This is a genomic window from Virgibacillus sediminis (genome assembly GCF_042643265.1).
In the GTDB taxonomy this organism is placed as follows: domain Bacteria; phylum Bacillota; class Bacilli; order Bacillales; family Amphibacillaceae; genus Virgibacillus_O; species Virgibacillus_O sediminis.
In genome coordinates, this window is the sequence record NZ_JBHRRZ010000040.1 from 1 (window position 1) to 57,671 (window position 57,671).

General features: G+C 38.6%; 64 protein-coding genes and 2 pseudogenes (1 of these 66 running past the window's edge). 5 read left to right on the top strand and 61 right to left on the bottom strand.

Translation table 11 applies throughout. The features are described 5' to 3' along the window. Positions 1-360: 360 nt before the first annotated feature. The 13 genes and pseudogenes from ACFODW_RS16800 to ACFODW_RS16860 all read right to left on the bottom strand — a co-directional run bounded on the left by ACFODW_RS16800 (position 361) and on the right by ACFODW_RS16860 (position 7,781). A pseudogene (locus ACFODW_RS16800) lies at positions 361-557 on the bottom strand (PspC domain-containing protein). Between the two features lie 871 nt (positions 558-1,428). Next, positions 1,429-1,629, bottom strand: a complete 201-nt coding sequence (locus ACFODW_RS16805; protein ID WP_390307962.1) for a hypothetical protein — start codon at positions 1,627-1,629, stop codon at positions 1,429-1,431. Between the two features lie 150 nt (positions 1,630-1,779). Then, the gene (locus ACFODW_RS16810) at positions 1,780-2,067 is read right to left on the bottom strand and encodes a TIGR04104 family putative zinc finger protein (RefSeq protein WP_390307963.1); all 288 of its coding nucleotides are present in this window, start codon (positions 2,065-2,067) and stop codon (positions 1,780-1,782) included. Between the two features lie 99 nt (positions 2,068-2,166). Further along, the gene (locus ACFODW_RS16815) at positions 2,167-2,349 is read right to left on the bottom strand and encodes a hypothetical protein (protein ID WP_390307964.1); all 183 of its coding nucleotides are present in this window, start codon (positions 2,347-2,349) and stop codon (positions 2,167-2,169) included. Between the two features lie 252 nt (positions 2,350-2,601). Then, positions 2,602-2,781: a hypothetical protein gene (locus ACFODW_RS16820; protein WP_390307965.1), complete on the bottom strand. Its 180-nt coding sequence runs from the start codon at positions 2,779-2,781 to the stop codon at positions 2,602-2,604. 377 nt (positions 2,782-3,158) lie between these two features. Continuing rightward, a complete protein-coding gene (locus ACFODW_RS16825; RefSeq protein WP_390307966.1) occupies positions 3,159-4,181 on the bottom strand; it encodes a DUF4179 domain-containing protein in 1,023 nt (340 codons plus the stop codon). Further along, the gene (locus ACFODW_RS16830) at positions 4,162-4,695 is read right to left on the bottom strand and encodes a sigma-70 family RNA polymerase sigma factor (RefSeq protein WP_390307967.1); all 534 of its coding nucleotides are present in this window, start codon (positions 4,693-4,695) and stop codon (positions 4,162-4,164) included. Before ACFODW_RS16830 ends, ACFODW_RS16825 begins: the two co-directional genes overlap by 20 nt. A 286-nt stretch (positions 4,696-4,981) precedes the next feature. Continuing rightward, positions 4,982-5,323, bottom strand: coding sequence for a DUF3147 family protein (locus ACFODW_RS16835; RefSeq protein WP_390307968.1), 342 nt, complete (start codon positions 5,321-5,323; stop codon positions 4,982-4,984). Next, entirely contained in the window at positions 5,324-5,722 is a 399-nt protein-coding gene (locus ACFODW_RS16840) for a MarR family winged helix-turn-helix transcriptional regulator (RefSeq protein ID WP_390307969.1), read from the bottom strand. A gap of 173 nt (positions 5,723-5,895) precedes the next feature. Beyond that, on the bottom strand, positions 5,896-6,165 hold the full coding sequence (locus tag ACFODW_RS16845; protein ID WP_390307970.1) for a hypothetical protein: 270 nt from the start codon (positions 6,163-6,165) through the stop codon (positions 5,896-5,898). Between the two features lie 191 nt (positions 6,166-6,356). Continuing rightward, the gene (locus tag ACFODW_RS16850; protein ID WP_390307971.1) at positions 6,357-6,503 is read right to left on the bottom strand and encodes a hypothetical protein; all 147 of its coding nucleotides are present in this window, start codon (positions 6,501-6,503) and stop codon (positions 6,357-6,359) included. Positions 6,504-6,666: 163 nt separating this feature from the next. Further along, a complete protein-coding gene (locus ACFODW_RS16855) occupies positions 6,667-6,936 on the bottom strand; it encodes a hypothetical protein (protein ID WP_390307972.1) in 270 nt (89 codons plus the stop codon). Between the two features lie 200 nt (positions 6,937-7,136). Then, a complete protein-coding gene (locus tag ACFODW_RS16860; protein WP_390307973.1) occupies positions 7,137-7,781 on the bottom strand; it encodes a methanogen output domain 1-containing protein in 645 nt (214 codons plus the stop codon). A gap of 583 nt (positions 7,782-8,364) precedes the next feature. Between ACFODW_RS16860 and ACFODW_RS16865 the strand changes: the two genes are divergently transcribed. Then, positions 8,365-8,598, top strand: a complete 234-nt coding sequence (locus ACFODW_RS16865) for a hypothetical protein (RefSeq protein ID WP_390307974.1) — start codon at positions 8,365-8,367, stop codon at positions 8,596-8,598. 525 nt (positions 8,599-9,123) lie between these two features. On the opposite strand, the gene ACFODW_RS16870 is transcribed toward ACFODW_RS16865, so the two are convergent. The 16 genes from ACFODW_RS16870 to ACFODW_RS16945 all read right to left on the bottom strand — a co-directional run bounded on the left by ACFODW_RS16870 (position 9,124) and on the right by ACFODW_RS16945 (position 23,568). Beyond that, positions 9,124-10,566 (bottom strand): hypothetical protein, encoded by a 1,443-nt coding sequence (locus tag ACFODW_RS16870; protein ID WP_390307975.1) that lies wholly within the window; start codon positions 10,564-10,566, stop codon positions 9,124-9,126. Further along, the gene (locus ACFODW_RS16875; protein ID WP_390307976.1) at positions 10,563-11,264 is read right to left on the bottom strand and encodes an ABC transporter ATP-binding protein; all 702 of its coding nucleotides are present in this window, start codon (positions 11,262-11,264) and stop codon (positions 10,563-10,565) included. The genes ACFODW_RS16870 and ACFODW_RS16875 overlap by 4 nt, the downstream gene beginning before the upstream one ends. Before the next feature lie 46 nt (positions 11,265-11,310). Then, positions 11,311-12,384, bottom strand: a complete 1,074-nt coding sequence (locus ACFODW_RS16880) for a lantibiotic dehydratase C-terminal domain-containing protein (protein WP_390307977.1) — start codon at positions 12,382-12,384, stop codon at positions 11,311-11,313. After that, a complete protein-coding gene (locus tag ACFODW_RS16885; RefSeq protein ID WP_390307978.1) occupies positions 12,374-13,318 on the bottom strand; it encodes a lantibiotic dehydratase C-terminal domain-containing protein in 945 nt (314 codons plus the stop codon). Before ACFODW_RS16885 ends, ACFODW_RS16880 begins: the two co-directional genes overlap by 11 nt. A 3-nt stretch (positions 13,319-13,321) precedes the next feature. Then, on the bottom strand, positions 13,322-15,943 hold the full coding sequence (locus tag ACFODW_RS16890) for a lantibiotic dehydratase (RefSeq protein ID WP_390307979.1): 2,622 nt from the start codon (positions 15,941-15,943) through the stop codon (positions 13,322-13,324). 22 nt (positions 15,944-15,965) lie between these two features. Further along, positions 15,966-17,702 (bottom strand): YcaO-like family protein, encoded by a 1,737-nt coding sequence (locus ACFODW_RS16895; RefSeq protein ID WP_390307980.1) that lies wholly within the window; start codon positions 17,700-17,702, stop codon positions 15,966-15,968. Between the two features lie 109 nt (positions 17,703-17,811). Beyond that, on the bottom strand, positions 17,812-17,982 hold the full coding sequence (locus tag ACFODW_RS16900; RefSeq protein WP_390307981.1) for a hypothetical protein: 171 nt from the start codon (positions 17,980-17,982) through the stop codon (positions 17,812-17,814). Positions 17,983-18,497: 515 nt separating this feature from the next. Then, positions 18,498-18,680, bottom strand: coding sequence for a hypothetical protein (locus ACFODW_RS16905; RefSeq protein WP_390307982.1), 183 nt, complete (start codon positions 18,678-18,680; stop codon positions 18,498-18,500). A gap of 248 nt (positions 18,681-18,928) precedes the next feature. After that, on the bottom strand, positions 18,929-19,498 hold the full coding sequence (locus tag ACFODW_RS16910) for a DUF2812 domain-containing protein (protein ID WP_390307983.1): 570 nt from the start codon (positions 19,496-19,498) through the stop codon (positions 18,929-18,931). Continuing rightward, positions 19,485-19,802 (bottom strand): PadR family transcriptional regulator, encoded by a 318-nt coding sequence (locus ACFODW_RS16915; protein ID WP_390307984.1) that lies wholly within the window; start codon positions 19,800-19,802, stop codon positions 19,485-19,487. Before ACFODW_RS16915 ends, ACFODW_RS16910 begins: the two co-directional genes overlap by 14 nt. A gap of 230 nt (positions 19,803-20,032) precedes the next feature. Next, complete coding sequence (locus tag ACFODW_RS16920; RefSeq protein ID WP_390307985.1) at positions 20,033-20,227, bottom strand: hypothetical protein; 195 nt, start codon at positions 20,225-20,227, stop codon at positions 20,033-20,035. 142 nt (positions 20,228-20,369) lie between these two features. Then, positions 20,370-20,780 carry a hypothetical protein gene (locus ACFODW_RS16925; protein ID WP_390307986.1) on the bottom strand — a complete coding sequence of 137 codons (411 nt, stop codon included), beginning with the start codon at positions 20,778-20,780 and terminating at the stop codon, positions 20,370-20,372. Positions 20,781-20,925: 145 nt separating this feature from the next. Continuing rightward, positions 20,926-21,537 (bottom strand): GNAT family N-acetyltransferase, encoded by a 612-nt coding sequence (locus ACFODW_RS16930; protein ID WP_390307987.1) that lies wholly within the window; start codon positions 21,535-21,537, stop codon positions 20,926-20,928. Then, on the bottom strand, positions 21,522-21,779 hold the full coding sequence (locus ACFODW_RS16935; protein ID WP_390307988.1) for a hypothetical protein: 258 nt from the start codon (positions 21,777-21,779) through the stop codon (positions 21,522-21,524). Before ACFODW_RS16935 ends, ACFODW_RS16930 begins: the two co-directional genes overlap by 16 nt. A gap of 197 nt (positions 21,780-21,976) precedes the next feature. Then, positions 21,977-22,558, bottom strand: coding sequence for a hypothetical protein (locus tag ACFODW_RS16940; protein WP_390307989.1), 582 nt, complete (start codon positions 22,556-22,558; stop codon positions 21,977-21,979). A 512-nt stretch (positions 22,559-23,070) separates the two neighbouring features. Continuing rightward, entirely contained in the window at positions 23,071-23,568 is a 498-nt protein-coding gene (locus ACFODW_RS16945) for a DUF4825 domain-containing protein (RefSeq protein ID WP_390307990.1), read from the bottom strand. A 366-nt stretch (positions 23,569-23,934) separates the two neighbouring features. On the opposite strand from ACFODW_RS16945, the gene ACFODW_RS16950 reads away from it, so the two are divergent. The 3 genes and pseudogenes from ACFODW_RS16950 (at position 23,935) to ACFODW_RS16960 (ending at position 26,724) form a co-directional block, all read left to right on the top strand. After that, a complete protein-coding gene (locus ACFODW_RS16950; protein WP_390307991.1) occupies positions 23,935-24,426 on the top strand; it encodes a hypothetical protein in 492 nt (163 codons plus the stop codon). 100 nt (positions 24,427-24,526) lie between these two features. Then, positions 24,527-25,528: a DUF3231 family protein gene (locus ACFODW_RS16955; protein ID WP_390307992.1), complete on the top strand. Its 1,002-nt coding sequence runs from the start codon at positions 24,527-24,529 to the stop codon at positions 25,526-25,528. 355 nt (positions 25,529-25,883) lie between these two features. Then, a pseudogene (locus ACFODW_RS16960) lies at positions 25,884-26,724 on the top strand (tyrosine-type recombinase/integrase). 91 nt (positions 26,725-26,815) lie between these two features. On the opposite strand, the gene ACFODW_RS16965 reads toward ACFODW_RS16960, so the two are convergent. Further along, the gene (locus ACFODW_RS16965) at positions 26,816-27,052 is read right to left on the bottom strand and encodes a hypothetical protein (protein WP_390307993.1); all 237 of its coding nucleotides are present in this window, start codon (positions 27,050-27,052) and stop codon (positions 26,816-26,818) included. A gap of 78 nt (positions 27,053-27,130) precedes the next feature. Then, a complete protein-coding gene (locus tag ACFODW_RS16970; RefSeq protein WP_390307994.1) occupies positions 27,131-27,544 on the bottom strand; it encodes a hypothetical protein in 414 nt (137 codons plus the stop codon). A 332-nt stretch (positions 27,545-27,876) separates the two neighbouring features. Between ACFODW_RS16970 and ACFODW_RS16975 the strand changes: the two genes are divergently transcribed. Then, on the top strand, positions 27,877-29,112 hold the full coding sequence (locus ACFODW_RS16975) for an IS110 family transposase (protein ID WP_390307995.1): 1,236 nt from the start codon (positions 27,877-27,879) through the stop codon (positions 29,110-29,112). Positions 29,113-29,565: 453 nt separating this feature from the next. Here the strand turns inward: ACFODW_RS16975 and ACFODW_RS16980 are convergent, their stop codons facing one another. The 30 genes from ACFODW_RS16980 to ACFODW_RS17125 all read right to left on the bottom strand — a co-directional run. Next, entirely contained in the window at positions 29,566-29,646 is an 81-nt protein-coding gene (locus ACFODW_RS16980) for a putative holin-like toxin (RefSeq protein ID WP_390303775.1), read from the bottom strand. A 483-nt stretch (positions 29,647-30,129) separates the two neighbouring features. Beyond that, the gene (gene sda / locus ACFODW_RS16985; RefSeq protein WP_390307996.1) at positions 30,130-30,276 is read right to left on the bottom strand and encodes a sporulation histidine kinase inhibitor Sda; all 147 of its coding nucleotides are present in this window, start codon (positions 30,274-30,276) and stop codon (positions 30,130-30,132) included. A gap of 78 nt (positions 30,277-30,354) precedes the next feature. After that, entirely contained in the window at positions 30,355-31,041 is a 687-nt protein-coding gene (locus ACFODW_RS16990; RefSeq protein ID WP_390307997.1) for a hypothetical protein, read from the bottom strand. Positions 31,042-31,053: 12 nt separating this feature from the next. After that, the gene (locus ACFODW_RS16995; RefSeq protein WP_390307998.1) at positions 31,054-31,899 is read right to left on the bottom strand and encodes a S1 RNA-binding domain-containing protein; all 846 of its coding nucleotides are present in this window, start codon (positions 31,897-31,899) and stop codon (positions 31,054-31,056) included. Next, complete coding sequence (locus ACFODW_RS17000) at positions 31,884-33,221, bottom strand: TraM recognition domain-containing protein (protein ID WP_390307999.1); 1,338 nt, start codon at positions 33,219-33,221, stop codon at positions 31,884-31,886. Before ACFODW_RS17000 ends, ACFODW_RS16995 begins: the two co-directional genes overlap by 16 nt. Beyond that, positions 33,146-33,571, bottom strand: coding sequence for a hypothetical protein (locus tag ACFODW_RS17005; protein WP_390308000.1), 426 nt, complete (start codon positions 33,569-33,571; stop codon positions 33,146-33,148). Before ACFODW_RS17005 ends, ACFODW_RS17000 begins: the two co-directional genes overlap by 76 nt. Next, positions 33,555-34,250: a hypothetical protein gene (locus tag ACFODW_RS17010; protein WP_390308001.1), complete on the bottom strand. Its 696-nt coding sequence runs from the start codon at positions 34,248-34,250 to the stop codon at positions 33,555-33,557. Before ACFODW_RS17010 ends, ACFODW_RS17005 begins: the two co-directional genes overlap by 17 nt. Before the next feature lie 102 nt (positions 34,251-34,352). Continuing rightward, positions 34,353-34,526 (bottom strand): Spo0E family sporulation regulatory protein-aspartic acid phosphatase, encoded by a 174-nt coding sequence (locus ACFODW_RS17015; protein ID WP_390308002.1) that lies wholly within the window; start codon positions 34,524-34,526, stop codon positions 34,353-34,355. 673 nt (positions 34,527-35,199) lie between these two features. Continuing rightward, on the bottom strand, positions 35,200-35,424 hold the full coding sequence (locus ACFODW_RS17020; protein WP_390308003.1) for a hypothetical protein: 225 nt from the start codon (positions 35,422-35,424) through the stop codon (positions 35,200-35,202). A gap of 14 nt (positions 35,425-35,438) precedes the next feature. Beyond that, positions 35,439-35,954 (bottom strand): hypothetical protein, encoded by a 516-nt coding sequence (locus tag ACFODW_RS17025; protein ID WP_390308004.1) that lies wholly within the window; start codon positions 35,952-35,954, stop codon positions 35,439-35,441. Positions 35,955-36,276: 322 nt separating this feature from the next. After that, positions 36,277-37,614, bottom strand: a complete 1,338-nt coding sequence (gene glnA / locus ACFODW_RS17030; protein ID WP_390308005.1) for a type I glutamate--ammonia ligase — start codon at positions 37,612-37,614, stop codon at positions 36,277-36,279. A gap of 73 nt (positions 37,615-37,687) precedes the next feature. Further along, complete coding sequence (locus ACFODW_RS17035; RefSeq protein WP_390308006.1) at positions 37,688-38,074, bottom strand: MerR family transcriptional regulator; 387 nt, start codon at positions 38,072-38,074, stop codon at positions 37,688-37,690. A gap of 124 nt (positions 38,075-38,198) precedes the next feature. Continuing rightward, positions 38,199-39,437, bottom strand: coding sequence for a methionine gamma-lyase family protein (locus ACFODW_RS17040; protein WP_390308007.1), 1,239 nt, complete (start codon positions 39,435-39,437; stop codon positions 38,199-38,201). 6 nt (positions 39,438-39,443) lie between these two features. After that, positions 39,444-40,682 (bottom strand): GTPase HflX, encoded by a 1,239-nt coding sequence (gene hflX, locus ACFODW_RS17045; protein WP_390308008.1) that lies wholly within the window; start codon positions 40,680-40,682, stop codon positions 39,444-39,446. A 98-nt stretch (positions 40,683-40,780) separates the two neighbouring features. Further along, on the bottom strand, positions 40,781-41,716 hold the full coding sequence (gene spoVK, locus ACFODW_RS17050) for a stage V sporulation protein K (protein ID WP_390308009.1): 936 nt from the start codon (positions 41,714-41,716) through the stop codon (positions 40,781-40,783). 129 nt (positions 41,717-41,845) lie between these two features. Beyond that, a complete protein-coding gene (gene hfq / locus ACFODW_RS17055; RefSeq protein ID WP_390308010.1) occupies positions 41,846-42,070 on the bottom strand; it encodes an RNA chaperone Hfq in 225 nt (74 codons plus the stop codon). A 38-nt stretch (positions 42,071-42,108) separates the two neighbouring features. Further along, positions 42,109-43,044 (bottom strand): tRNA (adenosine(37)-N6)-dimethylallyltransferase MiaA, encoded by a 936-nt coding sequence (gene miaA, locus ACFODW_RS17060; protein ID WP_390308011.1) that lies wholly within the window; start codon positions 43,042-43,044, stop codon positions 42,109-42,111. A 33-nt stretch (positions 43,045-43,077) separates the two neighbouring features. Next, a complete protein-coding gene (locus tag ACFODW_RS17065) occupies positions 43,078-43,527 on the bottom strand; it encodes a Dps family protein (RefSeq protein WP_390308012.1) in 450 nt (149 codons plus the stop codon). Positions 43,528-43,581: 54 nt separating this feature from the next. Then, the gene (gene mutL / locus ACFODW_RS17070; RefSeq protein ID WP_390308013.1) at positions 43,582-45,441 is read right to left on the bottom strand and encodes a DNA mismatch repair endonuclease MutL; all 1,860 of its coding nucleotides are present in this window, start codon (positions 45,439-45,441) and stop codon (positions 43,582-43,584) included. A gap of 14 nt (positions 45,442-45,455) precedes the next feature. After that, positions 45,456-48,056 carry a DNA mismatch repair protein MutS gene (mutS, locus tag ACFODW_RS17075; RefSeq protein ID WP_390308014.1) on the bottom strand — a complete coding sequence of 867 codons (2,601 nt, stop codon included), beginning with the start codon at positions 48,054-48,056 and terminating at the stop codon, positions 45,456-45,458. 203 nt (positions 48,057-48,259) lie between these two features. Further along, positions 48,260-48,826: an outer spore coat protein CotE gene (gene cotE / locus ACFODW_RS17080; protein WP_390308015.1), complete on the bottom strand. Its 567-nt coding sequence runs from the start codon at positions 48,824-48,826 to the stop codon at positions 48,260-48,262. Between the two features lie 209 nt (positions 48,827-49,035). Further along, positions 49,036-49,464 (bottom strand): RicAFT regulatory complex protein RicA family protein, encoded by a 429-nt coding sequence (locus ACFODW_RS17085; protein ID WP_390308016.1) that lies wholly within the window; start codon positions 49,462-49,464, stop codon positions 49,036-49,038. A 2-nt stretch (positions 49,465-49,466) separates the two neighbouring features. After that, positions 49,467-51,023 carry a tRNA (N6-isopentenyl adenosine(37)-C2)-methylthiotransferase MiaB gene (gene miaB / locus ACFODW_RS17090; RefSeq protein WP_390308017.1) on the bottom strand — a complete coding sequence of 519 codons (1,557 nt, stop codon included), beginning with the start codon at positions 51,021-51,023 and terminating at the stop codon, positions 49,467-49,469. Between the two features lie 192 nt (positions 51,024-51,215). Next, positions 51,216-51,476, bottom strand: a complete 261-nt coding sequence (locus ACFODW_RS17095) for a stage V sporulation protein S (protein ID WP_390270563.1) — start codon at positions 51,474-51,476, stop codon at positions 51,216-51,218. A gap of 105 nt (positions 51,477-51,581) precedes the next feature. Further along, positions 51,582-52,376 (bottom strand): TIGR00282 family metallophosphoesterase, encoded by a 795-nt coding sequence (locus ACFODW_RS17100; protein WP_390308018.1) that lies wholly within the window; start codon positions 52,374-52,376, stop codon positions 51,582-51,584. A 135-nt stretch (positions 52,377-52,511) separates the two neighbouring features. Beyond that, on the bottom strand, positions 52,512-54,074 hold the full coding sequence (gene rny / locus ACFODW_RS17105) for a ribonuclease Y (RefSeq protein WP_390308019.1): 1,563 nt from the start codon (positions 54,072-54,074) through the stop codon (positions 52,512-52,514). Between the two features lie 253 nt (positions 54,075-54,327). After that, positions 54,328-55,362 carry a recombinase RecA gene (gene recA / locus ACFODW_RS17110; protein ID WP_390308020.1) on the bottom strand — a complete coding sequence of 345 codons (1,035 nt, stop codon included), beginning with the start codon at positions 55,360-55,362 and terminating at the stop codon, positions 54,328-54,330. 175 nt (positions 55,363-55,537) lie between these two features. Next, a complete protein-coding gene (locus ACFODW_RS17115) occupies positions 55,538-56,785 on the bottom strand; it encodes a competence/damage-inducible protein A (protein WP_390308021.1) in 1,248 nt (415 codons plus the stop codon). Continuing rightward, the gene (pgsA, locus tag ACFODW_RS17120; RefSeq protein ID WP_390308022.1) at positions 56,782-57,360 is read right to left on the bottom strand and encodes a CDP-diacylglycerol--glycerol-3-phosphate 3-phosphatidyltransferase; all 579 of its coding nucleotides are present in this window, start codon (positions 57,358-57,360) and stop codon (positions 56,782-56,784) included. The genes ACFODW_RS17115 and pgsA overlap by 4 nt, the downstream gene beginning before the upstream one ends. Before the next feature lie 230 nt (positions 57,361-57,590). Further along, a protein-coding gene (locus ACFODW_RS17125; RefSeq protein WP_390308023.1) for a helix-turn-helix domain-containing protein crosses the window boundary here: on the bottom strand, positions 57,591-57,671 show its end. It continues 858 nt past the right edge of the window; the window shows 81 of its 939 coding nt (coding positions 859-939); its start codon lies off the right edge, out of view; it ends in the stop codon at positions 57,591-57,593.

Genomic DNA, 57,671 nt, shown 5'->3' on the forward strand with positions numbered 1-57,671 from the left:
TACTCCTTACTCCCTCCATGCCAGTCATTAACATTCTTGTTAATTTTACATGGATCGAAGGGATTAGTGGTGAGAAAGTGTTCAATTCTATCAAGCGAAAACTGTTAAGTTTAGTCTAGCAGTTACAAATAGGTAGTTATAAACAAAACCAAAAAAATATGTATAAATATTATATTAAAAATCAATCTATGCTTTGAAATGTTCATGGAAAATTCCCCTCCCTCAATAAAAGAGGATATTTTCAAGCAATGTTAATTATTATGCGTTATTCTGTTCGTCATTAAAATAGGAGCTGTTACATCGCCCCCTCATTGTTCAACTTTTGTCTCCGTTCGTTGGGCTGGCTTTCTATTCATACACTTATCTCTTAATTTCTTTATCTGTAGGTAGAACAATTGCAGCTATAATATAAATTAACAGTGTTATTGCACCAGTAAAAAAGATTGACAAGGCAGTTACTATTCGAAGGATACTAACCTCAATTCTATACTTATCGCATAAACCACCTAATACACTGATATTTGTTTATCTTGTGTGGACTTATATAGTCTTTTCATCTGGAAACCCCAACCAAATTAGAAGTTTTTACTCCTGAAAATTAGTTCACCACATTTCTTCAACTGACATACCATGTTAGCTTAATATCTCTAATGCAATACTAACATAATATTCCAACAATACTCTTATGTTTTTCCAAAAAAAGGCGAGCTTCGATGATCACCTTTTAAACCATTGCCCCGTTTATTTAACAAGAAAAACCAGATTACTTACTGTTTATGGTTAAGCCTTTTGTTTCTAATAATGCCCCAAACTACTAATCCCAAGAGAAAAATAAATAACAATGTAAATATAATTCCGTGACTTATTTCTTGGTTAGAATAGCTCCTATAAGCATACAAAACCATCGCTATTGAACTCATAAATAACCCTACAAGTATCAATGGGCTAATTTTAACTTTAGGCAACCATACCTCCCCCTTTCTTTCGGAGATGACCCTTTTCAACAAGATAGGGCGCTACTCTTATTTCTGATAAGCACTAGAAAGTTGACAAAGTTTAATGATTAATTATCAGAATTGCCTTGGATTACAAGAATCGATGTTGCAATCCCTATAAGAGATAATACAATGCCGATTAGTAAAAGAATTAAAAGCAGAAACGTAGGTATTTGAAGTGCTGGTACTATTATACATAAGAAAATTCCGATCAATGTAGATGGTAACCAGACCCTATTTAATGGCTTAGAATTCACTATCATCCCTCCCTTGTTAAATTGTTTCTTATTCAAGAGAACTGCCTCGTTCGAAAGATAGGCTGCCATATAGACACTCTCCTTATTGTGTTAAAGCCACCCATTAGTTTAAATACAATTCTTCACAATTACAGAGAAACTAATGTTCAACATTATAACCTCTTATAATATTATACTTAATCTTTGTTTAACTTATCTGCTATATCCCATAATAAACCGACAATAACACCTAAAAATATTGATATTCCATAAAGGTGAGTCATTTCAGTATCAGTCAAAATACTCAATCCAACATTAATTACCCACCCTGCTAATCCACCTGCAATTACACTTACTAATGTAATTCCTTCATTTCTCTTCTTTTCTGTTCTCTTCACTATGTAGCCTCCTCGTATAATTGCTTAATAAAATAATCATTACCCTTATTGAAGTATTTGGCTCTCTTAAGTAAAAAGACCGCCATATTGACGATTTCATTGTTGTATTAAAGTACCCATTACTTTAATAGCGAAAAGCTAAATTTTGGCTCACCAAAGGGGTTCTTGTTCATTTGAAAGCTTAATCATAAATGGATAGACGCTTAATACAACTGCTATCAGTGGACTCATAATAATGACAACCATCCACCACGGATTATTTAAAAAGACGTTAATAGGCAATGCGATTAGTGGGAGTAGACCGATTATAGACGTTTTTTTCTTGGAGGAAGCTGACTCATATTGTTTATTATCGCAATGTGGACATTTCAACCTGAATAGTGTTTTAATCGTTTGTTGCCAAGTCCATTCTTTACCGCAATGATTACAAATCGGCATTTAAACAACTCCCTTCTTTTTAAAGTATCCTGCCTTTTAACTCAATAGGAGTTGTCACATCGACAACTCCTTGTTTAACTATCGCACCCATTAACGGAACTAAAACGGCAGGCTTTGAAAAAGCGAAATAGTTATAACTACTGCCGATAAAGATCCTGCAGACAGTAAGGTTATCATTTTTCGCCAATTTATCTCTTTTGAAGGTTTTACAGCCTCTCGGGAAACCGCAATCCATATCATAAAAGAAACTATGGCTACTATGGCAATAACATCTTTAGACATATTCAATACCCCCTTGTTTTATATTTTGTTTTAACACGTATTATTCCGTTAAATGTACCTTATGTAGGAATTAGAAAAATTAAAGTTCCACTATTAAACAGTCCTGCTCCTATAGTTAAATAAGTCCATCTTCATAATAACAGAGTATTCAATAAACAACCCTTAAAAAAACATTCTTTTAGATGATCGCCTTGCTTAACTCTTGCACCCTTTAATGGAACAAGTAGGTTATTCTCCTATTATAAGAGCATACTAACTTATAAACTTTTGTAATTGCATTATGTGTGGAAGGACGAATATCAAAAATAATCCAATTAACATATAAGCTATATATTTTTTCCTGTCTTTACCTTCTTTAAATTCCCATACAGCAATAGCTACGAAATATGAACCGACCATAAATACTATGGCTGAAATCAATAACCATCCCATAATTTCTCTCTCCTTTTAAAATTCTTCTGGAAATAAACTTAAAGTATATATCTCTTCACAAAGTCGTAGTATGATACTTTAACCAAAACTATTATTTTATCATCAACTCAAAAACACCCATTGGGTTAGCGATAAAATATATACCCAACCCAGCTAATCCAATAATGAAAATGATTACAACTTTACTTCTCATTAAAGAACCTCCCAAGCTACAATTTTTATCCTCTTCCTAATCATACTGTTCTTTCTTTAGATTATCCTGCACCAATAAAGGAACAGGAACAATCACTATGACAGTCCCCGTTGTTGGATGAAGTACTACACCTGTTTGTTTAATAACCCTATACTTTAATTTTAATTTAGGGAATAATCATTATTTATTTATTCAAGTTGATTTTTATCGACTTTAATTCTAAGGGATTATTTGGATCTTTACCGGTCAAAGCCACTTTCGGATGAATTTTAATATAACTGGTTTCTCCTTTTAGTTCATGGGGAATTATACTTCTGCCTTTTACAATCACTTGATTATTCACTTGAGTTTTTTCTAAGTCGATTCCGTCCATCGAAATATTAACTCTATTTCCTTGATCATCATAAGCTTCTAATCGAACTTGATTGTTCTTACCTGTAGCTGGAAAGGTTGCTGTATAATTAATTGCAGTCGAGGCTCTGCCCGCTATAATAGAATCGAAATGAACGCGTATATTACCATCTTGATTATCGCTTTCTTTGTCAACATTTAATACTTCATGTGGTAGTTGTTTAATAGGGACATCGAATTTCCATACTCCTTCTTTTTCACCGATTTTAAAAAACTCTAAAGGAAATGTCGTGTCAGCAGGCAACTGATCTTCCGGATAATGTAACTGTATTTGTCCCGTATACCCATTATCAGTTTGCTGCATATAGACGATTTCATGGCTTTCTGAAATTGTTTCGTCTCCATTAAATATTTCATATAACCCACTCAATTGGCCATTTTGATCCTCTTTCACATCACCCGTCACATCAAAAGTAACACCTAACACCGCACCATCGTAATAAGAACTCGTAATCATCACATTTATGCCTTCACTACTAGCTTTTTCATTTAATTGAGTAATTAGTTGTTGAGAAGCTAATTCTCTCCCCACTAAATCATTGAAATTGGAATATAACTTTCCTACTAATGGAACGTCAGCCATTACATGGGATGCTGAGGGAACAATAAAGCTGGAAGACAGTAAAGTAACAGCGGCTGCAGAAGAAATAATAAACTTCCTTGTTCGGCTTACTATTTTCCCTTGTTTCAGATTACAATCGTTTGCTTTTTGGATACCGTTCCTAATCGCTTTATAAACGTCATCTTTTGGCACTTCAATCTCTTCATAATTTTCTTTAAATAACTTTTCCTTCACTGTAACCCACTCCTTTCAGAGTATTCTTTAATTGCTTTTTTCCTCTTTGAAGATAAGTCTTTACTGTATTTTTAGGGATGCCCATAATTTTGGCGACTTCTTTAATTGGTAGATCATGATAGTAAAATAAGATAATTGCATCACGTTGATTATCTTGTAATTCATTTATCGCCCTAACTAAATCAATATGTTCATCGGTTCTTTCATTTTTGTTTGAAGGTAGATCACTGATATACTCATATGGAATATCTTTCTTTTGCTTTTTCTTCAAATCATAAGCTGTATAGATGAGGATTCTGGTTAGCCATGTTAAAAAATATTTGTTCTCCTTCAACTGTTTAATGGCTAAGAATGCCTTGTAGGCTGTTTCTTGTACAATATCCAGTGCATCTTCCCGATTACCAGTGTAAAGAAACGCAGTACGGTATAGCCGATCACTATATAACGAAAGAAGTTTTTCAAATGCTTTTTTGTCTCCTGCTTTAGCTTTCTTTATTAATTTTAACTGCCCCATGCTTACCCTCCTTTTACCATTAGAGAATAATTATAGCTAAAAAGTTTCAAGTTTTTATTTAATATAAAAATAGGAGGCAATAAAATATACTCGCTAACTAAATCTCTTTAGAGCGTATATTTTATTGCCTCCTCGACTATTATCAAATTAGATATTTGTCCTCCTATAAAAATGGTTTAGCACAACTAACCTGCTCTGATAACAACAGAAGCCCCTGCCTTGTTCCGCAATTAACAACCGTTTGTTGAAATACAATGTTCCGTTTGAATAAGTTATTTTATCTTTTCTAGGAGAAGAATATTTCGGTTATATATTTTTGAATGATTAAAAAGAACCCCCAGCCGATAACTCCAAATAAAATCGCTAATGATAAATGAATAGAATGTTTAAATGCCATATAAATTATCAGGAGCATTATAATTGTTGCTGGAAGACCCACTATCACTCCACCTGTAAATTCATTAATTGTTTTTGCTGATTCTCCTTGTACAGATAGCCAAATTATACTTAGGATACTAATTAAAGGTAAAGCGGCTATAATCCCTCCATAAGCTGGAAATCTCCTAGCTAATTCGGTAACTATGCCAATAATTGCTGCTGAACTTACGATTTTTATAAACAAATACATTTATTTTGATACCCCACTTAGTAACTGAAAGGCTTTAACAACTTCTATCCTTTCTTCAGCTGATAACTTATCAAGTGCAGCTTTTAATTTCTCTTCATCTAATTCTGTATTTTTCTTTAATACCTGTACACCAGGTTCCGTTAGATGCAAATAAACCTTACGTTGATCTTTTTCATATCTTTCTTTATATAGCCATCCATTAGTCACTAGCTTTTTAACGTGTTCCGACGCAGTATTATGTGATATAGATAGACGCTCTGCAATATCTCGAACCATTACAAACTGCTTTTTATGTACCAGTTGTAAAATACGGACACTTTGGTGGGAAATGGCTTCTTGGTGTACTGGATGAAGTTCAAAGTAAATATCAGAAAAGTATCTATTTATTTCATCAATCATATAATCACTCCTCTACATCGTCACAAACGATTATATCGTAGAATACGATATAAATACAATAAAAGTTTACCAATACATTAAGTAGTTCTTAAACTAAACTGTCCCTTTAACACAATAGGGGCTGGAACATCGAGAACTCCTTGTTCAACTCTTGCACCATATAGTTTAATAATTTATTTTTTGTTACTGCCTTTTTCAAAGTCGATTTCATAAGTTTCTGCTTGCTCTAAAGGATCAATAGAATTATCATTACTAAACCGACCAAGGTGTCTGTCAGGATGACCTAACATATAAGCATATTTTTGTATACGAATTTGCCTGATAATAAGTGATACGAAGATTCCGCCCATTGATATATATAATCCAGTATTGTAACCTAAAAATAAAGATAGAAACAACAGAATTGATGATGGAACTGCAATCATCAATTGAATTTTTTTCATTCGGGCTAACATCCTTTCATAAATAACTTGCTAAAAAAATACCTATGTTTATAAATTACGATTTTAATTTAAAGTTAGTTTCAAGTGAATTTTTCCCTAAACTCTTCTGCCCTTTAACGCAATAGGAGCTGCCGTATCGACAACTCCTTGTTCTTACAGTAAAGCACCCGTTCGCATAAGAGTAAATCCATTTATTTTATATCACTCTCCGAATAGGAACTTAATAAATCAATTGCTTTTTGTGTTGAATTAATTAGCTCCGGATTTCCTTTTTGCTTCCTTACCCTAAGAGCATCTAAGAAGCATTCGTCAGCCTCATCTAACCTTGACAATTCCATAAGACACTTCCCTTTATGCTGCTATACGAAGTCTATATAGTTATCCAAATTATTAGACTGGCATCTTTCCAAAGCCTGGTTGAATTTGTTTAGTGCCTCATTATGGTTGTTATTATATTTTAATGCTCCCCTAGACGTATTAGGGACACTACCTCTTTTGATGTTAGTCGGCCTTCTTAGCATAATTAAGACAAAAGTTTAGATTGTTAATAGCCTTTTGCGGTTCCCCATTTATCCTGTACAAATTACCAAGTGTCCCCCGAACAAAGTACTCTTCTTCCTCATTTAACATGCTTTTTAATACCCCAATTGCTACATCAATATGCTGTTGTAATCTAACTGCATCTCTAGTCTTCTCTCGAAGAAACTGATTATCATCAAAGTAAATAATTTCATTTAAAGACGAAAGACTATTTTTAAAATCTATTAGCATTCTCCTCCCCCCTTAATCTGTAACTTCATACTTCACTTTTCTGCTAAACTCCACTCTTGTTGAGATCTAATTTCCGGAATGAAAACGAGTTGTAAAAATAACAGCCCACAATTTCCCTAACGCACTCTTTAGCTCAAGATGAAATAATATATACACCTACTCTTTATTAGCATTTAATTCAGCATCTTTAATAATAATTTTTATTTCTGTTCCTCAGTCTTCTTAACTTGTTTTTTTAAATCTTCAATTTCATCGAGCAAAGAAACAATCATTTGATCACTTTTTTCCAGTTCTGTATGTAACGCTTTAATGGTTTCCTCTTCCCATTCAAAGGGATTTCCATTCTTAGGTGTTATAGGTACGTCCTTATACTCGTCCCCAGATTCATTTTCGTTAGGTTCAAAATAAATCGCTACCTCACAACCAGAATGGCCTAAAGCTATTCTTTTCCGCAAACTGACCTTCCCATAGCCAAACCTTCTTGCTGCAATCCCCCCAAAAACGCTTGATGTCATATTACAAAGGTGCGGAGCATCTTGTACAATTTCTCCAAAAGGACAACCTGTTGCTTGTACTACGACATGGTCAGGATGTACTTCCGAAATAGTAAAATGACCCCCGATTGAGTTTTTCAGATCTACAATTACCTCAGCGTACTTATCAGGTGTCCAGTTTAATTCTTTGCTTTCGTCATAGAAACTTTCTATCCATTCTCCCGTCCTTATGCCAATTTGACGTATATATTCATTGGCAGCCTTTCCAATTGTTTTTGAATGTAACTGGGCGTATTGTGTAATTAATTTGGATAAAAAGACGGCACCAGTTAGTTGGGACTCCTTAGTCATTCTGTTACCTCCAGGAATTTTTGACATAGATGAATTGATTTTCAGGAACACCACTATGAACAATGATTCGTTAATAGCTATCTTATTATGTTCTAGTAACAAATCCCTTGAAAAACCCTTTATTTGTCATTATGGTCTTCCCCCCATTTTATGGTACTTTTACCAATTATAAAATAGAATAAGCAAGAACATTGTAAGACATACCCCTATATTATCAACCCACTTAACTTCTTTATCAACAATTAACTGCAAAATAATTGATACTACAAAAACAATTAAGGGGAATCTGATACTTTTCCTTAACATATTGGTACTACCCCCTGCATTTATAAAACATTTCTCTACAAAAATCCTTGTTGTACTAACCTGCCCATTAACACAAGAAGCGACTGTTCTTATTTAACAATCGCACCCGTAGTTTAATAAGAACCTTCGCTTTTATTACACACATCATTCTAACTATTCAGAAAATACTATGCAATATACCATATATATGTTATACTTAATATATTAACAAAACAATTGTTGGGAACCTTTTGACTTTCCTTAGTCATCTTCCATCTATTAAGGAGGAACAACTAAAATGTCAAAAGAAAGTCTAATAAAAATGCTTGAAACTCTTTGTCAGTACAACAATGTTGAGATTACACATACATTTAACTCTAATGAACAACCAGTAATGACAGTACGATACTTAAAACATACAAGGACTATAGAGATAACCAATCTTAAAAATAATACGGTCATATTATTTGATAATATTGAAGAATCAGCGGAAGCCCTACAACTTTTAATAAATGAAAATACGATTGTTTAAACCTCTTACTCTTAAGAGGTTTTTTGTTACTCGTTTTTTGTCCAATGCCACATAAAATTTCTCATACTCATCTTAAATCAAACTGCCCCGTTACTTTAAGTGTATTAATTTACATTCTCCAGTTATTCTACCATAAAAATCCATTTTTCTTGGGGTGAATTTCAGAATAATACAGTCCTTTCTGATAAAATTTTAACCTTCTTTATGTTTATGAATTGATACTAACCATCCATGAGGGTTTCATTCCCAACAATATCGGGTATAATAAAAATATAATTAGTGCGTAAAATAAAAAGAGACCGCTAGTGCGGCCACACTAGCGGCTATGTACAACACCCCTTCAAGGGGGCGGCTCACAGAGTGGGAAAAATAACTACTCAAACGCTTGCCAGCTTTTATGGGTGGTTATTTTTTTACTTGACTGAATCGCAACCATCAATGTTCCAAAGGAAAGCATTGAGCCAGTGATCCAAAACATTGGATTCTCCCCTATATAAGAAAAAGGTTAATTCAGGGAATGGGAAGTTACTTCTTTACTAACTGGAAAGATAGCTCTCCAAAGTTTCTCCTTTTCACTATTGATTTTGTTAAAAATATTCCTACGATTAAAGCTGATATCAGCGGAAATAACTCCATAAACGTCAGCAAAGTAAGGAATAACAGTATTATGAGTAAGTGAAAAGCCCTATAATAATGCTTAATCCTTAAAAAGTACGATATTCCCAGATTCAACAATGTTTTGAAAGTATAAGAAACTACTAACCATTCACCTAGAATGATCACTGGAATCAATCCTAAAGAAAATGAAGAATTTATTACAAGAACTACGGAATGTGCCAAAAGTAATGCTAAAATGAACCAATATGTTATACGGTAGAAGGCATCTATGTGGCTGTTAATTGATACCGGCAGCACTTGGAAATGCATAGTTTCCAATTTACTTTTAAATATACCGTACAGTAAATACATACCAACTAAAGTCGGGATAGCTAAATTCATTCCTGATGGTAGATTGACACTCAGGCTTAAAAAGAGCAGAATCGCCAGGCAATTCACTATAACATTAAAGGATAAAGCTTTATTTAAAAGTAAATAGCGCTTCCAATATAATGCTATTACAGAAGTTAAATCATAGGGTGGATTATCTACTTTCATATTTTTGGTTAGGCCGGGTAGACGACCTTTATTCTCTAAGTTATTAAAGCCTGTTCCCGTTATCAGTTTAACTATCAATAAATTCCACGTTTTCTCATCCCCCAATAGAAGGACTTGCTTCCAATTTACATTCTCAGTTAGTGTCCTTTTAAATAGGAAGATCGAGAATGTTCCACACAAGATAAGATAAAACGGGAAAACTATAAATGAGAAATCTATCAGGAAGGTGGTAAAAGCAATTAACCATATACCTATGGCGACTGTACTAAATAAGATTCGAGCGATTATCGCCTTCGTATTTTTTTGATATGCTCCCCACTGTATTAAACCCGAGAAGAAGTCAGTGACACCGAATGAAACTACAAACAGCAAACCAGTCTTGAGAGAAAATATCCCCAGCCCGTAGAGAGCAACTATAACAATAGTAAAGACGATCAACCTCTTTGCCTGCTCGTGAAGAATGATTATTTTTATGATTTTTTCTATATCGTATGTAAGCAAGCTTAAATTAAAATCTGAACTAGTCACTTTGTATCTAGGGTCGAATAAACTTTTAAATGAATAGAAAAGAAAAATGATTGAAGTGAGAAAAATGGTTACAGAATAATTATATTGATTGAGGCTATAAATGTAACCAGCTTCTCCTTGAATCGATTCCTTGAAGAGAAGGATACCTACAAAAAAGAGTGGAATCAGATACACTAACGTTACCTTGTCAAAGAGAATGGAAAAAGCCAGTTTATATTGGTTTCTTATTTTCTTTCTGCGTTGTTTATTAATAAACTTATATGCATTAAATTCCTGACTTTTCACGTTGTGAACCTTCTTTCTATTTGAGAAAGGTTGTCAATCTGCCCTTTATTTATGATCTCTCCATTTTTTAACATAATATAAGAATCACAAAACTTTTTCACACGCTCTATTACGTGGGACGTTATTAAAATGGTGATACCTTGCTGAGACTTTCTCTTAATTTCTTTTTCTAAAAAATAGGCTGAGTTCTCATCCAGACCGATGAAAGGTTCGTCGATGATCAGAAGTGGGGCATCAGTAATTAGGTTGCTTATTATATTAACTTTTTGCCGCATCCCCTTTGATAAGCCATCAGGAAATTCGTGTAATTTCCCATTTAGTTCAAACCCATTCACATAATAATTAACTCTTTCCTCAAATACATTTTCTGGAACTTTATAACTTGTCCCATACAATTGAAAATGTTGAAGGACAGTTAATTCCGTAAATAATATAGGTTCTTCAGGTATGTAAGAGTATTGCGACTTATATTGGAGATAATCTGCATCAATACTAACAGAATTCAGTTTAATATCTCCCTGACTCTTTTCTTGTATCCCCATGATTGTTTTCATCGTAACTGTTTTTCCTGCTCCATTATGGCCGACTAAGGCGCAGATTTCTCCCTGATCTAAGGTGAAATGCAGGTTACGGATTATTTTCTCATTATTTAGGCTTACTTCAACGTTTCCCACCTCTAATAAAGTATTGTTTTTCACAGTCAGCCTCCTCACTAACAGAAAAAAGGGCGGAGAGCCCCCTTTATTATTTAATACTAGCAGTCTGATGATTATCATCTAATTGTTGTTTCCAATTTTTATTAAGCTTCTCTTCATAAAACCTTGATATGGAATAACACATAGAGAACTTATCTACCGGTTTAATCCCTATTTGGGCGATAGTAAGATAAAGAAAGTTAAGAATAAGGCGTTTAATTTGGAAATTCATCGTTTGTTTTATTTTACCATATTTAGGGAGGGAATTTAAGTGACCATGAAATTCACTAATTCTCCCTTCATAACCCGGATTCCATTGGTTTTCTTGTACAATTTTCATATAAGTTTCCGCTTCTGGTAATAATAGTTGTCTGCTTTCAATTAATGGTTCATTATCTTTTATCGTATCTTTATATATATTTAGCCATTCATTAAAGTACTTTTCTTTCTCTATCAATTCATTAACTAATACTTCTATATTTCCTTTATTTTTGTTATAAATTTTTTCAAAATGGCTTCTTATTTCATCTTCTTTATCAAAGCGGTTTAAAAAAGCTTCTGCATGCGATCGAAAGCTTAATTGAGTCTCATTTGGTTTTCCAATTGCATGGATGGCAGCAATCATCATACATATAGTATTTTTATATTTAGCTGACACAGGTTCATTCAGCATCTCCATTATAAGTTTATTGCTTTTGACATAATACTCCTTAATTGATTCAACCCCCGTTTCCCCCCAAATATCGGTTCTAAGGGAAGAATCCTCTAATTTTATAGTAGCATCCTGTTCAATAGGAAATAAATCCTCTACTTCCATCTCAAAGTCTTTTAACATTAAGTACTGCTTTTTTAATTCTGCCTGGGTAAGCTGATTCACTGACGAGTATTGGCCAATATTCTCCTGAAGTTTTCCTTTTATCCAGAGAAGATGGTCCATCGTAAATTCTTTATCTATTTGAATATGCCACTGAATATGTGGCCCCTTTCTCCAATGGCGCAAAACAAAATTTTTTAACTTTTTGTTACGAGATAACTCCTCTTGAAGAGGCTGAATTTGTTGAACAATAAACTGATTATGCTGCTTGGAATCGTGGATATATATATTTAGGGTTTTATATTTCATATTTTTGCTCCTTTATGGGATGGGTATTTAACGAATTGCTTAGTAGAAATGTGAGCTCCGCTTCCATCAAAGGAGATACACCTAACCGATTTAAAAACATGTGAATCCATGACCAATACAGTTGGATGATAGCGTGGGAATACACATCTAACTCTTCTATTGATTTCAATTTTATATCGTTAAATACAAAATTATTTTGTTTAACACTTTCTATAATTTGTTCTGTAAAATTTGTGTACTGCTTATAAAGAATGTTGGAATTATTAGACCAGTATTTGCTTATAGCCTTACCTAAATCATTATTTTCTAGCTTTAATCGATATGATTGTAAGTATTTTTCTATTTCTTCTGGCACATAGGTTTGAAGGGTTGCAATGCAATAAGATCTGAGAAAATCTATCTGCAGCTGCCTTGAAAGTTTCATACTTCTCACCATATAAGATAGAATGTAAAGACCATGGTTATATTTCCTTTTCAAATCTGGATTGTTTACTTCTAAGAATTTAATAACGTAGCGAGACGAAAACTCAAATTGTGATTCACTTAATTGCAACATTGTTTCTCCATTGTATCTTCGTGTCTCTGGTATGTATGCTAACTCTTGGATAGAATGGTTAGGGTACCACTCCCTATCTTCATGATTATCCAGTAACATTTGGTACTGATTATAAAACTCGCTTTTGTTAACTTCTATCTCACTAGGAAACTCGAGAAAAAAATCGGCAATACTCCTAACAAATTTGTCTTTATTTATTTCACCCATGTTTCTCACCCTAAATCTAAGATGAGGTCCTCCTTCCCAATATCTTATGAAAAAAAACGAGGGCAGAGTGTTTTTACCATAAATATCAATCAGACGTTTATACAAATAGATAAGAAAGTGGTCCCATCGATTCTGGTCATGGTAAAAAATATGGAAACTGTTCCACTTCATAAATTACACCTCTGCTTTATAAGTTTCTACTAGTAATTCAACCATATGGCGCCGCTCGTTAATCTTCAGTGGAATTTGGCGATCATTGGGTAGCGCTTCCTCAATAATAAACCCTTCTTCCATGACATTAATTTGATTAAAAAGAATTTGACATAAATGGAAACTGTCCGCATCTATGTATTGAGGTTTTCTCATTGCATCTTGATAATGAGTGATGCTGTTTTGATTAGCGAATTGTAGGGTAACATTTGACCTCAAATAAAATTGTTTAGGTATAGAATGTTTTTCAAGCCACCTGTGTAACTGCGTAAACTTCTCCATGTGCCCACTTTCCTGAGAATTCTCCTCCAGAAATTGTTTCTTGCTGATTGACCATTGTCTACGCTGTATGATAGTTTCTCCAATTTTAATTCTTGGTAATTGGACAACTACTTCACCCGTAGAAGTATGCTTATGGAAAAACGCCTCATTCACAGATATATTTGGATTACATGATTGAGAGAAGTATAATAGAAAACGGAAGAGCGGTGGGACCAGTTTTAAATTAAGAAATTGTAAGTAATATAAATCAATCTTTTTATTAAGCACCTTGGAATATAACCCTAACCCCTTATCTTCCGAGTCATTTTTAACAATGATATCTTCTGCCTTAATCACGTATTTACTATTCTTTTTGCTTCTTACCCCTGGATACTCAATTTCATATTCGGTGACATCGGGGTGAATATTCGCATTGAATCCAAATACTCCATTTAGCTCTGCGGCTAGATTGTTTTTATTTGGCCCAACAAACTTCCTTGTAGTTTCTGCAATATCAACCCCAACATGGTCTGCTATCCCTTGCATAAATCGACTCATAAACTTACCGTTCCCGTCGGAAATTTTATTTATTACAAATCCCCCATGGTCTAAAGGTTGCATAAAATATGACCAGGATTCTGGCTGCATGGATGTCATCTTCTTCGGGATCTTTTTTGATAACTCCAATAAGAAACTCTTGTGTATCGAAACTTCCTCTTGCTCCGTATTGGTATATGAATAAATTTTGTCAAAAAATTCTTTTCGAAGTCCAAGCCATTCCTTATAAAGAAGGTTATTCGAAAGATCTTCTGTTATATAAGATAGGATGTCATCATTAGCTGAGGTTATTAATTCTTGAATTTTTCGCTGAAAGTCTAGAACGTTTACAGACTCACCTTCTGAATAGATTTCTTCAAACTTCTTTTTGATAAAAATCTTAAAGGGTATTTGAGGATCAAACAGTACATACAACGGTTCCAACGTTTGAATGTCTTCTAAAAAAACATCTAAGTTCTTTTTCGGAACAGTTAAATCTTGTTCAATAAAACAATCCTCATATATGAGGGGGCTTATTGTTTCAGATTTCTTAGAACCGTCATCGAACAGTTTAGTAATTCTATTCAAATGGTGTTGTACCTTTTCTAACAGGATTTCCAGGTTGTCGTTCGATAGTCTAATGAGTAGAAAACGTAAATTTTGAATTTCATGACATAGTTGATCGTGAAAATAATTTGACCCTTTATACTTAATATTAATATTGCTTAATAAATGATGAATTTTTTCAAGATAGTCACTGTCTTGTTCCTTGAAGGGCACTTGGTAATCCACAAATTTAATATTAACTAACTTTTCAACGAATTTTTTCGTCTGCTCCTTATTTGCCCCATTAGGCATGCTCTCTACCAGGTCCCTCATACAAATGTCCTTATTAAGCTTCATATATTTATATAAAGAATATATTTGTTCATTAAAAGGAAGCTCAACACGTTGTTCAGCCTGGGACCAAAATTTAGAATTGACTCTGCTACGCTCGACCTTCACAAATTGCATTCTCCTTGTATTTTCATCAACTATTTTCAAATGGGGAGTCACTTCCAAAGGTAAAAATGCAGCCAAAGAACTTTTTGTTATTAATTCCCATAAATAGATGGAAACCATATTATTAATATATATATCTGACTTCCAAGATAGTTCACGTAGATACCAATCAGAAGCATAGGGTGATATCTTTGCATGGCCGATTAATGTAAGGGAACTAAAAGGACTAGTTTTCGCAATCATTCTAGTTAAGTAAAGTAATACCGATCTTTCTATTTTCCTTGTCTTTTTATTTTGTTGGATAGTCGGTGTTGTTAAGTATTTATCCCATTTCCTATGTAAGCTGGAACTTGAAAGAGGTGTGGTTCTTCGTAAACAGTTTATATTGGCCAATTCTTGCAAGACTACTCTTTTTTCCCTCAATTCCTCCTCAAGCTTTGTATTTATTTTGTCTTCTAAAATACTTATTTCATTTTTTTTGTCCTGCCATACTTTTATCTTAGTGGTTATTCCAGTAGAAACGCTTTCAAATTCTAGAGAAACATTTCTGTTGTTATAAATATTCCTCTTTAAATTTAAAAGTGATTTCCGCTTTTTTACGTCTGTAACATTTTGAATTAAAGCATACAGTTCATCACAAATCTCATTGGTAAGACAATCAAATTCAAAACTTTCTTCTTTTAGAGTCTCCATTAATTTCAAAGTTGTATTCATTTTTAATTTATCTAATTCACTTATTGGTATGGGTGATATTCTAGTGATAATATTGGGGTGCAGTTTTATCATAAAATCTCAACCTTTCTACTACTTACAAAAATGGGTGTGGTTGCCTCGTGTCATCATAAATACCAAAGTTAAAATGATGAGACTTAGTCATAAATACCTTTATCACTGATAAATTAAGATCGATCACTTTTACTATCGGAGGTGTTAAGTCTACTAAATATATTTCCCTATTTAATCCCCTCACCTCGTCTTTGATGATGTCGAATAAGCCACTTAATCCTTTTCTTTGTATCTCTTCAGACCTTCTTTCTAACTTTAGATAAGTAGCTTCCTCTTCATAAGGAATGTCTTCAATAAATGAGAACTGACTTCTTTCTTTGCTTTGGAGGTAATAGAGAACATGATCTTCCATGCTCTGGAATTGAAAAGTTCTATTTAAATATTGAATTCTGTGTTCTTGTTCTCTAGTTATAGTTTTGAAATTTAGAAATCCTGTAAATAACTCCAATAAAGCACTTTGTACAGCACTGTCCGGTGTAATTCCCGCTCCGCAAACGTTTAGTTGCCCAGCATTCCAAGAAAGATGGATCCACACAGTAGAAATGGTTTTCATTTTATTAGTAGAAATAACATGTAACTCACAGCTATTTTGTTTAAAGAAGTTAATAAGATTTCTCGTCTGCTCGTTTTTCTCGAAAAACTTTAAAGGCCATTTTTTTAAGTTTTTTCTTGAATACCAGGCTTCCAATCCATTTTCTCTCTCAAAGTATTCTATGATTGCATAAAAAGCAGCTTCCATTTTACTTCCCCCTATTGCTGTACCATGGGAGGTTGCTGAATAGAATCTCCTCTCGCCTCTATAATTCAGAGTATCCTCTTTATTTATTAACACTAATTGTTGAGGAATCATCACCTGGTCATTGGACGATAACTTTAACGCGGTTACCCAACTGTAATAAGAGCTTGGGCTAAATATAAAAGGTGTTTTAATTAACTGATATGGATGAATGGCATTTGGTAGATTTTCATATGCCTGCATTATATGGTCTATTTTCCCAATATCGCCATTTAAAGAGAGCCTTTCCAGCCCTTCTAGGAGTGAGATATTAATTGCTTGTTCCTTAGAAAAGCTCCTACCTATTCCATAAGTGTTTTTGGCACTTTTTATTTCTACTCTAGAAAGGTATACCCCCTTCATTTTATAAACTTCTGGAGTACTAAAAAGGCTGTACTTTCCCATCGGAATACCTGAAACTATTTTACTAATCATTTGATCATTATACTTCCTCATCCTATTCTGTTTTTTCGGAGGAAGAAGAGTATCCATGGGAAATCGCCGCTCATATAATTTGGAGCAATTTGGACAAGCAATCGAAGGAAGGACTTTTCGCAGTACCACCTTCATACTTTCAGGGATATTTAACACATATTGAAAATATCCATTCATGTTCATGTATAGCAACTTATGCACCATTTCTTCCACAACCTTTAGGTTGCGAACATGTATACTATTAGAACCAGTTAAAAAAGAGTTCTCACTATAAATATTTACACATCGGGGGCACCCTATCTTATCCGGAGAAAAGGTAGAGACCATTAAACCATCGTTACGAGATTGAATAAGAATTAAGTTGTTAAGGTAATTTTTCTTTATTACTAACTTCATTGCATTCCAATCTTCAATGGCTTCTAAAAAAATTACTAAATTAGCCTTTTTCTCCTTAATTTCCTTTAAACTGCTTATAATATTAAAGTTAGTCTGTCTTTTTAACTGGGCCCTTAAGTTAAGGTCGTTTACAAAACAATAGATATCGTTCACTTGAATTCATACCTTCCAATTGTTCTTTAAAACATGTAAGGGAGCCTTTGATCCCCTTTATATACTAGAATTATGTAGTTCTATGGTGTGAAATTATAAATTCCGGATCTTAAGCAGAGCAAGTGAACCAAAAATAAGGAAAAATAGGCATTCCAGAACCCACAGAAGATGCTCCCTCTGCAGCACCAGTACTTCCCTCTAAATCTAGAGCTTCCACTTCTTCAATATTCAATTCATCCTCAAGGTTTTCCAATACGTCAAAATCTAATTTTAATTCCACAATTATCACCTCATTATTTTTTAGGACCAAAGGCTCCATCGAATATTCCTATTCGACACAATATATACTAGCATATTTTTCCAATAATTTTGCATCATTTTTGTAAACTTTTTGTAAAAATGTTTATATTGCGATATTAACTATTTGTTACGCAAACAGGAGAACAAACATGCGTTCCAAAAAATTTCATTAAAAAAAGCATACCGGAACACGCCATATGCTAAGGAATTGTTTGTATTACAAGAATCGATCCTGCAATCCCTATTAGAGATAATACAATCCCAATTGGTAAAAGAATTAAAAGCAGAGACGTAGGTATTTGAACTGCTGGTACTATTATACATAAGAAAATTCCGATCAATGTAGATGGTAACCAGACCCTATTTAATGGTTTATAATTCACTATCATTCCTCCCTTGTTAAATTGTTTCTTATTCAAGATAACTGCCTCGTTCGAACAGATAGGCCGCCATATAGAAAATATCCTTATTGTGTTAAAGCACCCGTTAACTGAATTAAAACGGCAGCCTTTGAAAAAGCGAAATAGTTATAACTAATGCCGATAAAGATCCCGCAGACAGTAAGGTTATCATTTTTCTCCAATTTATTTCTTTTGAAGGTTTTACAGCCTTTCGGGAAACCGCAATCCATATCACAGCAGAAATTATGGCTACAATGACAATACCATCTTTAGACATATTTAATCCCCCCTTTGACCTGTATGTATCATTCCGTTAAATGTACCTTATGTACGAATTAGAATTAAAGTTTTACTATTAACCAATCCTGCTCCCTATTGCTTAATACCAATTATTTCAAGAAAAATAATCCAATTCAATAATTTTCACAAAAATTAAGACACCTATCTTATTCTGATAGGCGCCCGATGGTGATAGATACACTATCCACAATTACTTCTTTGATTAAAAAGTTCATAATTAACTTCCTAGCTTTCTTTTAACATGGAATACTTTCGATAAGCCCTATAGAAACTGCTGCCAAAGAAAACAGCCATAAGTACGGGAAGGGACCTCAAAAGAACAAATGGGGTTTCAAATAAAAGTGCTTTCCAAAACAATGATCCTTTCATACTCCAAAGCCCTTCAGTTAAATATAATCCCGAATCCTTGTATATCGAATAAGAAAAAAACAAACACAGCATACCTAACCAAAATGAATAACCCATTAACCTTTTATAATAATTACCCTTAGATTGGCGATCCGAGAAGATTTCATTTTGATTATCATCCTCTTTTTGCCAATACCGTATTCCGCTAAGCCAGGCGCCCTTTATATAGTTCCAGCCGAAATCTTGATATATCCCTTTGTACTCCTTGAATTTTTGCCTGGATAGATAATCTTGATAATCAAGTCGCATAACATATCTCTTGTCAGTTTTTTCGAAAGTGTATATTCCTAATCCACTAACTTTAGTACAGCGATAGCCTTTTTGTAATTGCTCGTTAAGCCATTGCTCCTCTTTTTCAATATTAAAAAATACTTTAAACCTCTTCATTTGATTCACTTCCTTCATACAAGGATAAAATATGCATGAGCCTTTCTTGTTCCATTCTCAAAATGGCGCTTCCTTCTGTAGTTATCATATAAATTTTTCTCCGGCCTGAATTTCCGACAGGTTCGATCCAACCATGTTTATTCAAGTTCTCAATCGCACCGTATAACGTACCAGCCGCTAAAATAACGGTACCATTACTCATTTTTTCTATCTTCTGCATTACGGCATAGCCGTGTAGTGGCTCACGTAAAGCTAATAAAATATAATGCATGGTTTCAGACAATGGCAATAATTTATGTTTCATACTTTCACCTTCTATTCTGTTTAACTATATAGTTAGACTTTATATTAACGTAATACAGTTGAACTGAATAGTCAACAGCATTTTTTAAAAAATTGGACGGAACTTAAAGTAGACCTTTATAATTAGGCAAAAATGTAATCTAAAAAAGTCGATTTCCATGACGTTAAGAAATCGACTTTTTGTGTAATATTGTTCAATTAAACTGCTATTTTTGTGGAACAAAAGCCTTTTTATTTATTTTTAATATCCTCTATTTCTCTTTCCAAAGTTTCAACCCTTCTCCTTAAATCCATATTCGTTTCCTCTTTTTCTCCATTCTTAAATGAACTTTTCTTAATGATTACTACTATACCAGCTATCACAGCAACAATTACCAAGATAATAATTAAGATAATTATTAAAGGTATAAATTCTGTAAGTGACATTCAATCACCCCATCTTTTTATAAAGAACTATATAATAACTACGTAATAAATCATAAAAAGTTTCCCTATATGGAACTTTTGTTTAACAATACAGCCATTCGTTAACACAAGAAGCGACTGTTCTTATTGAACAATCCACACTTTAGGTTAACAAGTCTAAAGCAATACCTGAGAGCCTATCTCTTATTACTAACTGAACTTTTTTTGCTTTTTCATTTATATTCTTTAAATCTTCAGTTTGTATTTCCCAGGACAATTTTGTTTCTTTTTCTAACTCTTTCACTTGTTCCTCAATTAAGAGCGAGTGTTTTTCATATATCTTAGTAGCAAGTAATTCATCTTTTAATTCTTCTGGTACTCTATAATGTAATCCGTTAAACCATTCTTGGAATTCTTTTTCACCATACTTGTTAAATCTCTTTTCTAAAATAATCATTATTTCTTCAGCAAATTCCTTATTGAAACCTATTTCATACATCTTGTCTTGGATGTTGTTCAAAGTAATATTTTCTAATGATTTTCTTTCCTTAAAGCCAAATATTTTCTTAATCATCTTTCTTCCCCCAAAAATATTTTTCTTCAACTCTTCTGCCCTGTTAATACTTACCTTCAACAAACGGGTGCGATAATCCTTCTTGGACTATCGCACCCGTTTGTTGAAGATTCCACTTTAAATATGAATAGTTATTGAAACAAAATCATTCGTTTTTATCAAAACCAAGATGAACAGAATCCGCAATTCTTTCATAGCCAATCTCCCTATAAATCTTATTTGATGTCGGATTCATCATATCTGTGTATAGTACGCAAAAGTCGAAGTCTTTGAGTAGTTCACTTGAAACGGCCGTAACAAGCGTCCGAGCATATCCCTTTTTACGCTCTTCCTTTGGTGTAAAAACCAAATTAACGGTTACACCGTTCTTTGTCGGACGTGACTTCTTCATCATTGATACAGTCTTTCCTTTATCCTCCCATAGAAAAACCTCTTGTTCCTTTAGAAACATTGCAACACGTTCTTTCACTTGTTCGATTGGTGAGATCGGCATTCCAGTATCACTTTCAAATAAATTGTACCACTTTTCGACAAGTGAAGAATCACTTTCTTCTGCATAGCGCCAAGTACCAGGACTATGTTCAAGCGTTTCATTTACCTTATTTAATCGATACAATCCCTGATCCATAAGTAGTTGATGACTTCTACCAGTTTCTATTTCCCATTTCTTCGCGACTTTGTATGCCCACGGTTTCAAACTGATGATTGAACGAAAGTTAATTTCAAGTTCGACCATTCTTTTTATAAATAAATCCATAATTCTTCTAAACGGATTTCATCGACAAAAATAAGATTTAACGGATGCGGGGGTGTCATTTGGAAAAGAGCTAATACTCTTCCATCCTCCTCAATTGTGGCCATAAAAGCATCCTCATAATTACCAGCTTTAATTGCTGGCAGTACACCCCAAAAAAGACTAAATACATCTTCCTTTTCCGATAAAATCGGCTCTACTTTTCTCTCAAAATCATGAGCATTGTTATAAACTTTAAATTTCATATATATTATTTATCCCTCCCTAAAATTAGATAAATAACTATCTCTATAAGTGATTTTATTTCACCTTTATCATAAACAATATATCCCAATTGCTGAACAAAGATTAATCTGGGCTCTTTTACTAAACTGCTCCTATATTAATGATGCGATTGCTCCTTATTACGAAATCGCCCCCGTTAGCATAAGAGTAAATCCAATTATTTCACATCACTCTCCAAAGAGGAACTTAATAAATCAATTGCTTTTTGTGTTGAACTAATTAGCTCCGGATTTCCTTTTTGTTTCCTTATCCTAAGAGCATCTAAGAAGCATTCTTCAGCCTCATCTAACCTTGACAATTCCATAAGACACTTCCCTTTATGCTGCTGTACGAAGTCTATATAGTTATCCAAATTATTAGACTGGCACCTTTCCAAAGCCCGGTTGAATTTGTTTAATGCCTCATTATGATTGTTATTATATTTTAATGCTTCCCCTAGACGTATTAGGGAGACTACCTCTTTTGATGTTAGTTGGCCTTCTTTAGCATAATTAAGACAAAAGTTTAGATTGTTAATAGCCTTTTGCGGTTCCCCATTTATCCTATACAAATTACCAAGTGTCCCCCGAACAAAGTACTCTTCTTCCTCATTTAACGTGCTTTTTAATAACTCAATTGCTACATCAATATGCTGTTGTAATCTAACTGCATCTCTGGTCTTCTCTCGAAGAAACTGATTATCATCAAAGTAAATAATTTCATTTAAAGACGAAAGACTATTTTTAAAATCTGTTAGCATTTTCCTTCCCCCTTAGTCTGTAACTTCATATTTCACTTTTCTGCTAAACTCCACTTTTGTTGAGATCTAATTTCCGGAATGAAAACGAGTTGTAAAAATAACAGCCCACAATTCCCTAATGCACCCGATACTTTAATACCGTCAGACAAAACAGAAACAAGCGATTATTACTAAAACATATAAAAAGGGTGCTATCTTATCTATTACACGTGTCTTAATATTATTTTTCTTGTTGTACCACATTATTTTGGTTATATCCTTAATAAAAAAACTGTTAATAAAGGTACAAAGAAAACGATATAAACCTGTTTAAATTCAGGAAGGATAATACCTATAATAATTGCTACCATCCAAATTATAATGAGAAACAAAAATTTAATACCTCTATACTTATTTTCGTTAAACAGCATCTCAAAGATTTTTTCCTTTATTTTCATATTGTCACTCCTATATTCTGACAACCTGCCCATTAACACCAAAAAGCGACTGTTCTTATTGAACAATCGCACCCGTTAGTTTAATAACTGATTTACCTTATTTCCATCTTCCAATTGTTCTTGCACAAGACTTTTTAATTCTTCTTCATTGTTAAATTCACTTAACTCTTTACCATACCACTTTTGTAATTCTTCCTTTGTTATTTTATATTCATCATTTTCAAAAACGAAGGTAATCCACTGTGCATTATCAATTAAAGCGAACAGGAAGGTAGCATTGTGAATTGCCGTTTCTTCATATTCCTCTTCTATCATTGTCTCATCAATTTCATTGTACGTTAAAGTCATTCCATATGGCTCTGTTTCTGTTTGAAGTGAGACTTCATTAAATTCCTCACTATGTTGTAATTGCCCAATAATGTTAATTACTGCACTGTTATCGCCTATTAAAGTACCCTCGTATTGAAAGATATTTTCATTTGTTGTATTTTTTTCATTGTTATCTGAACTACAACCATTTATGAACATCAAAATTAACAATGAAAAGAAAATATATTTTGTTATTTTTTTCACCTTTCAGTCACCCTTTCTTCTGTCTTAAATTATCTTAACATAGAATATTAAAACCCTTTTCAATGTATTCTACTTCTTTAATTTTATAAATAAGGTGCTTAATCCTTCTTGAAAATAAGCACCCGATTGTTAAAAACACCTTAGAATAACTCGAACAGTAATCTAATTAAAACCCTAAAATTAGGGAAACATTAGAAAGAGGTGATTACATGGATAAAGAAGAATTAAAACTCCCATCTGCTGAAATAGGAACATTATGGGGGAATATGTAAATGGATATCGTAAATAAATATATACTGTCCATTATAGAAGATGAAAAAGTAAAAGAGCTACTGATAGAAAAGGCTTAGCAAATTAGGTGAAGTTATGGGAATAGACTATTCTAAAAAAAGTAGAAAATTGGAAGTTTTATTATGGAGCATTGCTTTGCCGGGCTTTGGTCAATTGCTAAATGGAAAATATATAAAAGGAATACTGTTAATAGGCCTAGAATTTCTCATTAATGTGATGGGAAACTTTAACACGATTATTATTTTGAGTTTGAATTTTAAGATTGAAGAAGCAATCGCTGAAACTAATTATATGTGGCTAATGTTTTATCCGTGTTTATATTTCTTTTCTATTTGGGATGCATATAATGATGCAGGAGGGGGAAAGGACAAACCCTTTGCCTATTTGCCTCTTGTTTTCTCAGCCTATTTTGTTACAACAGGTCTAATATTTTCACCTAAATTTACACTTTTTGGATACGAAATAGGTCCGATGTGGCTGCCCATATTATTCTTGCCAATTGGGTTATGTACCGGAGCAATTATAAGATGGATATTGTTGAAAATATATTCAAAGGAAACAATCTAAACATTTATTCTCTCTTTACACAGTTACCATTAATAAATCCCAAAGGTTAAGGAATACTAAAGACTACATAACATTGGATACAAACTAGGAGGAATATTACATGCCTGAAAAACCCGGACTTACTTCATCAGAACTTGGTACGTTATGGCTTACGTACCAACAAAAAACGATGATTCTGCGGATGTTGGAATATTTCATAGAGAATGCTGATGACGAACAAGCAAAAAACATAATGGGTGACTTATACGAAGAAATTGACCCATATGTAGAAAAAATAGCAGTAATTTTTCAAAATGAAGGAGCTGCAATACCAGTTGGATTTACTTCCGAGGACGTCAACAAAGGGGTACCTAAACTATACGACAATGGTTTCGACATCATGTTCGTACGCTTGATAAAGGAAATTAGTATGGGGTTGCATACACTAAATATAACCATGGCATCTCGGGAAGATATTATCATGATCTTTAAAGATCTCACTGCTATTACCCAAAAATATTACAATGCTTGTACACAATATCTAATTGAAAAAGGGATGCATGCCCGGCCTCCTTATGTTTCAATGCCCAAGAAGGCGGAGTTTATTACTGACACCTCTTATTTAAGAGGAGGACTTAATCCACTAACTAGAAAGCGAACAATGAATACAGTAGAAGTTGCTTATATGTTTCATGCGATTGAAACAAATATAACCGGACTCCAAATGATTACTGGTTTTGCTCAATGTGCCCATACACCGGAAGTAAAGAAATATTTCACCAAAGGAGGAGAGATTGCCAAAAGCATCACTAAGGAACTCAACGAAGTCTTTCTCGAAGACGGTATTCAGACACCTGTTGTATCGGGTGGGAATCCTACACGTTCAACAGTGGCCCCCTTCTCTGATAAATTGATGATGTATTGTACCAGTCTCTTTTCCAGCTTTGCAATGGGAGGAAACTCTATAGGCACTGCCTTTAGTTTGCGGAATGATTTAGCGGCCAAAACTACTGTTTTCATGAAAGATATCTTCGAATATGCCCATGAGGGGGCGAAAATTATGATTAGAAACGGTTGGATGGAAGAACAACCTCCAATGGAAGAGCGAGAAAAACTTATATAATAACTTCTAAACATACTTCCAACAGAAGAAAAGAAATTAGGTTAGCCAAAGCTAAACTTTGTCCTGCAAAACCAAAGCAGAAACATCCATAGCTTAATATTAAAAGAAGAAAAAAACACAAGAACCTAATACGATTCTTGTGTTTTTTAATATGTTATGTGACCTTTAGGCAATATGTCCCGAATGTTTAATAAGAGCTAAAGTCAATTCCTAAACTAAACTGCCCCGTTGCTAAATTTTCTTCAATTGTAACATCAATTTCCTAAGATTATTAAAAATCCTTAAAGGAATTATTATTATTATTTTCTGTTATTCGGACATCCTTATTTAAAATACTAAATAGGGAGTGATTATTCTGTTATTGTTGGAAGCAGTAAAATCTTTTGAGGCTGATAAAAGAATTGAAGGATTTTCTCCACATACTTTAAATGCATACAGGCTGCAAGCAAAATTATTAGTTAACTATTTCGGTAATACAAATATGAAGGACCTCACCACCCAACAACTAAAGCAATATCTTTCCGAATCAGGAAAAGACCTGAAACCATCAAGTTTATCCCACCGAATTAGGTTTTTACGATCCTTATTTCGTTGGTCACACGAAGAAGGGGTTATTGATAATAATCCTGCTAGTAAAATTAAAGAATCAAAAGTGGGGAAACGTATTCCAAAATTCTTAACAGAAAGAGAGATTGAATATTTACGAGATGCCTGTTCTACTCCAATGGAGAAAGCCTTGTTTGAATTTATGTTTTCAACCGGGTGTCGTATAGGAGAAATTTTAAAACTTGACCGTAATAGTATAAATTGGGGAAGCCAATCGGCAATTGTTCGAGGAAAGGGAGATAAAGAAAGAGAGGTATATTTTAATATTCGTTGTGATATATGGCTGAAGAAATACTTAAACAGCAGGAACGACAATGATCCAGCTATATTTGTTACAGAACGTTCTCCGCATAGAATGAGTATTGCTCAAATGAGATACATTATTAAACGTATCTCCAACAGTGCTGGGATTAATAAATCTATACATCCTCACCAGTTATAGACATAGCTATGCTACACATCTATTAAATAATGGTGCTCCACTTGAAGTTATACAAAGCCTTTTAGGTCACGAAAAAAGTGAAACAACTCGAATCTATGCCCAATTAAGTGGAAGACTCCGCCAAGAGTTTTACAGAAAATATTTTTAGAATGAAGGAGAGCAACGTCTAAAGCTCCACGTTGCTCCCTTTCATTATTGCACCCTTTACTTTAAGTGTATTACTTCACAAATTTTGGTTTTCATTTTGATTGTTGTCTCATTGAAATAGCCACACTAACGACAATTCCTACAATACACGATATTATTATTTTTATAAGAAAGTTATCAGTAACCCCATCAATTACATATCCTTTAAACTTTTGAAATAACGTTGCTTCTGGAACCCAATCAATCACATATCCTACCCCTAATATTGCAGGTAGGCTTATCAGCACATAAACAGAAACAAAAGAAATTAAAAACACTTTTATATTCATTATATCCCCCCTCGAACCTTTACCTTTTAGATTTCTTCATTAGGAAAAGTATCCCTCAACATTGAAGAAACGCACCAATCACTTTAATAGATTTTTTCTAAGAATTTTTGTATTATCTGTATTTAATTCTCCATAGCCTTCATCATCATTATTGCTGACAATTTCTGCTGTACCTGCACTTTCATTAAACCAAATTTCGTATTCAACCAATCTTTCAGGCATATTTTCATCAAATTCGAAAAATAAAGTTGCTTTTACATCTGCTTTTCTAGCCATGTTAACCTTTGTATTGGGGGACCATTTAATATCTTCGAAGGCTTTCTTTAACAACTCAATTGATTTTTTATCTGTTATCATTACAACTTCTTCGTAATTCCCTTCTTTATCAACCTTTTGAACATCTACTCTTGTTAAAACCCCTTCTTCTTGTCCAGAGCAAGCAGCTAACAACATAATTGCAAAAAGAAAAATAATGCTCATTATTTTTTTCATATACATACACCTCCATAAAATTAGACGTTGTTATTCTCAATAAAAGTTCCATTTTTTTAAAACTATCCTGCCCCGTTCGTATTATAAGGTTAGCCAGAATGCTAAATATTTCTGGTTGACCTTTTTTTGTATGGTCTTATTATAACACTGTAGCCGGGGTAGAACGTAACTGCCCGTGGGACCTGGATCCCGTCAAGTAAACCGTTCGCCCCCTACTTGTAGAAACATGATTGAGGCTGGTTGGGACTGTGATCTCGTATAACAAGCGAAGCTATGAAACTACAAGAAGTATTAGGGGTACCGGCAAATAAAAGATAAGGAGATGGTCGAGAATGAATCCAGTCGTTGGTCTGGATATTTCAAAGGGGGAAAGTCAGGTTCAAGCTTTTGTAGATAAAGGCAAACCTTTTCGTAAGAGTTTTAAAGTATCTCATACTCTTGAGGGGCTTTGTTTACTTGTAGAGTTCTTGGATCAAGTACAGAAAGAAACAGGTCAGAAGCCACCTGTAATTCTAGAAGCAACTGGGCATTATCAGACACCAGTTGTCCAATATTTAGATGAACGTGGATATTTATTAATTATTATCAATCCTTTAATTTCGTATAAGGCAAAGAGTTCTAGTCTAAGAAAAGTAAAGACCGATGCAGTCGATGCTTATCTTCTCTGCGATTTGTATTATAAAGAGGAGTTAGAGCCATATAAAAAGCGAGAGATTCAGTTATTAAACCTTCGTAATCTTACGAGACAACACGAAAATATTACAGGCGTTATGATTCAGACTAAACTTCAATTTCAGGCTGTACTTGATCAGGTATTTCCTGAATATCGAGGAGTTTTTGGTGATTTGTATTCGGTGGTATCACTCTTAACATTACAAGAGTTTTCGTCATCTGAAGACATATTAAAGGCTAGTGATAAAACAATCTCGAATAAGATTAAAGAATTATGTAAAAGTCGCTCAGTCAGGTGGGCAAATGAAAAAGCCCTAAAACTAAAAGATGCGGCAGTTCGTAATCCTTTTGAAAAGACTGTCTACCAGAGTCATATATTAAGCTTAGGTATGTACATCAACATTATTCTTCAATACAAAGAGCATCTATCAAGGTTAGAGTCAGAGATAGACGCTCTCGCTAAGGAAATTGAAGAATATAATATTATCAAATCCATCCCCGGTAATGGAGAAAAAATCGCTGCCACGATTGTTTCTGAAATCGGTGAGATAGATCGATTTAACCATCCTAAAAAGCTTGTAGCTTTCGCTGGTGTAGATCCTAGTGTATTTGAATCTGGTAAATTTAGAGCTACCCAAAACCGGATTACTAAAAGAGGATCAAGTAGACTTCGCCATGCCTTATATATGGCAGTTCGTTGTGCCATTCGTGATTGTCGTAAGAAGAAAACCACAGATGAAATACTCCCCAGAAACAAAAGAATGAGGGAGTTCTATGATAAGAAACGTGAAGAAGGAAAGCCCTTTAAGGTCGCTGTCATCGCCTGTGTAAATAAGCTCTTACATTGGATTTTTGCCTTACTAAAGAACAGAACAACTTTCCAAGATATAGCTTAACGACTATATCTATCTAAATAATACAAAACCTTCCAATGAGAACCTAGCGGAAGGTTATTTGTCATGATCTTTTTTAGTATATCATGGATGTTTTAAGTTTTTTATTGAAAAATGTTGACAAACTATTAGCTGGTTTAGTTTAAGTAGATCTTTTCACAATTCACCATTTATTTTACCATGAAAATCCATTCCATTTGGGAAAAAATTCCAGAAATTCAGTCCACTCAAAAAATACCTATGTAGCCATCTGCATGCTTGATGAAACACATACAAAGCTTCCATACGGTTTTCATTCCCACCAATATCGGGTATAATAAAAATATAATCAGTGCATAAAATAAAAAGAGACCGCTAGTGCGGTCACACTAGTGGTCTTGTACAACAGCCCTTCAAGGGGGCGGCTCACTGAGTGGGAAAATAACTACCCAAACGCTTGCCAGCTTTTATGGGTGGTTATTTTTTTTGACTGGACTGAATCGCAACCATCAACGTTCCAAAGGAAATCATCAGAACCAACGATTCAAATACCGTCATCAGGCATCACCCCCTTCCGTCATGGAAGTCAGGGAGTGAGCCACCACCCATGAAAGCCTTGCTGTACAAGATAATTATAGCAAAGATTACCGTTCAATAATAGAACATACCATCTCTGCCTTTTTACTTACGCCCTCTTATTTAGACGATCCCTTTCATTCATCACTGATTTCACTTTCCATTGTTTGTCCATTTCCATGCTATTGTTTAGCTTTTGTGCGAATATCTTTGCTGACTTAAAGTCCGGAAACATTTTAGGTATTTGGCTGTTGGATTTAGTTAGAACCTCCGTTGAATCATTTATTCTCCGTATAAGAATAAACATCTATTCAACTCCCTTCATAGTTCAGCTAAAAACTCGCTGTAGTTTCATCCTCCCATATTTCCCCTTAGAAATGTGGGAATTAACTAAAACGTCATAATCTCTTTAAAGTCTGTAACTTATGGTGTGTTAATTATACTTTTGTGCCGTAAAGTAAGACACTAATTTTCGGGTGAATGCCTCACCCAATGCCACAATTCTCTTCTCTCCAGCTCCTCTTCCAGCAGAAGAATGAAGTCTCTATCCAACTCCATAGCCAGAGCCTTTTTATAGGCATGGACCAAAAGTTCATCCGATAGATGTTTCAACGTCTTCCCCCTTCCCAGTTCCAATAGCTAACTCAAAGTATTATCCATTTTTCTTTTACCAGATATGACCTTGAAAAACTAACCTTCTTTGACGAATTCTCCATATTGATTTAACAGGTAAAACAACTTCCCCTCGCCTGCATGTAGGTCTTCATCCGTGGTTATACGCAACTTCAATTCTCTTGCATACATCTTCAAGGACTGGAGATGTTTCAAGGATTCCGCAACGATAATCAGTCGCTCATGACCAATACCTTTCCATTTCAGGTGCATGATCAATTCCTTGATATCGCCCCGGGATACATAGATATGGAACAGCTTTCCTTGAAACTCGATGGCTCCCGTAAAGGGTTCGGGGGCTGGGAGGATTGTCGAATTGGGAAAATAGGGATACAGTTCAAAAAACATCAACCGTTTCAAAACATCTTTCGTTTGGTATTCCACCCAGTAGTTCGGTTCATAAGGGACACCGGCAATCACTGCTCCTACCTGTCCGAGGGTATAAACAGGCATGACTTGCTTGTTTACATGGAGTTCATGGCGCACGATTTTCTGTTCTCTTACCATCCGTTTCAACCGCTTCTTCGGTAAGCGGAACAACCGGGAGAGCTGTCTTCCCCCGACTATTCCTATCTTCGCCATCGCCTCCAATGCGGCACATTCCTTGGGTGACTCATCATTGACATAGTTTATTTTTTTCAAATTGGACGGAAGGCGCTTCCAGTGCAGTTCCCATGGCTGTTCGATGGAGAATGGGCTTGTCATTTGAATGCCTCCTTACAATACCCGGGTGATGCGCGTGCGGATCTGTTCCTTTTCCGTATTGATGTTATCCACCCGTACCAGCACCCGGTCGTCTTTCTGGACGTTTTGGAATTTCAAGTGGCTGGACAGGGAATCGACGCCCGGCTCTAAGCAGACGAATACGCCATATTCCCGGACTCCTGATACCTTTCCGACGTATTCCCCGTTCTTCTGGTACCGCTTCACGCAATCCGGCCATGGATTCTGCTGCAGGGCCTTCGCGCTGACCTCTACTTCCTTCTTGTCCTCGTCGATGGATAGGACTTTCACCTTCAGGGCATCCCCTTCCTTGAATTCCTCGTGCAAATCATCGATCCATCCGTAGCGGATTTCCGCTATCGGGAGAAACACCTGAATACCGCCGATATCCCCGAGCATATAGTCATCGCCTACATGGCGGACGACTGCCGGGATGACATCTCCTTCCTCGATTTTCCGAAGGGTGATGTCAGCCATCTTTTCCAGCGCCTTTGTCCGGGAACCGGTAAAGAGCTCATTCTCCTGGTCGTAATTGAGCACCATGAAGGCGATATCTTGCCCCGTCATGGAACGCAGCTGCCGGAGGTTCTGTGCCCCGGTGAATTCCAGCGGAATCAATCCCCGAATCGAGCCGACACGGACGACCGCGCAAGCCTTCTTTTCTTCCCCGTCCGGTCCAACTTTTTCGATACCGGAGATTGGAGCATAAAGGATTTTGTTGTTCTGATATGCCCCATAGATTTTCATCCAGTTTTCCATCGTATGATCCTGTTCCTGGTCCACCATTTTGGCTGGGTCAAACCCTTCAATCATCACCTTTTCGTTCAGTTCTTCTGCCATTGCAAATCTCTCCTTTTCAAATTGGTTTTGAATTTCTTTAAGATACTTTTATATAAAAAGCCCCTCTCTATGGAGAAGGACTTTCTAATCCCAAAAAAGCCGTCGCTGGATGCTTTGGGTTTCACCGTTACTGGTTTGTTTTTTTGTTCAATTTCTTGTTTTTGGCTGGTACCTTGCTCCCCATCCAGACTGCTTTGAACTGGTTCCTCCCTCTTTTCTTGTTCCGGCGGATAATCTAAAGGTGAAACCACTGGGCTGGATGGTTCTTGCTCCAAGTTAATATCATTAATCGGGGCATCCTGTGTTTCTTCTTGAACAGCAACCGTAGGGGGTTCTTGCTGAACAGGTGTGGACGGCGATTCTTCTTCTATTCTATTTGAAACATGTTTTGTTTCTTCCGTCTGTCTGACATCCCAGTTTCCAACGGTTCGCTTCATGGATACGTGATTTGCGGGTTGTACCGTATGTTGCTGCATGCTTCTGCCTGCGTTTGAAATCCGTTTTAATTGAGCTATTGTCCCAGCCCCGGCTTTTTTCAACCCGTTATGCAGCCTGACCCTCAGGCGGTTGTCTTCCCATTCCTTCTTTTCCTTCCAATCGGCTGGCACCAAGTTCCCTCGCGCAAGGGAAGGTTTCTGCATGGCTGCTTCATACATGATTTTGTGAATGAAGCTGTACTTCGGCAGATTGTCCATGATGTCTGTTGGGTCGAAACGGTATTCCTCCGACTCTGTATCCCGGTAGGAATCCGGGAAGAGGTTCGGCAGAAAGATTAGATGCTTGTACGTCGATTGCCGCATGACGATCTTGTCCTTCCCGAACTCATCCGCAAATTCCTGGGCATCCCGGAAGCCGATGCCGTTGAAGCATAACTTGTTCCGGCAGTTGGTCATGATGGCCTGCTTCATGGCACGCGGGCTAATATCCCCCGCTTCCACCTCCAGCTGCCCCAAGGACTGTGAAGCCAGAATGCCGGATACTTTGTAGCTGGCGGCGAGCGACAGGAATATCTCCACCTGTGGGTTGATGTAGCGTTTGTACTCATCGATGAACATGAAATGCGGCGTGCGGGTGTCTTCGGTTCCCGGCCGGCGGAAAGTACCGTTCTGCAGATGCATGATCAGGAATTGGCCAAATGCATCTCCGGCTTTTTTGAGGGTGCCAAGGGCCGTATTCACGATAAGCACCCCGTCGTTGGCAAAGTGTTCATCCACTCCCAGGTCGCTTTTGCCGCACATGATATTTTTCAGTAGTTCGTTGCTCGTGATGTTCTCCAGCTGGGCGCGCAGGCCGATGACAAACTGTTTGTATTTCTCCGCCATGCTTCCGAGCAACTCGTTCTCAATGGAGTGAACAAGATCCGTTTCCCCCTCACGCATCCGGAGTTCATTGGTCCCAGAAGTTTGAGGTCTCTCAACGTCTCCAACACTTCCATCAGGTCGACCCCATCGCCCTTCAGTTCTTTCAACAGCCTGGTCACATTCCGGGCTGCCAGCTCCTGCACATTGGCAAAGAATGCGTCCTGTTTCCCGAATAATCCGCGCAATACAATGACGGTGCCTTCCACGACATCTTCCACGTTACCTTCCATCGGGTTGAATTTATGGGTATCCGGGCTGGTGGGGTCGATGTAAATATAGGGAATGTCCATTTCATCACAGAATTCCTTCACTTTCTCGGCAAACTCCCCCTTTGGGCTCCACCACCGATAAGCCGAGTTTCTTCTCCTGCTTCTTCTGCAGGAGAAGTTGGTAGATCATCGGCTCCAGAACGGATGCCGTTTTCCCTGACCGGGTCGCCCCGACTACCAGCATGTGGGTGAACATGTCTTTCCCCTTCCACACGATGGGTGTGTCGCTATGTTCTAGGGAGTTTCCCAGTACGGTCACGATTTCCTCGCTGTTTTTGCTTTTCGACTGTTTCAAGTCTCTTTTGTATTCCGTGTGTCCCTCCTGTGGCTGTTCGGTTATCCGTTGGTTGCCCCTCTTCTTCCGATAGGCGGATTCCGCACGCATGAAGAGGACGTTCAAGTAGATGCCAAGCGTTCCAAACAGAAGCAGGGTCCTCTTCATCATGAATTCCCTCGTCACCATCTGTTCCCAATGCCAGACCTGAAAGGCCATGGCAGCGAGAGACATGACGACAAACAGAGTGATGGTGAGACCAACTAGGCGTTTCACCACAGGCGAAATGGTTATTTTTCCGCGCCATTTATTCATGAAATAAAATGCTAACAGGGTTCCGGCTACCCCCAAGGGGAACAACGGACTTGGGATGATCGCCCCCTGGAATAGGAGGAAGCATCCCGTGACGGCCAGGGTGAAGCCGATCAGGGTTATGGTCATTAGCAATTTGTATCACCTCATTGGAAAAATTGAGCATAAAAATAAGCACCGCTCACACGGTGCCCATCTTCAAGGATATCTTATTTTTTTCGTATGATGTGTTAGTTTCTAGTAAAGTTCTCTAAAATAGAATTGGTTTAGGAGGTTGTCCAATTGTTGGCTGCATTCTACCGTCTTAGGGTTTGCCAATCCAAGCGCCAAGCCAAGTTGAATCATTTCTTGCTTCTTTCTCTTAATAAGTGCAGGCAGGTCCATTTCCACTGGTTCGATCACTTGCTCCATGATTCGTTTCCCCTCTTCAATAAATTCTTGATGTAGGTCTTTCGTATGAAGACCCAACGAAAAAGATTATGACAACTTTCCAACACCGGGGCAATAGTTTCGACAAAAGAAGTCATATTGCCACGAACTTAGATAACTGGTATGACAATATCTGTGTCGATGATTATCATGTACACCTAAGCATTAGGTATTTAGTCTATCATCAGGCATAAAAATAGCACCGTCATCAAGAACGGTACTGCATTAGAACGCTACATCTCTCCTCGCTTATTCCTCATTCTATCAACCCTTTGTCTTCCCTTTTCCCAAAGATACGAAGTTATCACACTACATAGGGAACCAAAAGATAGGAGATTTCCGTATGCCATGAAATATACATTGTACTTAAATTCAAATCCGAGACCAATGCTTCCCAGAATAAGACCAATGATTAACAACGTACCAAATATCCATAAGTTATAGTCTGATTTCATTCCACGTTTGACTTGAATAGTCTTTAATATTATAGAAGTTAACAGGGAAGCAGCCGTGACATATAAATAGATCAATTTTTGCTTCTCTCCCTTCATTTATATTATGATAGCGTATTCGTATCTAAATGGCAAAGTGTGGGTATATGTTTCTTTTGTCCGGCTCTTCCCTGCATAAACATCCATTCATACACCTGTTTCCCTTAGTAAGGAGCCCTGTACCGCTTCATATTATCGATGGAAATCACATAAGCCATCTCGTCGGCGAGTAACACTCTCATCGCCTGCAATATCCGTATTTGAATCTCCGGCTGGAAGGTCTGCAGTTCCTTATTCAGCGACCGTTCCGTATGGGTATGCCTGGTGAAGCTTTTCAAATCTGTAAGTATTTCATACGTGGGATAAGAATGCTGATTCTCAGCTATCATGATTTTTCCTCCTATCATTTTTGATTCCTTAATGCCGTATCCAATATCTCTCCTCCTACTTCCAGGAAATGCACATGGTGGACATGCTGGAGCAGTCTTTCATGTTCCGGGCGGAGTCCCGGGTGTGTGAGCACCAGCACCTTGCGACCGTTCAGCTCGTATCTGTCTTTCCGATATTGTAGGATATGTTTGATTTTTACGAGGTCGGTATCCAGCAAATTGACGAAGTACATTTCCTCACCTTCATGCTGGACAATCTGGCTGAGTCCTTCTGGATGGCCTCTAATCGTATTGCCTGTTTCATTGGCGGGCACGTGGAGTATTCTCCGGTATGCCAATTCTCTTACCACCTGCTCTTCGCTTGCTTGGAAAGCGAGGAGATAATTGATCCCGAATGTTTGCGGGAACACCTTCAAGCTCTTACATTCCGTGATGACCCTGCTGTCCATCAATCGGTTCACCACCTGGCTGAAGCTTTCCTGCCCCTTCGTGAAGAAGGCATAGGTATCGAAGAACCGATGCTGTTCCATCTCCTGGATGATTTTCTACAGGTTTTTGGCCGATGTGCTGTGCAGGAACGGATAGATGATAAAGCCATGCCGGCTGGGGTCGTCGCCCTCCCCTGCATATTCAAGAGCGTTTAGGCCATGGCAGTTACCAAGTAACCGCTGACATTTACTCTCATATATCAAAGAAAATGGAACAACAAAATACTGCCCAGTTTGAAGAATATCTGGACAGTATTTTAAAATAATATTTTTTTGGAATTTTAAGGGGCGTTCAAGGGGCGGTAGCGCTCATCCACTTTATTTTTCCTTAACGCCCCTTCACCTAAATCCCATCATATCAAGCTTAGTAAGAGGTCAGATACTGCTCTCTTTCCCAAGGATGTACAGTAGTACGGAACATATCCCATTCGATTTCTTTAGCTTCAACAAAGTGTTCGAATAGGTGCTCGCCTAATGCATCCACTATCACCTTATCCTGCTGCATTTCCTCCAATGCACCCAGCAATGTCGCAGGAAGGTCTTTTACACCATTTTCCTCGCGCTCTTCCTTCGACATCACATAGATATTACGGTCGACAGATTGTGGAGGAGTCAACTGATTTTCCACTCCATCTAGCCCGGAAGCCAGTAGCACAGCCATTGCCATATAAGGGTTGGCAGATGGGTCTACACTGCGGACCTCGATACGGGTACTAAGCCCACGGGATTTTGGCACACGGATAAGCGGACTTCTGTTGGATGCTGACCATGCAACATAAGAAGGTGCCTCAAAGCCAGGTACCAATCGTTTATAGGAGTTCACTGTTGGATTGGTTACTGCAGTAAAGTTTGTTGCATGCTTCAAGATACCTGCTGTAAACTGGTAGGCCACATCGCTTAATTGTAAGTCACCATTCTCATCCAAGAATACATTTTCTCCGTTCTTGAATAAGGACATGTTCACGTGCATACCAGAACCATTAACGCCAAATAATGGCTTTGGCATAAACGTGGCATGAAGATTATGTTTTCTGGCGATTGTTTTTACGACCAGCTTAAATGTTTGGATATCATCGGCATGCTTTACTGCATCGGAATATTTGAAGTCAATCTCATGCTGACCTGGGGCCACTTCGTGATGGGAAGCTTCAATTTCAAAGCCCATTTCCTCCAGTTCAAGCACAATATCTCTCCGGCAGTTTTCCCCAAGATCGGTAGGTGCCAAGTCAAAGTAACCGCCATGGTCATTCAGTTCTAAGGAAGGTTCTCCTTTTTCGTCCAATTTGAACAGGAAGAATTCAGGTTCTGTACCAATATTGAAAGCGTCGAAGCCAAGTTCTTCCATTTTCTTCAGGTTGCGTTTGAGATTATAGCGTGGGCAGCCTTCAAACGGAGTTCCATCCGGATTGTAGATGTCACAGATGAATCGAGCAACCTTCCCTTTTTCTGATGTCCATGGAAATACCACAAAAGAATCCAGGTCTGGATAAAGATACATATCAGATTCTTCAATGCGCACGAATCCTTCGATTGAAGAACCGTCAAACATCATTTTGTTATCCAATGCCTTATCAAGCTGGCTCAATGGAATTTCCACATTTTTAATAGTTCCAAGCATGTCTGTGAACTGAAGTCTGATAAATCTTACATTCTCTTCTTTGATTTGTTTTAGAATCTCGTCTTTCGTTAGTTTCTTCCCCATTCTTTCTCCTCCTATTATATATTCAAGTAATCATCAGGGAATCATGACTTCCTTTTGTATCCCCCTATACTTATTACCGTTTGACAAAAAATCTTGATAATTCACCCTGTCTCATGCTTGCTTTTCCGAATCTGCCAGCATCATTCAATTCATTCCTGAGGATTCTTCTCATCTCTTTATCGCTGATTTCTTTTTCCTCAGGCTGTTCGGCCTCTTTCTTTTCTTCGGTCAGCAGCAATTTAATACCGGCAATATTCAATCCTTTATCCAGAAGATTTTTAACCTCCAGAAGCTTGTCCACATCATTGAAGGAAAATAATCGCTGATTGCCTTTGGTTCTCTCCGGGTGAATCAGACCATGCTCCTCGTAGTACCTGATCTGCCTTGCAGTCAGTTCGGTGAGCTTCATAACTATTCCAATTCCAAATAAGGGCATTGAACGACGGTCCTGATCATTCATATATGTATCCCCTCAACTTTCTAAATATTATTATAAGCTATGTTAGTTATACTGTCAATTAAATGTAAGGATATATAACATAAAGAAGTGCCGACTATATTCTATACTTATTTACTTCCCTTTTTTACTCTAAAATACCCTTCTTTTTTAAGGCTTGGACTGCATTAGTTATGGCAATTTTTACATGGGCGTAAACGAGTCCCCCTTGGACGAATACGGTATAAGGCTCTCTGATTGGTCCATCAGCAGACAACTCGATGCTTGAACCTTGAATAAACGTCCCGGCGGCCATAATCACTTCATCCTCATATCCGGGCATCTCACTTGGAAAAGGTGTAACATAAGAATTCACTGGGGAATTTTTTTGGATTTCCTGACAAAATGCTATCATCTGTTCCTTTGTGTTAAAATTCACTGTCTGAATTAAATCAGTGCGGATAGAGTCATAACTGGGGCTGGTTTGAAAGCCGGCCAATTCCAAAAACCTTGCAGTGAATATTGCTCCCTTTAATGCTTCCGCTACAACATGGGGAGCCAAAAAGAAGCCTTGATACATTTCCTGCAAGGTACCTAGCGTAGGTCCGGTTTCTTTACCGAGCCCGGGTGCAGTTAATCTGTTTGCACAACGTTCAACAAGCACTTTTTTGCCTGCAATATAACCTCCAGTACGTGCCAGGCCTCCTCCTGGATTTTTTATCAATGAACCGGCTATAATATCAGCCCCAACATGCAAAGGTTCTCTTTCCTCTACAAACTCTCCATAACAATTGTCCACAAAAACAATCAAGTTTTCATCTATCTCTTTGAAAAACTTAACCATCTCACCAATTTGTTCCACTGTAAAAGAGGGCCGATCATCATACCCTTTAGAGCGTTGTATTCCAATGACTTTTGTCTGCTTGGTTATCGCTTGTGCTGCTTTGGCGTAATCAATCCCCCCACTTTCCATAAGAGGGACTTCCTTATAATCAATATTGAATTCCTTCAAAGAACCTGGTGGATTTCCCCTCTTGCCAATAACCTCTTCCAAAGTATCATACGGCTTGCCAGTAACGTAAACCAGCTCATCGCCCGGCCGTAGAAGGCCTGACAATACTGTAGAGATAGCATGGGTCCCGGATACCAGCTGAGGGCGTACTAAGGCATCTTCCCCGCCGAGCACTTCTGCATATACTGCCTCCAGGCCTTCTCGCCCAATATCATCATATCCATAGCCTGTGGTTGAGTTAAAGTGACTGTCACTGATCCGATTGTTCTGAAATGAGTCAAGCACCCGTCTCTGATTGGCTTCCGCAATTCTATCGATTTCTGCATGCTTGTAACTGCAGTCAGTTTCTGCCTGTTTCCTCCATTCTTCTATCATCTGTCATTAGTGCTCCTTTATTATGCTATTGAGCGGATGCCCGCTGCGTATAAAACCGTTTATTTGATAATGCTCTGTATCTTCCAAGAACTTTTTCTCTTCTACAATGCTTTCCCGCTCCAGTTTACTTATGATCCTCCCTTCTTCCGGCGGCAAGGTGGCAGAGTATTTCTCCCAATGCTCTGTCAGCATGGTTTCTATTTTTTTCAGAAGGATCTCGATGTCTTTTTCGTCAAAAGCACTGATCGCTATATAAGGATGGTGCATAGGAATGAAATCATCTTCAAACAGATCCTTCTTATTATAGACCGTTAATACCGGGAGAGTGTGTGCACCTAAATCTTCCAGCAATTTGAGAACGGTATCCTGTTGCTGCTCCCGGTCCGGATGTGCACCATCCACAACATGTAGAAGAAAATCCGCTTCCGTCACTTCTTCCAGTGTGGATCGGAAAGCCGCAATAAGTGAAGTTGGAAGTTCCTGCAGAAACCCGACGGTATCTGTGATAAGTGTGTGAAGCCCTGATGGCAGCTGAATCTGTCTGGTAAGAGGATCTAGCGTGGCAAAGAGCTGGTCTTCTGCTAGTGAACCACTGTCCGTCAGTTTGTTGAATAAAGTAGATTTTCCCGCATTAGTATAACCCACAATAGCAATCTGGTGGGCTTCATTGGCCTTTCTTCTTTGGCGGTACTGCTCACGCTGTTGGACGACCATCTTCAATCTGCGTTTAATGTCATAGATTCTTCGCCGGATATGCCGCTGGTCCGTCTCCAGTTTTGTCTCCCCAGGGCCTCGAGTTCCGATTCCGGCACCGAGCCTAGACATTGCTGTTCCTTGGCCATGAAGCCGTGGAAGCATATACTCCAGCTGGGCAAGCTCAACCTGCATCTTCCCTTCCTTGGTGCGTGCACGCTGCGCGAAGATATCCAATATCAGCTGGCTTCTGTCGATCAGCCGGACCCCGAACCTATCTCCTAAGTTACGTAGTTGGCCGGGAGACAGTTCATCATTGGATATGACAAGATCAATGTCCAATTCCTCGATTTGTTTAGCAATTTCATCAATCATGCCTTCCCCCATATAGGTAGCAGGATGAATTCGCTGACGGTTTTGTGTGACTACAGCATGCACACTCCCGCCAGCTGTGTTACTGAGGGACATCAATTCCTCCAGTGAGGAACGAAAGCGGTCGCTGTGCTGCTTATCTTTGTTCACTGCCATGATTAATATTTTCTCTTCCGGCATATACTTCCCCTTTCTGCAAGGCATTTTCTGTTAGGAACAGTATACCCACAAATGATCCTACCATATCATATCAGAGAAAATTCGGAATAACAAAAAGACTAATCATTCCCCTTTTTTCTCTCCGCTTCAATATCTTTTCTAGTAAGATATACCAGATCATCAGGTGATATCTTGCCCTGTTGCAACAGTCGTACAGCATGCTGTCTTATAGCATTTTCAATGATATTTCGGACATAGCGTGCGTTTGAAAAGTTCCTCCTATTCTGCTGCAATTCTTTCTGTAAGCGGGTCCTTAACGCCCACTCGGCTTCCTTTTCGAGCTTATATTCCCTTTCTGAAGCCATCTTTCTAGCTATTTCCATTAGCTGAGAAACATCATAATCCTTAAAATCAAGGATAAACGGAAATCTCGATTGCAGCCCCGGATTTAACGAAAGAAATCGGTCCATCTCATTTGGATATCCAGCCAATATCAAGACCAGATCATTATGATCATCTTCCATATGCTTTACCAATGTATCAATCGCTTCTTTGCCAAAATCCTTCTCTCCACCACGTGCCAGCGAATATGCTTCATCTATGAAAAGCACTCCGCCCTTAGCTTTTTGGAGAACGGATCTGGTTTTTTGAGCCGTCTGTCCTATATATTCGCCTACGAGGTCAGCCCTTTCCGCTTCTATAAAATGCCCTTTGGAAAGAAGATTCATCTCGTAGTATACTTTTGCAAGCTTTCTTGCAATCGTTGTTTTTCCCGTTCCTGGGTTTCCTTTGAAAAGCATATGAAGTACCTGGGGAGAAGCACGCAACCCTTCTTGTTTCCTTCTTTCATTAATGACAATGGACGCATAAATCTCTTTGATTGTTTGTTTAAGTTCATTCAATGCTATAAAGGAAGAAAATTCTTCATCAATATGGGAGAAAGGGTTATTTTTCAATTTAGAGAACTGGCTGTTTTCACTTGCTTCCGTTTCCCTTTTATCCTGAAAAACGATATTGATTTTTCCATTTATATTTTGAATCATTTGAGTTTCCATGCCATCACTCCTATCCATGACAGTATACGCATGCAGGAAAAGGGTTGTGACAAACGCCCATTATTCGGGCTGAACAATGCCGTGACACCATATAAAAAGCGGACGCGTGCGAGCGTCCGCTGGCTTTTATTATTCTTTGTCCAAAGTGATATTTTTGGAGGGGGCGAAAGTAGAGATGGCATGCTTGAAAATCAACTGTTGCTTTCCATCCGTCTCAAGCAGGACAGTAAAATTATCGAATGCTTTAATAATCCCCCTCAATTGGAATCCATTTGTAAGGAATACTGTAGTGGATATATGGTTCTTCCTTAACTGGTTCAAATACTGATCCTGAATGTTTACCGATTGTGCCATGAAACTTCCTCCTCTTTTCTGTCTGTATTATATACTTTCTATACATCACCTAAAAATCCTGCTAAATCATCGAAAATTATTCTAAATCTTTCATTAATTGTCTCGGGATCCACCTTATACCAGTTGACCTCCAATTTGTTCTTAAACCAGGTATATTGGCGTTTTGCATACCTTCGGGAATTTCGTTTTAACACAGTGGCACATTCCTCAAGACTCTGCTTTCCCTCAATAAAAGGAATAATTTCTTTATATCCAATAGCTTTCATGGATTGGCTGTTCTTATATCCTTCCTTGTATAAACGCTGCACCTCTGAAACAAGGCCATGCTCCAACATTTTATCTACCCGGTCATTGATCCGCTGATATAGAAGTTCTCTTTCCATATCCAGCCCAATGAGAAGATGATTATATAGATTGGATGATTGCTGTCTATTTAGATAATCCGTCATTGTCTGCCCTGTCGTTTGATAGATTTCCAATGCTCTGATGACCCGTCGGTGGTTATTGGGGTGGATCTTGTTTGCTTGCTCTGGATCTACCTTTTTAAGTTTGGAATAAAGCGGATCAATCCCTTCCTCAGCAATAATATTTTCATAATGGGCAGTTAGAGCCGGATCCCGTTTCTGATCAGTGAATTGGTAATCATACAAGACTGACTGGATATACAGCCCGCTGCCGCCAACGATAATTGGCAGTTTGCCGCGGGCAGTAATCTCATCAATATAACCTCGGACATATTGTTGGAAATCAGCAACGGAAAACTCCTCATCAGGATCCTTTATATCCAGCATATGATGAGGAATTCCCTCCATTTCTTCCTTTGTTGCTTTTGCAGTCCCGATATCCATGCCCTTATAGATCTGCATGGAATCCCCACTGATAATTTCTCCATTTAAACGTTTTGCAGCTTCAATGCCTAATTTCGTCTTCCCTACTGCAGTCGGTCCTACAATAGCAATTATTGTTTGCACCATTCTTCTTCCCCTAACCTATGATTTATCTATTTTTTATTCATAAGCCTGGTACGCCCGAAGCATCCAGCAATATTTTTCCAATTTGCCTTGATATACAGTAAGCAGATCAACAGTTGGCTGATCGCTGTTTTCCTCTGCCAAAGGCAGTCCCTCTTCACGAATTTCCTGGATAATCTGAGTGAAATCCTCTAGAAGACGGGCAGTCATTTCATTCTCTTTATCATCTGCAGTGGCCTCAGGCAATGTTGCTTCTTTTAAGTACTTAGACATGGTTGCCAACGGTTTTCCCCCAATCATCAGAATTCTCTCCGCTGCCCCATCCAAATCTTCCGCTATCATCTCATACATTTCCTCAAACGTTTCATGCAGCTGGAAGAAATGTCGGCCCTGTACGAACCAATGATAACGATGAAGCTTTACATACAGGATAAAGTAATTGGAGAGCAGTTGATTAAGGAAATTGATCAATCGTTGATTTTCCATAGGACACCTCGGTTTTTTCTACTATCATCGTCAGGTGATATCCTATTTATACCTCTACATGACACGCTTGAACATTTTTTCCAGTTCATAAGTGGAAAAATGAACAATGATCGGCCTTCCGTGCGGGCATGTGAATGGATCTGTGGTTTGCCGCAAGTCTTCCAGCAATCGTGACATCTCCTCATGATTCAAGTAATGATTGGCTTTGATCGACCGTTTACAGGACATAAGAATTGCCGCTTCCTCCCGTATTGATTCAATATCGATTTTTTCCGTCTGTATCACTTGTTCAATCATTTCTCTGATCACTTCTTCTTCAAACCCAGCCGGGAACCAATTAGGATGGGACCTGATAACAAATGTTTGGTGGCCAAATGGCTCCAAGAACAGCCCTACCTCTTCCAACTCTTCCTTATACTGCTCAATGAAAATAGTCTCCTGCCGGGAAAATTCGAAAGTCAACGGCAACAGTAGTTCCTGAGATGCCTTTGTGGTTTCTCCCAAATTTTTTTTGAAGAATTCATATTTTATCCGTTCCTGTGCCGCGTGCTGATCGATCATATAAAGGCCATTTTCATTTTGAGCGAGAATATATGTACCTTGAAGCTGTCCAATGGGATACATAGCTGGTACACGTCTAGAAGTGTCAGTTATATCTGGAGAGGACGGCTGCCTCTCCTCGAATCGCTTCTCTGCTTGTTTCGACTCCTCCTTCTGCACAGTGTTATTCCTTGAAGGATTAGGCTCCTGGATAGATGGCTGCGACTCATCTTCATCCGAAATAAAATCACCTTTTGGTTCACTTACTGTTATATCCTTATCAGCAGCAATGTTCCTTTCAAAATACGAAGCAGAAGGGATATTAAACTCCATGTGATGCTGCTCTGACTTCTGTTTTTTTAGAGGTTGCTGCTGGACTTCTGGAATTAATGTAACTTCCCGGAATTTTTGCCTGATGGTAGCTTCGATTAAATCAAACAGTTCCTTCTCTTTACTGAAGCGTACTTCCAACTTAGTTGGATGAACGTTGACATCCACAAGGATTGGATCCATTTCAATAGCGAGTACGACGATAGGATACCTGCCGATGGGAAGCAATGTGTGATAGGCACGGATAATAGACTGTGTCAGTGGAATGCTTTTTATATATCTCCCGTTGATAATTGTGGAAATATAGGAACGATTGGCCCGGGTGACCTCTGGTTTGGCAATATAGCCTTCTAACGAAAAATCAAGGTTGGCATTATTTATAGGCAACATTTGTCGAGCAACATTCATTCCATATACCTTGGAAATTACTTGAAGCATGTCACCAGTGCCCGCCGTCTGAAAAAGACCCTTTCCATCATGGATTGCTTCAAAGCGTATATTGGGATGAGATAAGGCAAGGCGATTAAGCAAATCAGTAATATGGCCCAGCTCCGTATGCAAGCTTTTCATATACTTTAAGCGCGCAGGTGTATTGAAGAATAAATCATTGACCGTGATTTCCGTTCCCTTCCTCGCATCTCCCTTTGCTTTCCGGATGATCCGGCCGCCTTCCAATTCCAGCAGGGTTCCGGCAGCTTCCCCCTGTGAAGTTTTTACAGTAAGACGGCTGACTGAGGCTATACTTGCCAAGGCTTCTCCTCTAAAGCCGAGAGTATTTACATGGAATAAATCATTCTCATTTCTAATTTTGCTTGTGGCATGCCTTAAAAATGCCCTCTCCCCATCTTCTTCCGCCATGCCTTCTCCGTCATCGGTGATCTTAATCTGTTGAAGGCCTGCTTCTGTAAGTTCTATTTTAATCCAGCTGCTGTTTGCATCAATACTGTTCTCCACCAACTCTTTCACTACCGAGGCTGGCCGTTCCACTACCTCGCCCGCGGCTATTTTATTCGACAGCGAATCAGGCATTTGTACAATTTTCATGCAAACAATCCTTTCTAATCACTTTGCTTTTTTGCTTTCTTATGCAGTTTGTGCAAATAATTCATAGCATCCATTGGTGTCATATCATAAAGTTCCATCTCTTTAAGTTCCTCGATAATTTTCTGTTCATAACGTTCCGGCCTTTGACGAACCGCTGTACTGGACTGTTCTTCAAAAAAGGACAGTTGCCCTGTTCCTTGTTCCAATTCCTGGATAGGAGGTGTAGACACGGCATCACTGCTGCTTGTTTCCAGCTGTTTAAGTATATCGCTTGCCCTATTGATAAGGCTTTCCGGCAGATCAGCAAGCTTTGCTACATGGATGCCGTAGCTTTCATCTGCTGCTCCATCCTGGATCTGATGAAGGAATACTACATTTCCCTCAAATTCTTCAGCTCGTACATGAATATTTTTCAATCCGGCAAGAGACTGTTCCAAGGAAGTCAACTCATGGTAATGAGTAGAGAACAGCGTTTTGGCTCCAATGTGGTCATGAATGTATTCGACAATTGCTTGTGCTAATGCCATACCATCATAGGTGCTAGTACCCCGGCCGATTTCATCCAGCAGGATAAGACTTCTTTCCGTGGCATTCGCTACGGCATGATTCGCTTCAAGCATCTCAACCATGAACGTGCTCTGCCCTGATACAAGATCATCTGCAGCTCCAATCCGGGTGAATATCTGGTCGAAAATAATAAGTTCAGCCTGCTCACAAGGTACGAAACAGCCAATCTGTCCCATAATTGCCGTTAATGCCAGCTGCCGCATATAGGTGCTTTTCCCTGACATGTTTGGACCGGTGATCAACAGCATATTTGTCTCGTTATCCAATGTAACGTCATTTGGGACAAAGGAACCCTCTTTCATGACCTGTTCAACTACCGGATGGCGTCCCTGTATAATTGATAATCGCTGATCTGAAAATACTGGCCTCGTATAATTGTTTTCTTCACTTACTGTTGCGAATGACTGTAATACGTCAATAGCACTGACTGTTTCGGCCAATGATTGCAAAGCGGGGATATGCCGCTTCATCTGCTCTCGAATTTCGAGAAATAACTGATATTCCAACTCCACACTTTTTTCTTCAGCTTCCAGAATCAGCTGTTCTTTCTCCTTCAATTCCGGGGTGATATAACGCTCGGCATTCGTAAGCGTCTGTTTTCGTTCATACCTTCCCTCAGGAAGCAGATGGAGATTCGCTTTGGTCACCTCGATGTAATAGCCGAACACACGATTATAGCCGACTTTCAAGGACCTTATATTCGTTTCTTCCTTTTCCTTCTTCTCCAATTCGGCAATCCACTGTTTTCCATTTCTTGATGCGTCACGATAGATATCCAACTGCTGATTATATCCGTCCTTGATCAAGGCACCTTCTTTTATGGATACTGGTGGATCTTCCGCAAGGCTGTTTTCCAGCAATTCTACTAAATGTTCAGGGAAGACCAGATTTTCGGCTAATTCGCGTATCTCTTTTTGTTCAAATTGCCGGAGCGTCTCCCTGAGTTCCGGTATTTTTTGGAGAGATTTCCTGACTTGCACAAGATCCTTGGCATTCACGTTGCCAAAAGCTACCCGTCCAGCAAGCCTTTCCAAGTCATACACTGATTTCAGTATTTCACGGAGCGAGTCCCTGTCCATGAAATTTCGATAAAAGCCTTCAACAACTTCCTGCCGCCTTTCAATTGATGCCTTATCCAGCAAAGGCCGTTCCAGCCACTTCTTCAACATTCTGGACCCCATCGCCGTCACTGTTTTATCGAGTACCCACAGCAAACTTCCTTGCTTGCCTTTTTTCATGATGGTTTCTGTCAATTCCAGGTTCCGCTTTGAAAACATATCCAAGGAAAGGAAATGATCGAGTTCAATTACTTCAGCCTGCTGAAGATGATCAAGGGATCTCTTTTGTGTCTCCTGAATATAGTTGATCAATCGTCCGAACCCTTCAACTAACCGCTGGTCATCTACATTGCCGCATAGATGCCTATAGTCCTCGTGCAAATCAGTATCACTCTGGAATGACAGTGTAGCATCCACCTTTTCCTTCAGGCTATTCTGCAGTTCTTCAGGCAGGTCCTGACTGATTACAACTTCTTTGATCGGCTGATTATACAGCTCATGAATGACAGCATTCCAACCATTTTTAATTAGAGCAAGACGATTTTCCCCTGTTGAAAGGTCATTATAGGCTATCACATAAGAACCATCTTCAAAATGGGTAAGGCTTGCAATATAATTATTCTCTCCATCATCCAGCATGTTCTGTTCCATTACTGTTCCTGGGGTGATAAGCTGAATGACTTCCCTCTTAACAACACCCTTTGCTGTCTTGGGATCTTCTACTTGTTCACAAATAGCCACCTTATATCCTTTATTTATCAACATTTTTATGTAATTTTCTGCCGAATGATACGGCACACCGCACATTGGAATGGGTTCCTTCTGGCCGGGATCCCGCTTCGTCAGAGTGATTTCCAATTCCCTGGCTGCAGTGACAGCATCTTCGAAAAACATCTCGTAGAAATCTCCCAGACGGAAGAACAGGAAAGCATCCTTATACTGTGCTTTTATCTTCAAATATTGCTCCATCATTGGTGTGTGTTTTGCCATCATTCACCCTCCAAAACCCAAATCTATTAAAACATTATATCATACAAATAAAAGTAGAAGCGACCGTTTATCTACACATTCGATTCTCTAAACCAGGCCTGCTGTTGGGCGTTGTAACCGGGGTGGAATTGCTGCTTACCAATATTTGATTGTCGCAAACAGCGCAAAAAAATACGAGAGATATTATCTCCCGTATTTTTTCCCTAATCCTTATGATCACCAAGAAAATCTGCTTTCACATCCTCCAATTCATCATCACTTACTTCAAAATCCCACAACTCATCATCATCTTCAAATTTCTCCCATTTTGGATCGACCTTTACGCGGATTTTTGTTTCCCCGATGACCTGCACGACAAATTCCCGCTCGATTTCCACCACAATTTTTTGGCCTTTTTGATCAATCTTACATTCCAGGCAATTCGGTTGCTGAATCACTCGGGCGAAGACATCAAAATCATCGTTCAAGCATTGGTCATCCTTTACAGACAAAGGCACAAGGTCGCGGTACGTGACCCTTTCGGTGACAACATCTGTTTTTGTGTTGTCATTATATGAATACCAAATGTTAATTTCGTAGCTTCCATTTATCTCTACCGTATCCTCCGATTTTTTCTTCGCATTATATAAATGATTGATCACCCAGCAGCCCAAAATGCTGGATGGCCTATGTGATGATGAGACATTGTGAGTGTCCTTGGTGAATTTCTTTCCTTTTCCAATCACAGCCTTTGTTATGATCTCTCTATAATCATTTTCAAGAAAAGTCATAATTACGTTTACCTCCTCTTTTTTCATAGTCATTTTATGCAAGACAAATACCTAAAGTGCATAACTGACTTTTAAAAAAGGAGGGAACACATCTTTCATCCATTTCCTTTTCTTGAAGGAAAGCGACTCCATATACGATTATCTAGCCATCCTCTATCCTATTCCAAAGAAAAAACCCAGGTGCCGAATGGTCGGAACCTGGGAGTGTTTTAGTGGGTACAGCCAGCATTTTTAGAGGACTTGGAGCCTGTCTCTCCTGCCAGGATATCCCCGCCAGTGGACTCAATGACATTATTGGTCACTTCTCTGGCAATTGTACCGGATACAAGCTGAAGAACATCATTAACTACAATTTGTGATTCTTTGAATTCCTGGACAACAGGAATTTCATCTATTTCTGCCTGCAGCCGGTCAATCTCTTCCTCTACTTTTTTCAATGCTTCCTTTTTTTCATATGCTTGAAAGTTAACCGCTTGTTTTTGGAGTGTCTTAATCTTCTGGATTAACTGCTGCACTTTTTTATTTTCATTAATTTTGGCTTCCACTTGTTTAAAGCGGTCGATTTCTTCTGTATTTGCAAGCATTTCAGCAAGTTTTCTGGCTTCTCCCAGCACCTGCTCGCGTGTATATTCTGCCATGGTTAGTTCACCTCAACTGTTTTTTCTGCCATTATACCATTTAATGACCATGTTTTTGCTTCCGTTATCTTTACTTCCACAATCTTTCCAATTGCTGATTTAGGACCCTTGAAATTAACAAGTTTATTCCTCTCTGTATAGCCGGCCAGTACATCGGGATCTTTCTTGCTTTCTCCCTCAACCAGCACTTTCACCACTTGGCCCTGATACTTCTTCATGGCCTCTGCAGATTGCTTATTCACTAGTTCATTTAAACGGTGGAGCCGCTGTTTCTTCACCTCTTCAGGAACATCATCCTGTTTACGCGCGGCCGGTGTTCCTTCTCTTGGAGAATATATGAAAGTATAGGCAGATTCGAAACCGACTTCTTCTACCAAGCTCATCGTCTCTTCAAACTGCTCCTCTGTCTCATTAGGGAAGCCGACAATAATATCCGTGGTCAAGGTAGCATCCGGCATAGCTTTCCTGATCTTCCGGACCAGTTCCAGATACTCCTCCCGCGTATACTTGCGGTTCATTTTTTTTAGGACTTCGCTGCTTCCCGACTGTACTGGCAGGTGGATATGATCCAATAGATTACCGCCTCTTGCCAGCACTTCAATCAAACGGTCATCAAAATCTCTAGGATGGGAAGTTGTAAATCTTACCCTTGGAATATCAATCTTATGGATATCATCCATTAAATCACCAAGTCCATAATCGATATCTTCTAGATCTTTCCCATAAGCATTGACATTCTGACCGAGCAGCGTGACTTCTTTATAACCCTGTGCTACAAGGTGGCGTACTTCCTGGATGATATCCTCTGGACGCCTGCTCCGTTCTTTACCTCTAGTCATCGGCACAATGCAGTAGGTACAGAATTTATCGCAGCCGTACATAATATTTACCCATGCTTTTATTTTTCCTTTTCTGGCCTTTGGGAGGTTTTCAATGACATCGCCTTCCTTCGACCATACCTCAACAATCATTTCTTTTCCAAACATGGCTTCCTTCACCAGCTGCGGCAGGCGGTGAATATTATGGGTACCGAAAATCAAGTCGATATGCTGATGTTTCTTTAGAATTCGGTCAACCACCGACTCCTCTTGAGACATACAGCCGCAGACCCCGATAATCAAGTCGGGGTTCTCCAGCTTCAACGGCTTCAAGTGGCCAATTTCCCCGAACACCTTGTTTTCAGCATTTTCCCTAATGGCGCAGGTGTTCAACAGAATGATATCCGCCTCATTGGTATCAGAAGTTGCTTCATATCCCATTTCTGTCAGAATGCCGGCCATCACCTCAGTGTCATGCTCATTCATTTGGCAGCCATATGTACGGATCAGAAACTTCTTGCCTTTCCCAATCTGCTGCATATCTTCCGGGATAGAAAAATCATAGTGGAATTGAACATCCTCTTTCCGGCGTTTCCTAGCTTTTTTAATGTCTGGTGATTGGGGTTCATATTCGGCTTGGAAGTATTTGGTAATCATTTCATCACTTGAAGTGTTCTTGATTCTTTCTATATTTGCCGTCTCTTTGATATGGGCCTGTTCTTTTCTCTGCTGTTCGTTCATATCTTAGTCTCCTTTCTTAAATAATAGGTTACTGAATATATGTTTGGCAGGATAATATGTGTTATTTGCTATATTATGTATATAGATACATTACTAAAGTATAAACCCTCCCACTAAATTTAACAATATCCTACTTGTTCCCGCAACAAAAAAACCCTCCTAAAGCTAGGAAGGTTCTGGATTTATCAGTATTTATCTCGGTTCAATGATCAGCTTTATTGCTGTCCGTTCTTCATTATCGATCATAATATCAGTAAATGCCGGGATACATATTAAGTCTACACCACTCGGTGCAACAAATCCCCTCGCAATCGCAATCGCTTTCACAGACTGGTTCAACGCGCCTGCGCCAATTGCCTGTATCTCTGCTGAACCTCGTTCTCTTAAGACATTTGCAAGTGCACCTGCTACTGAATTGGGATTTGATTTTGCTGAAACTTTTAATACTTCCACTACTAGTACCTCCTTCGTTTGCTATTGTAGTTCTATTGCTACTATATTCTTGGAGATGTCAGCATATTCCCTATTATGGATCAATAATTTGAAAAATTCAACTATTCAGCTGAAGAATGGGTGATCATCGTTAATAAGGATTCTTTCTGCCTTTGTACTTTTGCCATCCTTGTTTATTGTCACAAGAATGCCATTTAATTGTTTTTTACCCTTTTTTGTAATTTCAAAACGTACTGGCAAGGAAGTTGTAAAACGTTTCAGCACTGCTTCTTTCTCCACACCAAGGATGCCGTCATAAGGCCCAGTCATCCCTACATCGGTAATATATGCGGTCCCCTCCGGCAGGATTCGCTCGTCAGCAGTCTGTGTATGTGTGTGTGTACCCACTACTGCGCTGACCCTTCCGTCCAGATACCAGCCCATTGCCTGTTTCTCACTCGTAGCCTCCGCATGGAAATCCACGAATATAATGTTTGTCCGCTTCTTGGCTTCATTAATCAATTCATCTGCTTTCTGGAAAGGATCATCTGTTGCCGGGAGGAATGTCCTGCCCTGCAAGTTGATCACAGCCACTTCTATTCCATTGAGATTCAGGTAGATAATTCCTTTTCCAGGATTGTTGGCAGGGAAATTTGCCGGACGGATCATATATTTGGCATCATCGATAAATTCAAATATTTCCTTTTTATCCCATGTATGATTTCCCATAGTTATGACCTGGGCGCCCCATTCCAGAAACTGCTTATAGATTTTCTCCGTAATCCCTTTTCCAGAAGCTGCATTCTCCCCATTGATGATGGTCACATTCGGATGGTATTTCTCCTTCAGCTTCGGCAGATATTCCTCTACCATTTCTCTTCCTGGAGAACCGACGACGTCCCCTATAAATAATATTTTCATGCTACAATCATCCTATCTATTTAGTGTGTTAATAGTTTTTCACAAGTAATTTATAAAGTCAAAATAAACAACAAGGGCAAGCATACGAAAAAGTGGGAGCAGCTGGATGGCTGCTCCCACTTGCAATTGCCGGTACTATTTCGCATATTCTACTGCCCGTGTCTCTCTTATGACAGTTACTTTGATATGGCCCGGATAATCGAGTTCAGATTCAATTCGTTTTTTAATATCACGTGCAATACTTACAGATTTCACATCATCAATCTCATCCGGCTTTACCATTATGCGGATTTCCCTTCCCGCCTGAATGGCAAAGGATTTTTCCACACCGGTGAAGGATTCCGAAATCTCTTCCAGCTTTTCAAGCCGTTTGATATAATTTTCCAATGTTTCGCTTCTTGCTCCAGGCCTGGCGGCAGAAAGTGCATCCGCTGCAGCGACCAATACAGAGATAATAGAAGTAGCTTCCTCATCTCCGTGGTGTGAAGCAATCGAATTGATGACAACTTCATGCTCTTTGTATTTCATTGCAAGTTCTTTCCCGATTTCCACATGGCTTCCTTCCACTTCATGATCAATTGCCTTACCAATATCATGAAGTAAACCGGCTCTTCTTGCCAACGTTACATCTTCACCTAATTCAGCAGCCAACAGTCCTGCCAGATAAGCAACTTCTGTTGAGTGCTTGAGAACGTTCTGCCCATAGCTTGTACGGTATTTCAGACGACCCAGTATTTTGATCAGGTCTGGATGTAGCCCATGTACACCGACTTCAAAAGTAGTTTCCTCGCCATACTCACGGATATTATCATCCATATCACGTCTGGCCTTGTCCACCATTTCTTCAATTCTTGCAGGGTGAATTCTGCCATCCTGGACCAGTTTTTCCAATGCCATACGAGCGGTTTCCCGCCGTATCGGATCAAAACCGGAAAGAATGACTGCTTCAGGAGTATCATCAATAATTAAATCAATGCCTGTTAAAGTTTCCAAGGTACGTATATTACGGCCTTCCCGACCAATAATCCGTCCTTTCATTTCATCATTAGGCAGATTTACCACTGATACCGTTGTCTCTGCAACATGATCTGCTGCACAACGCTGCAATGCAAGCGAAAGAATGTTTTTAGCTTTCTTATCGGACTCTTCTTTGGCCCGGTTCTCTGCTTCTTTGATCATCAGTGCCGATTCATGTGCCACTTCCTGTTCAATCCGTTCCAAAATGATCTGTTTAGCTTGGTCGGTCGTATAACCTGAAATGCGTTCAAGCTCAGTCTGCTGCTCTTGTTTCATGGCTTCCACTTTGCTTTCCATTTCTTCAATTTGTTGTTGTTTTTCTGTCAGCGATTGTTCCTTTTTCTCTAACATGAGCTCACGCTTGTCTAATGATTCACTTTTACGGTCCAGATTCTCTTCTTTTTGCGCTAGGCGAGTTTCCTGTTTCTGTACTTCCAGACGGCGTTCACGAAGTTCGTCATCCGTCTTCTGGCGCAGTTGATGAATCTCATCCTTCGCTTCAAGAAGTGCCTCTTTCTTAGAGGCGTCTGCATTTCTGTGTGCCTCATCCACGATTTGTTTTGCCAAATCTTCAGCACTGGAAATTTTAGCTTCTGCAATAGATCTACGAACCAGATAACCAACAACAATACCGACGATTAGAGTAAGCAAAATGGAGATGACTAAGATAATAATGTCCACGATTTCACCTCCTATTGCTATAAAATTGTACCTTCATTATTGTCGGCATGTACCAAGTTCAAGGACATAGAAAATAATACATCTTATAATAAAAATTATAAAATTATACAACTTAATTCTAATTGTCTACATTAATAATGTCAAGAAAACGTAACAATTATTAATGTAGGGATTTGTTTCAAACAGGAAAAAACCCCCTGCCCATCTAGGGGAGAGGATTCTTTGAAAATAGGCTGAATTTCAGTCCTTCGTTTTATACATCAAAACTTTCCTGACTGGCCTCTTCTTCTTCTTCAGCTGGCTCGTCCAGATTATAATGGTTGCGGATGGCCGTGTGTATTTCTGCCATTACATCTTTATTTTGTTTAAGGAACTCCTTGGAATTTTCGCGTCCTTGGCCAAGCCTTTCCTCATTATATGAATACCAGGCACCGCTTTTCAGGACGATATCAAGGTCAGACCCTATATCCAGCACTTCACCTTCTTTTGAAATACCCTCACCGTACATGATATCGACTTCCGCCTGTTTGAATGGCGGGGCCACTTTATTTTTGACCACTTTGATTCTTGCTTTATTTCCAACCATATCATTCCCCTGCTTCAGGCTTTCAGCACGGCGCACTTCCAATCTGACAGAAGAGTAGAATTTCAAGGCACGCCCACCTGGAGTAGTTTCAGGGTTTCCGAACATTACACCGACTTTCTCCCGGATCTGGTTGATAAATATGGCAGTTGACTTCGATTTATTGATAGCACCGGAAAGCTTTCTCAATGCCTGGGACATCAGACGTGCTTGAAGACCTACATGGGCGTCACCCATGTCCCCTTCAATCTCCGCTTTAGGCACTAGTGCTGCAACCGAGTCGACGACGATAATATCTACTGCGCCGCTGCGCACAAGTGCTTCTGCAATTTCCAATGCCTGCTCACCCGTGTCCGGCTGGGAAAGTAGAAGTTCATCAACATCTACACCAAGAGCTCGTGCATAGGTCGGATCAAGAGCATGCTCTGCATCGATGAAAGCAGCCTGCCCGCCCTGTTGCTGTGCTTCTGCAATGGCATGAAGGGCAACGGTCGTTTTACCAGATGATTCCGGTCCATAGATTTCCACTACCCTGCCCCGCGGATAACCGCCGATTCCCAGCGCAACGTCCAAGGCGAGTGAGCCGCTTGGAATCGTTGCGATTTTTTGTTCACCCTGTTCACTCATTTTCATGATGGATCCTTTACCGAACTGCTTCTCTATTTGTCTCAAAGCCATATCTAAAGCTTGTTTTTTGTCACTCAATATGGTGGCCTCCTTTAATCATCTATCCCTATCATACATCGTTTTAATAGATTTGCCAAGAAAAAAACGAATAAATGTTCTCTTATTTCCCTCCCTCTTTTAGAAGGAAAATAGAATAATAGAAGACGTTGATACTCCAAAAACAATTAATACGAGCAGGGATTACCGAAAAAGATCATTTCAGCGTTTCAAATATAAATTGCAAACCTTTTGTGACGGTTTTCTGCCTGATGGAGTCCCGGGTACCGTTCAAGAGGAATTTCTCGACCACGTCCCTGCCGCCTTCTTGTGAAATAGCAATATAGACGGTTCCTGCAGAATGGCCTTCCGCTTTCTCAGGCCCAGCTACTCCTGTAAAGCTGATACCCACATCTGCACCCAACTTCCTCCGGACATTGACTGCCATCTCCAAGGCACATTCGCTGCTTATCGTCCCTTTCTCACGAATGGTTTTTTCCGAGACGCCGAGCACGTCTTTCTTTACTTCCTCGGTATAGGAGACTATCCCACCGGCACATGCTTTTGAAGCTCCTTCTACGGAAATCAGCTTCTGCATGAACATTCCTCCAGTCAAACTCTCCGCGGCTGCTATCTGTTTGTTCTTCTCAGCCAGCAGGGAAATCACCCGGCCTTCAATGGATTCCTCATCCCTTCCGACATAGTACTGTCCGACTTTTTCCAGGATCTGCTGACTTGTCTTTTCGATAAGTTCGTCCGCCTTCTCGGCTGTATCGGCCTTTGCAGTAAGCCGGATGACTACACCGCTTTCCTGTGCGAGTGGAGCAATCGTAGGATTGCTCTGAGACTGGATCAAGCTGCTTAATTCATGCTCCAGAAGTGATTCTCCAATGCCTATGAATTTAAGAACCGTTGATTTGATGATTCCTTTTATACCTGTCCGCTTCTGCAAATAAGGCAACACACTGTTCTCTGTCAGCCATTTCATTTCCCGCGGAACTCCCGGCAGGAAGACCCATGTTGCGCCTTCATTCTCCACGATCATGCCAGGGGCCATACCTGCCTGGTTATCCAGCACTTCAGCACCTTTAAAAACACGCGCCTGCTTTCGATTATTGGGTGTCATATCGGTCTTTCTTTCCTTAAAAAAAGACTCAATTTTTTTCATGGAGGGCCCGTGCTCTACCATGTCCAATCCACTGACTTTCTGGAATGCTTCCCTGGTCAGATCATCTTCTGTAGGACCGAGTCCGCCGGTGACCATGATAATATCCGACCTATCCTGGGCATCAGCAAAGACAGCTGTCACCCTGTCAAGATTGTCTCCGACAACTGCATGCTGGTATACATTTATCCCCCGGCGGGCAAGCTGCTGTGAGAGCCATTGCGCATTCGTATTGGCAATCTGACCTAGCAGCAGCTCTGTACCAACTGCAATGATTTCGGCTTTCATCTCTTTTGTCATTTGGAATCCCTCATTACATGCCAGTTTTTAATGAAATAGTCTACCCCTGAATAGACAGTAAAGAATAATGCAGCATAAAGCATAATCATATCAAATGGAAATCCAATATAAGAAAAAGGAAAGTTGTGGAGCAACAAGGCGGAAATTGCTACTATCTGGGTAACTGTTTTCAATTTACCCATACTGCTTGCCGCTAAGACAATACCTTCTCCAGCAGCAACTAGACGCAGCCCGGTCACGGCAAATTCTCTACTGATGATCAAGATAACCACCCAAGCCGGAGCCAACCCCATTTCAACCAGCAAAATAAGCGCTGCTGACACAAGAAGCTTATCTGCCAGCGGGTCGAGAAATTTGCCGAGATTAGTGACAAGGTTATATTTCCGGGCATAGTAGCCATCAACCCAATCAGTTGTTGAAGCAATGATGAATAATAGCGCGGCAGCAAAGTGTGATACAGGAAGAGTTGCCTCCCCTATATTCCACTCGCCCCAACTGAAAGGAACGCTTAACAGGATAATAAAAATTGGAATAAGGAAAATACGTGATAATGTGATTTTGTTTGGTGTATTCATAGCTAGGTTTCCTCCTGTACATATATAGAAGCTTTTGGTTCGGAAAGTAAATCATCAAGTTATTCTAGAACCCAAAGTATTAAGATATAAAGAGGCTGGGACAAAAGTGTTTATCAAAAGAGAGAGCCGAACTAGCTGGAAATCTTTATTGGAGAATAGCTTCTCCGGAAATCCAGTACATTGTTCGCCTTCCTTAGTTAAACAGTTTTGTTCTGTCCCAACCTCTGCATTTATTCTTCTCCACCTGTCTGAGACTGAATGCTGACTTGTATTCTTTGATGATCCTTCTCTTCCGGATCCACTGGATACTC

Bases quoted from the DNA above. Each gene is read 5' to 3' on its own strand.
- ACFODW_RS16810 (WP_390307963.1), bottom strand. From the start codon at position 2,067: ATGCCGATTTGTAATCATTGCGGTAAAGAATGGACTTGGCAACAAACG.
- ACFODW_RS16815 (WP_390307964.1), bottom strand. From the start codon at position 2,349: ATGTCTAAAGATGTTATTGCCATAGTAGCCATAGTTTCTTTTATGATA.
- ACFODW_RS16820 (WP_390307965.1), bottom strand. From the start codon at position 2,781: ATGGGATGGTTATTGATTTCAGCCATAGTATTTATGGTCGGTTCATAT.
- ACFODW_RS16830 (WP_390307967.1), bottom strand. From the start codon at position 4,695: ATGGGGCAGTTAAAATTAATAAAGAAAGCTAAAGCAGGAGACAAAAAA.
- ACFODW_RS16835 (WP_390307968.1), bottom strand. From the start codon at position 5,323: ATGTATTTGTTTATAAAAATCGTAAGTTCAGCAGCAATTATTGGCATA.
- ACFODW_RS16840 (WP_390307969.1), bottom strand. From the start codon at position 5,722: ATGATTGATGAAATAAATAGATACTTTTCTGATATTTACTTTGAACTT.
- ACFODW_RS16845 (WP_390307970.1), bottom strand. From the start codon at position 6,165: ATGAAAAAAATTCAATTGATGATTGCAGTTCCATCATCAATTCTGTTG.
- ACFODW_RS16850 (WP_390307971.1), bottom strand. From the start codon at position 6,503: ATGGAATTGTCAAGGTTAGATGAGGCTGACGAATGCTTCTTAGATGCT.
- ACFODW_RS16855 (WP_390307972.1), bottom strand. From the start codon at position 6,936: ATGCTAATAGATTTTAAAAATAGTCTTTCGTCTTTAAATGAAATTATT.
- ACFODW_RS16860 (WP_390307973.1), bottom strand. From the start codon at position 7,781: ATGACTAAGGAGTCCCAACTAACTGGTGCCGTCTTTTTATCCAAATTA.
- ACFODW_RS16865 (WP_390307974.1), top strand. From the start codon at position 8,365: ATGTCAAAAGAAAGTCTAATAAAAATGCTTGAAACTCTTTGTCAGTAC.
- ACFODW_RS16880 (WP_390307977.1), bottom strand. From the start codon at position 12,384: ATGAAATATAAAACCCTAAATATATATATCCACGATTCCAAGCAGCAT.
- ACFODW_RS16885 (WP_390307978.1), bottom strand. From the start codon at position 13,318: ATGAAGTGGAACAGTTTCCATATTTTTTACCATGACCAGAATCGATGG.
- ACFODW_RS16890 (WP_390307979.1), bottom strand. From the start codon at position 15,943: ATGATAAAACTGCACCCCAATATTATCACTAGAATATCACCCATACCA.
- ACFODW_RS16905 (WP_390307982.1), bottom strand. From the start codon at position 18,680: ATGTCTAAAGATGGTATTGTCATTGTAGCCATAATTTCTGCTGTGATA.
- ACFODW_RS16910 (WP_390307983.1), bottom strand. From the start codon at position 19,498: ATGAAGAGGTTTAAAGTATTTTTTAATATTGAAAAAGAGGAGCAATGG.
- ACFODW_RS16915 (WP_390307984.1), bottom strand. From the start codon at position 19,802: ATGAAACATAAATTATTGCCATTGTCTGAAACCATGCATTATATTTTA.
- ACFODW_RS16920 (WP_390307985.1), bottom strand. From the start codon at position 20,227: ATGTCACTTACAGAATTTATACCTTTAATAATTATCTTAATTATTATC.
- ACFODW_RS16925 (WP_390307986.1), bottom strand. From the start codon at position 20,780: ATGATTAAGAAAATATTTGGCTTTAAGGAAAGAAAATCATTAGAAAAT.
- ACFODW_RS16930 (WP_390307987.1), bottom strand. From the start codon at position 21,537: ATGGATTTATTTATAAAAAGAATGGTCGAACTTGAAATTAACTTTCGT.
- ACFODW_RS16935 (WP_390307988.1), bottom strand. From the start codon at position 21,779: ATGAAATTTAAAGTTTATAACAATGCTCATGATTTTGAGAGAAAAGTA.
- ACFODW_RS16940 (WP_390307989.1), bottom strand. From the start codon at position 22,558: ATGCTAACAGATTTTAAAAATAGTCTTTCGTCTTTAAATGAAATTATT.
- ACFODW_RS16950 (WP_390307991.1), top strand. From the start codon at position 23,935: ATGGGAATAGACTATTCTAAAAAAAGTAGAAAATTGGAAGTTTTATTA.
- ACFODW_RS16955 (WP_390307992.1), top strand. From the start codon at position 24,527: ATGCCTGAAAAACCCGGACTTACTTCATCAGAACTTGGTACGTTATGG.
- ACFODW_RS16965 (WP_390307993.1), bottom strand. From the start codon at position 27,052: ATGAATATAAAAGTGTTTTTAATTTCTTTTGTTTCTGTTTATGTGCTG.
- ACFODW_RS16970 (WP_390307994.1), bottom strand. From the start codon at position 27,544: ATGAAAAAAATAATGAGCATTATTTTTCTTTTTGCAATTATGTTGTTA.
- ACFODW_RS16975 (WP_390307995.1), top strand. From the start codon at position 27,877: ATGAATCCAGTCGTTGGTCTGGATATTTCAAAGGGGGAAAGTCAGGTT.
- ACFODW_RS16980 (WP_390303775.1), bottom strand. From the start codon at position 29,646: ATGACGGTATTTGAATCGTTGGTTCTGATGATTTCCTTTGGAACGTTG.
- ACFODW_RS16990 (WP_390307997.1), bottom strand. From the start codon at position 31,041: ATGACAAGCCCATTCTCCATCGAACAGCCATGGGAACTGCACTGGAAG.
- ACFODW_RS16995 (WP_390307998.1), bottom strand. From the start codon at position 31,899: ATGGCAGAAGAACTGAACGAAAAGGTGATGATTGAAGGGTTTGACCCA.
- ACFODW_RS17000 (WP_390307999.1), bottom strand. From the start codon at position 33,221: ATGGCGGAGAAATACAAACAGTTTGTCATCGGCCTGCGCGCCCAGCTG.
- ACFODW_RS17015 (WP_390308002.1), bottom strand. From the start codon at position 34,526: ATGGAGCAAGTGATCGAACCAGTGGAAATGGACCTGCCTGCACTTATT.
- ACFODW_RS17020 (WP_390308003.1), bottom strand. From the start codon at position 35,424: ATGATAGCTGAGAATCAGCATTCTTATCCCACGTATGAAATACTTACA.
- ACFODW_RS17025 (WP_390308004.1), bottom strand. From the start codon at position 35,954: ATGGAACAGCATCGGTTCTTCGATACCTATGCCTTCTTCACGAAGGGG.
- glnA (WP_390308005.1), bottom strand. From the start codon at position 37,614: ATGGGGAAGAAACTAACGAAAGACGAGATTCTAAAACAAATCAAAGAA.
- ACFODW_RS17035 (WP_390308006.1), bottom strand. From the start codon at position 38,074: ATGAATGATCAGGACCGTCGTTCAATGCCCTTATTTGGAATTGGAATA.
- ACFODW_RS17040 (WP_390308007.1), bottom strand. From the start codon at position 39,437: ATGATAGAAGAATGGAGGAAACAGGCAGAAACTGACTGCAGTTACAAG.
- hflX (WP_390308008.1), bottom strand. From the start codon at position 40,682: ATGCCGGAAGAGAAAATATTAATCATGGCAGTGAACAAAGATAAGCAG.
- spoVK (WP_390308009.1), bottom strand. From the start codon at position 41,716: ATGGAAACTCAAATGATTCAAAATATAAATGGAAAAATCAATATCGTT.
- hfq (WP_390308010.1), bottom strand. From the start codon at position 42,070: ATGGCACAATCGGTAAACATTCAGGATCAGTATTTGAACCAGTTAAGG.
- miaA (WP_390308011.1), bottom strand. From the start codon at position 43,044: ATGGTGCAAACAATAATTGCTATTGTAGGACCGACTGCAGTAGGGAAG.
- ACFODW_RS17065 (WP_390308012.1), bottom strand. From the start codon at position 43,527: ATGGAAAATCAACGATTGATCAATTTCCTTAATCAACTGCTCTCCAAT.
- mutL (WP_390308013.1), bottom strand. From the start codon at position 45,441: ATGAAAATTGTACAAATGCCTGATTCGCTGTCGAATAAAATAGCCGCG.
- mutS (WP_390308014.1), bottom strand. From the start codon at position 48,056: ATGGCAAAACACACACCAATGATGGAGCAATATTTGAAGATAAAAGCA.
- cotE (WP_390308015.1), bottom strand. From the start codon at position 48,826: ATGACTTTTCTTGAAAATGATTATAGAGAGATCATAACAAAGGCTGTG.
- ACFODW_RS17085 (WP_390308016.1), bottom strand. From the start codon at position 49,464: ATGGCAGAATATACACGCGAGCAGGTGCTGGGAGAAGCCAGAAAACTT.
- miaB (WP_390308017.1), bottom strand. From the start codon at position 51,023: ATGAACGAACAGCAGAGAAAAGAACAGGCCCATATCAAAGAGACGGCA.
- ACFODW_RS17100 (WP_390308018.1), bottom strand. From the start codon at position 52,376: ATGAAAATATTATTTATAGGGGACGTCGTCGGTTCTCCAGGAAGAGAA.
- ACFODW_RS17115 (WP_390308021.1), bottom strand. From the start codon at position 56,785: ATGACAAAAGAGATGAAAGCCGAAATCATTGCAGTTGGTACAGAGCTG.
- pgsA (WP_390308022.1), bottom strand. From the start codon at position 57,360: ATGAATACACCAAACAAAATCACATTATCACGTATTTTCCTTATTCCA.